Below are 54,854 nucleotides of genomic sequence, written 5' to 3' on the forward strand. Positions count from 1 at the left end.
CTGGCTCAAGGACATCGACGCGTCGCACGACGACGACGTCACCAAGGCCGCGCGCGTCTTCGAGCTCATCCACTCCTACCGGGTCCGCGGCCACGTCATGGCCGACACCGACCCGCTGGAGTACAAGCAGCGCAAGCACCCCGACCTGGACATCACCGAGCACGGCCTCACCCTGTGGGACCTGGAGCGGGAGTTCGCGGTCGGCGGCTTCGCCGGCAAGTCGATGATGAAGCTCCGCGACATCCTCGGCGTGCTGCGCGACTCGTACTGCCGCACCACCGGCGTCGAGTTCATGCACATCCAGGACCCGAAGCAGCGCAAGTGGATCCAGGACCGCGTCGAGCGCCCGCACTCCCGCGTGGAGCGCGAGGAGCAGCTGCGGATCCTGCGCCGGCTGAACGCCGCGGAGGCCTTCGAGACCTTCCTGCAGACGAAGTACGTCGGCCAGAAGCGCTTCTCCCTGGAGGGCGGCGAGTCCGTCATCCCGCTGCTCGACGCGGTCATCGACTCGGCCGCCGAGTCGCGCCTCGACGAGGTCGTCATCGGCATGGCCCACCGCGGCCGGCTGAACGTCCTGGCGAACATCGTCGGCAAGTCGTACGCGCAGATCTTCCGCGAGTTCGAGGGCAACCTCGACCCGAAGTCGATGCACGGCTCCGGCGACGTCAAGTACCACCTGGGCGCCGAGGGCACCTTCGTCGGTCTCGACGGCGAGGAGATCAAGGTCTCCCTGGCCGCCAACCCCTCGCACCTGGAGGCGGTCGACCCGGTCCTGGAAGGCATCGTCCGCGCCAAGCAGGACGTCATCAACAAGGGCGGCACGGACTTCACCGTCCTGCCCGTCGCTCTGCACGGTGACGCGGCCTTCGCCGGCCAGGGTGTCGTCGCCGAGACCCTGAACATGTCGCAGCTGCGCGGCTACCGCACCGGCGGCACGGTCCACATCGTCATCAACAACCAGGTCGGCTTCACCGCCGCCCCGGAGTCCTCGCGTTCCTCGATGTACGCGACCGACGTGGCCCGCATGATCGAGGCGCCGATCTTCCACGTGAACGGCGACGACCCGGAGGCCGTGGTCCGCGTCGCGCGGCTCGCCTTCGAGTTCCGCCAGACGTTCAACAAGGACGTCGTGATCGACCTCATCTGCTACCGCCGCCGCGGTCACAACGAGGGCGACAACCCGCAGTTCACCAACCCGCAGATGTACAACCTGATCGACAAGAAGCGTTCGGTGCGCAAGCTGTACACCGAGTCGCTCATCGGTCGCGGCGACATCACCCTCGAAGAGGCGGAGCAGGCGCTCCAGGACTTCCAGGGCCAGCTGGAGAAGGTGTTCGCGGAGGTCCGCGAGGCCGCCAACGCCCCGGCGTCGGCGACCGTCCCGGACGCCAAGGCGGCCTTCCCGGTCGCGGTCACCACCGCGGTCTCCTCCGAGGTCGTGAAGCGGATCGCCGAGTCGCAGGTCAGCGTCCCGGAGCGGATCACGGTCCACCCGCGCCTGATGCCGCAGATGCAGCGCCGCGCCGCCTCCGTCGAGGACGGCACGATCGACTGGGGCATGGGCGAGACCCTCGCCATCGGCTCGCTGCTCATGGAGGGCACCCCGGTCCGGCTGTCCGGACAGGACTCCCGCCGCGGCACCTTCGGCCAGCGCCACGCGGTCCTGGTGGACCAGGAGACCGGCGAGGACTACACCCCGCTGCTCTACCTAGCCGAGGACCAGGCCCACTACAACGTCTACGACTCGCTGCTCAGCGAGTACGCGGCGATGGGCTTCGAGTACGGCTACTCGCTGGAGCGCCCGGACGCCCTGGTCGTCTGGGAGGCCCAGTTCGGTGACTTCGTCAACGGCGCGCAGACCGTCGTCGACGAGTTCATCTCCTCGGCCGAGCAGAAGTGGGGCCAGACCTCCGGCGTCACGCTGCTCCTGCCGCACGGCTACGAGGGCCAGGGCCCGGACCACTCGTCCGCGCGCCCGGAGCGCTTCCTCCAGATGTGCGCCCAGGACAACATGACGGTCGCCATGCCGACCCTGCCGTCGAACTACTTCCACCTGCTGCGCTGGCAGGTCCACAACCCGCACCACAAGCCGCTCATCGTCTTCACGCCGAAGTCGATGCTGCGTCTGAAGGCCGCGGCGTCCAAGGCGGAGGAGTTCACCACCGGCGGCTTCCGCCCGGTGATCGGTGACACGACGGCGAACCCGGCCGACGTCCGCAAGGTCGTCTTCTGCGCCGGCAAGGTCTACTACGACCTGGAGGCCGAGCGTCAGAAGCGCGGCGACACGGAGACCGCGATCATCCGCCTCGAGCGTCTGTACCCGCTGCCGGGTGCCGAGCTCCAGGCCGAGATCGCCAAGTACCCGAACGCCGCGAAGTACATCTGGGCGCAGGAGGAGCCGGCGAACCAGGGTGCGTGGCCGTTCATCGCGCTCAACCTGATCGACCACCTGGACCTGGCGGTCGGCGCGGACATCCCGGCGGGCGAGCGCCTGCGCCGGATCTCGCGTCCGCACTCCTCGTCCCCGGCGGTCGGCTCGGCCAAGCGCCACCAGGCCGAGCAGCAGCAGCTGGTCAACGAGGTCTTCGACGCCTGATCGTCGCCCTCGGAGCACGTACGGAGGCCCGGCACCCCGCTTGGGGGTGCCGGGCCTCCGGCGTGTGCGGGTGAGGTCAGAGGTTGGCCTCGAAGTCCCAGTACGGGCGGTTGCGCTGGCGGGCCGACAGGGTGTGCGGGTGCTGGGCGCCGAGCGTCCTGGTGAGGGTGAGCAGGGCGTCCTCCTCCAGCTTCGACGCCTCCTCGGTCTCGCGCAGTCCGCGCAGGTCGGTGGCGAGCGAGACCTGGCAGGAGAGGGTCAGCGGGTGCTCGGAGCCCATGACGTGCCGGGCCCGGCGCAGGGTGTCCCGGCTGAGTTCCGCGGCGTCGGACACACGCCCGTTGAAGTTGCGGGCGGCGGTGGCGTTGAGGGCGCAGCCGAGGACCCAGGGGTGGTCGGGTCCGAGGGCGGCGGTGAGTCCGGCGAGCGCCGCCTCCAGCATGGTCATGGCCTCGGTTCGCTCGCCCGCGGACTGCATCACGAGGGCGGTGTTGGCGAGGACTCCGGTGGAGACGGGGTGGGCGGGGCCGAGCAGGGCGCGGTAGCCGGCCTCGGCCTCGTTGATGAGTTCGCGGGCCCGGTCGAGGTCGCCGTGTTCGCGCAGGTAGTTGGCGTAGTTGGTGACCGCGGACAGCGTGAGGTAGTGGCCGCGTCCCTGGGCCTGTTCGAGGTGGTCGAGGACGCCGGCCATGACGGCGCCGATGTCGTCCTTGAAGCCGCCTTCGCGACGCCGGCAGAGGGCGAGCTGGCTGCGTGCGTAGAGGGTCTGCAGGTGCTGGGGGCCGAGGATCCTCACATGGAGGCGGACGTTGGCCTCCTGTCGGCCGAGCGCCTCGCGGTAGCGGCCGAGCAGCCGGAGGTCCTGGGCCACCGCGTTGTTGGAGTTGAGGGTGGAGGGGTGGTGGGGCCGCAGGATGGTCTCGCAGCGGGAGAGGGTGTCGGCGTCCTGTTCGTACGCCTCCCGGTAGCGGCCGAGCATCCGCAGGACGACGCCGACGTTGTGACGGGCGGCGAGGGTGAGCTGCTGGGTCTCGCCGAGGAGGCTCTGCGCCTCGGCGAGGACCTCGCGCTGGAGGCGTTCGGATTCCTTGTACTGCCCGAGGAATCGCAGGTCGCGGGCGATGCAGATCTTGGACTTGAGGTCGCCGAGCTCGTCGGGGTGTTCGGCCGCGGCGAGCAGGGTGCGGCGGGCGCGGTCGAGTTCGTACGCCTCGCGGAAGCCGCCGCTGCGGCGCAGGATGTCGCCCTCCACGGTGGTGAGTTCCTGCATCTGCGGGGAGAGCGGGTCCATGAAGCCGGTCCAGTTGCCGCGGATGCGTCCGGCGAGGCGGGTGCCCGCCTTGTACTCGCCGCTGCGGTCGCAGTAGCGCAGGCAGTTGAGGACGGTGGTCTGGATGCGCGGATCGGTGCTGCGCAGTGCCCCGGAGGGCTCCAGGTGGGGCAGGAGCTCGGAGTAGCGGGGCCAGTTGCGGCTGTCCGTCGGGTTCCCCGGGTCGGCCTCGGCGAGCAGCGTACGGACGGCCTTGCGGTGGGCGTCGCGGTGCTCGCCGTCGGTGAGCCGGGAGACGATGTCGTGCACCAGCCGGTGCATGTGGATCGACTCCTGCTGGGGTGCGGCCTCCTCGCTGGTGACGGGGCCGCGGGTCTCCCGGGTGAGCACCGAGTAGTTGACGAGGGTGTCGAGGGCGCGGGTCCAGGCGGGCAGGTCGGTGGCCATCCACCGCAGGCCCTCGGGGAGGGAGGCCTGCGGGTGGGCGCGGACGATGCCGAGGGGGATGCGGCCGGGGGCGAAGGAGGCGCACAGGCTGAGGATGTCGATGGCCTGCGGCTGGGCGCGCCGGAGCCGGTTGATCAGTATCGACCAGGAGGTGAGCGAGGTGTTGGGCATGCCCTCGCCGGTGCTCGGCTCGTCGACGGTGGAGAGCCGTCCCTCACGGACCATGCGCAGGTACTCGGAGGCCTCCATGCCGGACTCGCCGAGCCAGGCGGCCGCCTGGACGAGGGGCAGGGGTACGTCTCCGAACTCGGCGGCGACCTCGTCGGCCTCGACGGCGGTGATGTGCGGGGCCCGGCGCATGAGGTAGCCGGTGGACTCCGCGCGGTCGAAGTTGCGGACCGGGAGCACGTCGGTGTGTTCGCGCCAGCCGTGGTTGCGGGAGGTGATGAGGACGTGTCCGGGCCCTTGCGGGACCATGACGTCGACGTCCCTGATGTCGTCCCAGCCGTCGAAGACGACGAGCCACCGGCTGTGCGGGTCGCCGCGGCGGAGGGCTTCGCGGACGGCGCGGATGCGTTCGCCGGGCTCGCTGCCGGTGGGGAGTTCGAGGGCGACGGCGAGTTCGCCGAGGCGGTCGCGCTGGACGTTCCGGTCGTCGGAGCTGACCCACCAGATGACGTCGTAGTCGGAGCTGAAGCGGTGGGCGTACTCGGCGGCGATCTGGGTCTTGCCGATGCCCGACATGCCCAGGAGGGTGTACGCGGCGTTGCCGCGCTCGGCGTCCATGAGCCGTTCCTGGAGCTCGGTGAGGAGGTCGTCGCGGCCGGTGAAGCGGGGGTTGCGGCGGGGTACCTCGCCCCAGATGTCCGGCGGGGTCTCCGGGTAGCGGACGAGGGCGCCGGGCGAGATCCGGCGGGCGGGGGAGCGGCGCGGTTCGATGTCGAGCCTGCTGAGGAGCCGGGCCTCCGCCTCCTCCTCGCCGACGCCCCAGAGGCTGACCGGTTCGAGGACGGCCGTGGAGGGGAGGAGGGTGCGGTTGGTGAGGTTGACGGCGGCGAAGCGGTCGGCCTGGCTCGCGACGAAGCCGCGCAGGACGTCGTTCCACTCGCCGGCCGGCCGGGGGCCGAGCTCGAAGAACCAGTCGTCGAGGACGAGGAGGACCCTGCCGCGGGCGAGGAGCAGGTCGCCGAGGGAGTCCTCCAGGGGGACCTCGCGGGGCGGGTCCCAGCGTTGCAGGGTGGCGCGGACACCGTGGGTGTCGAGGCGCTGGTTGATCCAGGCCGCCCACGGCCGGTGGTAGCCGGGAAAGACGACGAGGACGTGCTCGGGAGCAGCTCTGCCACCGTGGTCCGCCGAAGCGCCGCCCGACCGCTGTTCCGCCATGTGTGCATCTCCCGTCCCGCTCACGCGCAACGCAGTGTCATGTGCCGTGGGCACAGTGTGGCCCAAGGGCTCGCCGGCCGGAGCTGAGGCTCGCAAGATGCTTCCCCATTTGCCGGGCGAACTCCCGCCCCTCATTGGTCAGTTCATCGGATTCGAGCAGTATTCCAAGAGCTTCGACCACCTGATCGTGGACATGGTCGAACTGTCGTGCCGACTGGGCACGCCACCGTCCGGGCACCCCTGCGCCGCGCGGGGCCCGGGCGGCCCGGTGCCACAGGTCGGCGAGCGCCAGGTGGGCATAGGCGCCCTGGAGGACACTGGCCACCGGGCGGAGGTCCCTGCGCCAGCCGACCCGGTAGGTGGGGGCGGCCCGGTCCGACGGGTGGGGCCGGTGGAGCGGGACCAGCTCGTGGAGTGTGGCGAGTTTGCTGTGGTGCATCTCGTGGACGAGGGTCTCGACCATGTCGAGGGCCCCGACGGCGGGCGTCATGAGGATGGCCCCGGGGGCGGCGGCCAGCGTGGCCCCGATGGAGCGCGTTCCGAGCGGGACGAGCGGTACGACGACGTTCACCGTGCGGCCCACCTCGAAGGCCCGGGCCCGGTCGGTCGCGCGCAGCAGACCGCGGGCGGCGGTCCAGCTGCCGGCCCAGCCCGCGTGGTCGGTGTCGAGACGGCCGGCCGCGGCGCGGGCCGGCATGCCCATGCCGGGCGGGAGCCGGTACGGGTCGAGGTCCTCCAGACGGGTCGCGCCCCCGGGCAGGGCACACACCCCGTGCCAGCCAGGACCGCTGCCCGTCACCGTTCTCACGGCGCCGCGCGCGTGGCGCCGGAGCACGGCTCGGGAGCCCGTGCCGTCCACGCTCCCGATCCGTACCGAGCGGGCGCGGGCGTCGATCCGGACCCGCCCCGGGCCCCCGGCCTCGACCCGGCCCAGGCCGGGGAGCGGGATCACCCCGTCGGGGGCCTCCACCGTCAGTTCCATGCGTAACCCGGCGCGCAGGGCCGCGGTGACGGCGAGGAGCTCGAAGTAGGCGAGGTGGCGGTCGAGGCCGGCCCCGGGTGGCTCGGTCAGCGCGGCGGCGAGCCAGGTGCCGGTGGTCGGGTAGTCCAGGGCGGCGCGGACGACGTCCGGGCCGGCGCGTTCGGCCCGTTCGAGCAGGAGCCAGGCCGCCTCGAAGCTGCGCAGCGCCACGGGCGCCACCGCCTCACGGTGGCGCCGGACCCGCACCAGGAGGGTCTTGAGGAGGAGCAGCCGCCTGGCGTGCCCCCCGGTCCGCAGAAATGCCGCCCCGGCCGGCCCCGGGCGCGTGCTGGCGAGCCCGGCGAGCACCGCCGGGTCCGGCGAGACGGCGGTCACTCCCGGCTCCGGACGCACGGCGGGCCGCCGGGCGGCCCGGGCCGGTGACCGAGGGGGGATCGGCGGCCGGGCGCAGAGACGGCCGAAAGTGAGCGCCCCGCGCGGACCCCCGTGCGAGCCCGGCCGTCAGCCGACGAACTCGTCCTCCGTCCAGGACGCGACGAGATCCGAGGGGCGGAGCAGCACTCTCTCCACCGCCGCCCCGAGGGCGGCGTCGTCCATGACCCGCAGGGTCCGCAGGTCGACGGTCGCGAGATCGTACAGATGCGAAGACGTGACGGCATCCCGCCCGACACCGGTCGCCCACCCCGTGCGCTCGCACACTCTCGGCTCCTCCTCACCGACGCTGTCCCCCACGGTCGTAGCGGTGCGGCGGTTCTTCCCGACGCCAGGAGACCGGAAACCCATTCGATTCAACTGCCCCCATGTGCGCCCCCGTTATCCAGCCGTCCAGGACCACCACGGGGGCATGACGCGCCGGCGCTCCTCGGACGTGAGCGGCACCCCGTCCCTCGCCCTGGCGCTCTCCACCCCCGCGAGCAGCGCCCGGGTCCGCTCCACGTCGTCCCAGTCGACCTCCACCAGCTCGCCCGTGAGGCGCCGCCACTGCGTCGTCGCCGCGAGCAGCACCGTCCGGGCCCGCGCCGGGCGGCCCATCAGGGCGAGCACCGCCCCCTGGGCGTGCAGCGCGCGGGCGCCGGTGACCGTGCCCGGCTCGTCGCCGTGGGCGGCACGGGAGTCCTCGCCGGCGTTGCGGTAGGCGGCGAGGGCGTCGCCGATCACCCCGTCCCGCGCGGTTACGGCCAGCTCCAGGCGGACCCGCCCCAGTTGCAGCCAGACCTCGGCGCGCTCGCCCGGGTCGTGGGTGCCGCGGACCGCCTGTTCGAGCACATGGCGGCTCTCGAAGAGGTCGGGCAGGAACCCGGCCCGGTGGAAGCGGAGCGCGAGGACGCTGCCGATCAGGGCGCGCGCCCGGGCGCGCTCGGGCGCTCCGGCGGGCAGTCGTGTGAGGGCCTCGCGCAGGACGCCCTCGGCCCGGTCGACCGGTGCCGTGCCGGTCCCCGCGGCGGCCCGCCGCAGCAGTGATCCGCCCCAGGTGAGCAGGAGCGGTCCGCGCTGCTCGCTGTCGGCGGGCGCGAGCAGGGTGGCCTCCTCGTACGCCGCGTCGGCGGCGGCCCCGTCGCCCTCCGTGTCGTACAGCCGGGCGCGTGCGGTGGTGAGGCGCAGCCGCAGGGCGCGCGCCTCGCCGAGGAGGGGGTCGGCGCGGTCGAGCACGACGCCGATGCGGCCCGGGTCGGCCCCGGCGAGGTGGAGGGCGTCGGCGAGGTCGAGGAGGGCGGCGGCGCTCTCGTGCAGGGTGAGGGCGGCGGTGAGTTCGGTGGCCGCCTCCTCGCCGTCACCGCGCGCGAGGAGCAGCCGGCCGCGCCGGAGATGAAGGGTGTGGCGGGCCGTTTCCGGCCAGTGGCCGGCGTCCTCGGCGAGGGCGGTGAGGGCCGCGTCGAGATGACCGGTGTCGTCGGTGTCCCGCCATAACGCGTGGTGGACGACGGCCAGTTCGAGCCGGGACTCGGCCCATGCCTCCCCGCCGGACCCGGCGAGCTCCCCGGCCCGGACGAGCGTGTCGGCGGCCTCGCCGAGGAGCTCGGGCCGGCGGCCGGTGCGGCGGGCGGCAGCGGTGCCCGCCTCGGCGTACAGGGCGCGGGCGAGGACGATCCGGGCCTCGACGGGTTCGGCCGGGAGCGCCGCCTCGGCGCGCTCGCGCGCCCCGGCGAGCAGGGCCGGGTCGGACTGGGCGCGGCCCTGCGCGAGGAGGCGGCGGGCCTCGGTGAGGGGGTCGGGGGTGACGAGGTCGGGGTGGTAGAAGCGGAGTACGCGCGCGGGGATGCGGGCGAAGAGCTCGGTCTCGGGGCCTTCGGGTCCCAGGGGCTCGTCGGTCGCCTCGGTCTCCTCGGGGAGGTCGGTGGCCCGGCCGTGGCTCCGGTGGGCCCCCGGGCCGTCCCCGGTCCCGGTGTCGGTCCTGGTGTCGTTCCCGGTGTCGGTGCCCGCGAGGCGCGCGGCGGCGAGCGCCGGGAAGTTGCGCATGCCTTGGCCGAAATTGCGCTCCACGTACGCGGAGCAGTGTTTGAGGACGAGGGCGGCGGCGCTGGGGTCGAGCGAGCCGAGGAAGTGCTGCTGGATGCCGGGCGGATAGCTGAAGCAGGGGTACGGGGTGGGCCCGGGCAGGCGTCGCAGGAGCCCGCTGAGCAGCACCTCGGCCAGCTCCATGGGGCCGGTGTCGGGGAGCATGGCGCGCTGCACGAGCTGCATCACGGGGAGGGCCAGCGGGGCCGCCGCGAGGTGGACGGCGAGCCGGAGCGCGCCGGGCGAGGCCGCGGCCCGGAAGGCGCGCAGGAGGTCCTCGTCGCTCCGTGCGGCCCGGGGGCTCCTGGGCGGGCGCGGCTCCACCGCTTCGGGGGCGAGCCAGGCGGCCCAGCCGCGTACGGCGTTGCCGCCGTGGCCGGTGTGGAGCCGGGTCCAGGAGGCGAAGGCCTCGGGGGTCGGCGTGAGCACGGGGACGGCCCTGCGGCCGGGGACGAGCGGCCCCCACGGCTCGTCGTCGGAGCGGAACGCGGTGTGGCCGCCGGGGGTGGCGGAGCGCTGGAAGGTGCCGGGCTCGGCGGGGAGCGCGGTGCGGGGCCAGAGGCGCGGCGGCAGCGGCTGGACGAGGGCGAGCGGGGAGTTGCGGGGCCACTGGCGCAGGAAGCGCTGGGCGGCGCCGCGCTGCCAGAGGGGTCCGACGCAGTCGCTGACGACCAGCGTGAACCGGCGGCCGGTGGGGTCGTGGAGCTGGTCGACGGGGCGCAGCCGGGGGCGGCCGTCGGCGCCGGAGGTGGTGGTGACGAGCGGCGGGCCTTCGCCGGTGTCGTACAGCCGGTGCACCTGGACGTCACGGAAGGCGCCGGACTGCTGGCAGGCCTGGCGGAGTTCCTCGACCATCCGGCTCCAGACGACCATGGCGGGGCCGGTGTCCATGAGGAGCTGGATGTCGGGGCGCCGGCCCGCCGCCGGGCGCATCACGGGGGTGAGGATGCCGGCGGCGGCGCTGCGCTCGGCGGTGGCCTCCTCGTCGAGGACGCCCTCGCCGGGGCGGTGGGGGGCGAGGGCGTAGGCGCGCAGGGGGCGGAGGGCCTTCTGGAGTCCCAGGAGCCCGGGCAGGGCGTTGGCGCCGGGGGCGCGGACCGGCAGGGTCGCGCCGCGGTCCGTACGCCGGTCTCCGGCGGTGGCGCCTGTGGCTCCTGAGGTGTCGGGGGTGTCGGGGGTTCCTGTGCCGCCGGCTCCGGTGCTGTCGGCTCCGGTCCTGTCCGTGACTCCGGCTTCCCCGGCTCGTCCCGTGCCCCCCGTGGCCATGTGGAGGGAGACGGACTCGCGGGGGCCGCCGGGGCCGGCCGCTCCCTCGCCCTCGGCACCGGCTGCGCCGCCACCAGGATCCCGGCCGTCGGCGGAACCGTCCCCGGCCGTCTCCCGCCGGGGATCGCCCGGCGGTCCCCCCGCCCCCTCCGCCCCTTCCGGCCCCTCCTGGTCCCGGGGCGGGCCGGGGAGCCATCGGGAGAGCCAGAGGGCGTCCGCGACATCCTCGGCGGTGGGGTCCTGGCCACCGGCCCGCAGTCTGCGGGTGAGTTCCTCCAGATGCATCCGGTGCATCCGATCGTCACCTCGGCTGATCGAGCGGTTGCATGAGCATGTCGGCGATGCGTTCCCTGGTGACCCGTTCGGCGCGTGAGGCGTGCTGGGTCAGATAGAGGGCGTTGAGGAGCTGGTCGGTGGCGATGACCTCGCCGGGCTCGCGGTTGAGGAAGCGCTGGACGAGGCCCTGCTCCCCGTCGCCCGCGGCGGCCTCGCCGCCGAGGTGCGCCTCGATCATGGCGCGGAGCTGGTCCTCGCCGGGTGCTTCGAGCTCCAGACGGATGCAGCGGCGCAACAGGGCGGCGGGGAAGTCCCGTTCGCCGTTGGAGGTGAGCACGATGAACGGGAAGGTGGTGCAGCGGACCCGGCCGCCGAGCACCGGCACCTTGCGGCCGTCGTCGCTGAGCACCTCGACGACCGGCTCCCGGTCGGCGAGCCGCTCCAGCTCGGGAATGGCGAACTCGCCCTCCTCCAGGGCGTTCAGGAGGTCGTTCGGCAGGTCCAGGTCGCTCTTGTCGAGCTCGTCGATGAGCAGCACCCGGGGCTGCTCGGAGGGGAGCAGCGCGGTGCCGAGCGGGCCGAGCCGGATGTACGAGCCGATGCCGGCCGGCGCCGCGGCGGCGGAGCCGGGCGAGCCGGCCTGGGCGCGCTCCAGCTGGACGTCCTGGAGCCGGCCGATGGCGTCGTACCGGTAGAGCCCGTCCTGGAGCGTGGTCCGGCTGACGATCGGCCACCGGAGCACCCGGCCGAGGCGCAGTTCGTGGGCGACGGCGTGGGCGAGGGTGGACTTGCCGGTGCCGGGGTTGCCGGTGACGAGGAGCGGACGCCGCAGGTACAGCGCGGCGTTGACGGCATCCGTCTCGGCGGGCCTGGGGTGGTGGTTCTGGACGAGTCTGCGCTTGACGCCGAGCCGCCGGTCGGAGCCCGCCAGGGTGTCGTCGGCGCTGCCCGTGGAGAAGTCGCGCCAGGGCGGCGGGGCGGGCAGCCGCTGTATCTCGTCGTGCGGAAGACCGGCACCACGGTAGATCCGCCAATCGCTCACGATGGACTCCTCCTGGCTGTGGTGTCGATGCCGGGTCCGTCGACCGTACCGCCCGGGAGCGGGGCCTGCCGACGGCTTAATCGGACGGATCGCGGGGCCTTCGTCCCGGTGGGCACACGGGTCACTGCTCCCCCTCGCCGAGCAGGGGCGGGGGCTCCAGGCTGCCGCCGTACGGGGGCCGGTCGGGCGGGTCCAGGAGCAGGGCGATGCTCTCGGCCCACGCGTACGCCGGCAACACCTCGGGCCCGGCGGCCCGGTCCGCGCGGGTACGCAGCGACCGTACGGGCCCGCGCACGTCCCAGGCGTCGCGGACGGCGGAGAGCAGCCGGCCGGCCCGTTCGTGGAACTCCGCGCAGTCGGTGTGGTCATGGGCGCCGGTCCGCCAGACGGCGAGCGGATGGCCCGCTTCGAGCGCCGCGTTCATCGCCATGAACCCGTCGCCGCTGCCGACGTGACCGCAGTAGACCGGGACGGCGCCGCCCGCGGCCTCACGGAGCCGGTCGTACGCCTCCGGCCAGGTCTCCCGGCGCACGCGCGGGGTGTGGGCGTCCCGGCCCGCACCGGGCACCTCCGCGCGCAGCGGGGTCGCGTGGAGCGGCCCGTGCTCCGCCGCCGCCCAGCGCTCGCGCCATTCGGGCGTCGGTTCCCGGTCGTTGCGGCGGGCGTCGCGGATGACGACGAACCTGCGCTGGCCGAGGGCGGGCAGCCAGGCGTCGTCGGGGCCCTGGGGCGGTTCGAGCCGCCAGGTGTCGAGGGGTTCGTCGAACAGTTCGCGCGGGAGCACCGCCTCCACGGCGGCCAGGTGCCGTCCGCTGTCGCCGCGCCGCAGGGCGTCCGCGAGCGGTTCGCGCAGGGACTCCCCGAGCTGGGCCCGCGTGGCGCCCCGCTCGTCGAAGTGGAGCGGGCTGACCGTGTGCCCGTCGAGGAGGAGCTTGACCCGCCACGGGTAGCGGCCCGGGTCGTAGACCGGGGGGTCGATCTCCAGGAGGACGTCGGCACGCGCGCGGGGTTCGCGTACGGAGAGAGGCGCCGGCCGGCCGGGGCTGACGAGCCGGTCGATCTCGCGCCGGAGGTGCCGGTCGGCGTCGCCCGACTCGTCGACGATCCAGTGGGTGAGGTCCGCCGTGTCGATCCGCTCGCCGTACCGCCCGCGCACGTGCCGGGCGACATGGGCGGCGTACAGGAGCACCGCGTCCAGTTCGAGGTCGCGGACGCCGTCTCTGCGGGGCGCCCGCAGACCGCGCAGGAGTCCGGCGCCCTCGCTCCACGTGCGGGGGTCGTCCTCCAGGGCGTCCGGCAGTTCGTCGTCCCTGGTCCAGGCCTTGACCTGGTCGACGAGGTCCATGATCTCGCCGGGTGCGGTGGGCGCGGGCAACTCGGCGAAGTGTCCGTACAGCTGGGTGCGCGGTCCCGGGCTGACACCCGCGGCGCCGGTGAGGCGTCCCTGGGTGCGGGTCCAGTCGGGCCGGTCGTCCAGGGAGCGGTAGCGGGCCAGGTGGTACCGGTCGTGGGCGCGCAGCGCCTCGCCCATCGCCTCGCCGCCGGGGAGGTCGTGCAGCCGGCGGAGCGCGGTGACGGGCACGACGGCGCCGCCGTCGCGGCCGCGTCCCTTGTTGAGGCCGACGACGGCGCCCTGCCGGTGGTCGACGACGGGTCCGCCGGAGCAGCCTTCGACGGGCATGACCCAGTCGGTGATGAGCGCCTTGCCGTCCGTGCCGATCAGGGTGCCGTGGACGTGCCGGATGCCGAGCTCGCCGGTCTCCCGGGACCAGCCGTGCAGTCCGACGGGGGCCGGGGGGACGGGCGGGCGCTCGCCGAGGCGTACACAGGACGCCTTCTGCGCGCCGGGCACGCGGACGAGCGCGATGTCGGGGAAGGCCCACCTGTCCGGCGGGTCGTCGGGCCGGTCGGGGCGCGGCAGGGCGAGCACGACGGTGCCGGTGGTCTCCCGGGAGGTCTTTCCGTCCTCCCAGGTGATGCCGACGACGGGCTCGCTCCTCCACACCGCGCTTCCCCCCTCGGCCACGACATGGGCGCAGGTCAGCACCCAGCCGGGGGCGATGAAGAAGCCGGTGCCCCAGTACCGGTCGCCGTGCGGGTCATACCCGCAGTCGGGAGCGGCGATGCGTACGAGTGCGGGGCGCACGAGAGCGTCGAAGGCGCTCATGCGCGCTCGTCGGCCGCCGGGTCCGGTGTCGAGGGGTCGGGTGCGGGCGGCCGGGGCGCGGGAACGGCCGCGGGAGCCGCTGCGGAGTCCGGCGCGGGACCGGCGTCGGGACCGGCGTCGTGCCCTGCGGTCCGGCCCGGTTCGGTCCGGCCCGGTTCGGTCCAGGTCAGGGAGACGTTCACGGAGGCCTTGCCCGAGCCGTCGGCGAGGACTCCGATCACCTTGCCGGACTGCGCCGACAGTTCGATGCCGAAGCTGACGGCGACCTCCACGGGCCCCTGCGGGTCGAGCCCGGCCCGCAGCGAGCCCACCACCCCGCGCACCACGTCCGTGAGTCCGCCGGCCATCGAGACCACCCGGTCCTTGACGCCGGTGTCCTGGAACCCGCCGCCTCTGCCGAGTTCCTGCACGTCACTGACCCGGGCCCACACGGGCGTGCCGTCGTCCAGCCGAATACGCGCGATCCCGTGCGTCACAGCGCCCCCGCTCCCCGAAACGATGATGAGGAAGGCTAGTCGTCGGGGCTGACGGGCGACAGGGGACGGGAGGGGTTCCGCCTATCCTGAACGCATGTACTTCACCGACCGTGGCATCGAGGAACTGGAGAAGCGGCGCGGCGAGGAGGAGGTCACCTTCGAGTGGCTCGCCGAGCAGCTGCGGACGTTCGTCGATCTCAATCCCGACTTCGAGGTGCCGGTCGAGCGCCTCGCGACCTGGCTGGCCCGTCTCGACGACGAGGACGACGAGGACGAGTAGGACGAGCGGGACGAGCAGCGGTCACCCGTAGAACGGGCGGCTCCGAGGGGTGACTCCGCGCGCGGGGTCACCCCTCCCGCAGTCGGTCGTAGACGAGGCCGAACGCGCCGTGGGCGACGAGCAGCGCCCCCGCCGTCACCCAGCCGCCACTGCGCCTGCCGAGGCCCCAGACCAGCAGCGGCACTCCCGTGGCGAGCTGCGCCGCGCCCAGGGCGCGTGCCTTGGGGCCGCGCAGGTACGGGCCGAGGGGACCGCCCTCCACCACGTCGAGTTCGGCGCGCACCGCTTCCCGCCAGCCCGACCATTCGAGCTGTTCGGCCCCCTGCGCCAGGGCCGCCGAGCGGAGCCGGTCGGCGCTCTCACCGGGGTGGAGCCCGGGCGGCAGGGCGAGCCCGACGCGGCCGAGGACGGCGACGACGCCGAGGAGCCGGGTGTGGGCGTCGGCGTCCGGATCGGGCTCGGTGAGCGGTTCCAGGGCCTGGACGTCCAGGACGGGGTCGAGGGCGAGCCGGGCGGCGAAGGTGCGCATGGCCTCGTCCTCGCCGACGGGGGTGCCGTCCGCGAGCCAGGTGTAGCCGACCGTGCGGCGGAAGCCTGCGGCGAGGGTCAGGCCGGCACGGTCGCGGTCCCACCAGAACGCGACGACGGGCCAGCCGGCGGCCGAGACGGCGAGGGCGGTGGCCCAGCCGGTGACGACCTGTTCGACCGGCTCCCCGCCGTGGAGCCAGGGCTTCCCCTCCGGTACGAGCACGCTCCAGTCGTCGCCCGCGGGGGCGAGCAGCAGATGCTCGCGGAGCAGCTGGGCGGGTGGCCGCACCGTCGCGGGGTCGGCACGGCAGAGCAGCAGCGCTCCGACGGGATGCGGTCCGGATGTCGCGTTCATGGACCCCACGCTAGGCCAATTTGTCCGCATACGGAGGCAATTGCCGCGGCACGTGCCGCCACCCTGTCAGGGGAGAGTCAGGGTTGACTTCCCTTGGCCGCGATATATCGTGTCTATCGAGAAACACGATATGTTGCGTTGCCGAAACGGGAGGTCAGCACCATGACAGAGTGGTCCGTCACCGAGCCGACGAAGCTGGCCCCTGCCGACCCCGTGACCCGCCTGCAGGTCCGCATCGTCAACGGCGCGGTGAACGTGGTGGGGACGGACGAGAGTTCCGCCCGCGTGGAGGTCTCCGAGATCGAGGGACCGCCGCTCCGCGTGTCCCAGGACGGCTCCACCCTGACCGTGGGCTACGAGGACCTCCAGTGGAAGAGCGCCCTCAAGTGGCTCGACCGCAAGGAGTTCCGCCGCCGGGCCGTCGTCTCCGTCGCCGTTCCCGCGGGCGTCGACGTGGAGCTGACCGTGGTCGGCGCCGAGGCCGTCGTCACCGGCATCACGGGGCGCACGGAGGTGCGCGGCGTCTCCGGCGACACCACCCTCCTCAGGCTCTCCGGCCCCGTCCGCGCCGAGAGCGTCTCGGGCAACCTGGAGGCCCAGTCGGTCACGGGCGCGCTCCGGATCAACTCGGTGACCGGCGACGTGACGGTGATCGAGGGCGCGGGCGCCTCCGTGCGGGCCGAGACCGTCAGCGGCGACATGGTCATCGACCTCGACCCGGCCGAGCTCGACGGTCCGCCCGCCGACATCCGGCTCTCCAGCCTCTCCGGCGAGGTCGCCATCCGCCTCCCCCACCCGGCCGACGCCCGCGTCGAGGCCAACACGACGACGGGCTCCGTGTCGAACGCCTTCGAGGACCTGCGCGTGGCCGGACAGTGGGGCACCAAATCCGTCACCGGCACCCTCGGTTCGGGGCGCGGCACCCTCAAGGCGACCACCGTCTCCGGCTCCATCGCGCTGCTCCGCCGACCCGAGTCCGAAGAGGACGGCGGCTCCACCCCCTCTCCCACCCCCTCCGCGACCGGAAAGGTGCTCTGACATGCCGCCCGTCTTCGCGCACGGCCGCCTGCGTCTCTACCTCCTGAAGCTGCTCGACGAGGCGCCACGCCACGGATACGAGGTGATCCGCCTCCTGGAGGAGCGCTTCCAGGGCCTGTACGCACCCTCGGCGGGCACGGTCTACCCGCGCCTGGCCAAGCTGGAGGCCGAGGGCCTCGTCACCCACGCCAGCGAGGGCGGCCGCAAGGTCTACTCGATCACCGACGCCGGCCGTGCCGAGCTGGCCGGGCGCGGCGCCGAACTCGACGACCTGGAGCGGGAGATCCGCGAGTCGGTGTCGGAGCTCGCGGCGGAGATCCGTGACGACGTGCGCGGTGCGGCGGGCCGGGTGCGCAGCGAGATGCGCGCGGCGGCGGGCCGGACCCGCACGGCGGAGTCCTCCTCGTTCGCCGAGGCCAAGGAGGAGCTGCGCAGGGTCGGGCAGGAGTGGAAGGAGCAGGCCCGCCAGGCCCGCGCCGAGGCCAAGTCCGCGCGCCATCAGGCGAAGGAGTTCCAGCGGATCGCCCAGCAGGTGCAGGAGGAGGTCCAGGACCGCTTCTCCCGCGGCGACTGGCCCAAGGGGGTCTGGGAGGGCCTCTCGGACATCACGGCCCAGCTCGGCGGTCTCGTGGCCGGTACGACCCATCCCAAGGCCGCCGGCCAGGAGCCGCCGTTCGCGGCGGCGCCGGCCGACGAGGTGCCGGAGTGGGCGCGGGACACGGAAGGCTCGGGCGACCCGGCCCGCGACCTGGACCGACTCCTCGACCGCTTCCGCGACGAGATCAGGGACGCGGCCCGCGACCACGGGGTGAGCCAGGAGCAGCTGGCCGAGACCCGTGCCCAGCTGTCGACGGCGGCGATCCGGATCACCGGCCTGCTGCGGTCCCGGCCGAAGGCGTGACCGAGAGGCTCGCGGGGCCCCGTCGAGAACGTGACGGCCGGATTCCCGGGAGGGAGACCGCCGGGGGCACGGGGCCACCGCCGAGGGCGTGAGCGGCCGGGCTCCCGGGAGCCCGGGCCGAGCGCCTCACCGGCGGGGGCACGGCGTCCCTGCCGGAGGCCTGACCCCAGCCTCCCCGCAGGGCCTCAGCGCCGGGTCACGGTCACCGTCACCCGTGTGCCCGGCATCGCGAGGGCCAGGGCCCTGCCGGGGGTCGGGCGGAGCACCAGCGCGCCGCCCCGGGCCGTCACCCGCCAGTCGCCGGGCGGCAGGGCGAGTTCGGTGACCCGGGAGCCGCGGCGCCCCGCGGAGTCGTACGAGAGGCGGTAGACCCCGGCCCCCGGGTCGTAGGCGGCGGAGCGCACCGTGCCCGCGACCGCCTCCGCGTACGGCTCGGCGGTCAGCTCCTTGTTCGTACGGAACGCCCCGGTGCCGTCCACGGCGCAATAGCCGCCGCCGTAGCACCACTCCCAGCCCGCCCAGCCGGAGCTGTAGCGGCCGAGCGAGGCCATGGCCTCCCGGTAGAAGCGGTTCATGTTCGGCCGGGAGTTGTCGAGCGGCCCCCACTCCCCCACCACCACGGGGACCTTGTACTCCTTCGGGTACAGGGTGACGGCCTGCTCGTAGTTCTCGATCCAGCGGGCTCCCGGGTCGTAGTCCCCGCCGGCCTCCATGGCGCCGTTGTAGAAGTGCGGGGCGTAGACGATCTTCGGGTCGTCGATCCTGCCGAGTCCCGTGGGCACGCCCTCGCCCACGATGGGAGTCGGCTCGACGAAGATCCAGTTGTCCTTGTCGACCGAACGGATCGCGTCCGCGACACGGTTGTACATCGGGGTGATCTGGTCCCGCTCGATGCGCCGGGCGGCGGTCGCCAGGTCCTCGCCCTCGCGCAGCTCGCCCATCGGCTCGTTGATCGGGTCGTAGCCGAGCACGGCCGGGTGGCCCTCGAAGCGGTCGGCGAGCACCCGCCACATCCGGGCCTGGGCTCGCCGCAGGTCCTCGTCCTCGTACAGGTGGGTGAAGGCGCGCTGCACGGCGGGCTCGAAGTACTCGGAGAACCAGTCGTCGGGGTGCGGCGTGAACGGCAGTCCGTCGGTCCTGGTCGCCCAGGCGGGCACGCCCCGGTGGCCGAAGGCGGGCCCGAAGACGTCCTGGTGGGCGTCGATGAGGACCTTGACGTCGTGCTTCCCGGCCCAGTCCAGGACCCGTTCGATCTTCCGCAGATAGGACTGGCTGTACTGTCCGGGCCGGGGCTCCAGGTCGTCCCAGAAGACCAGGACCCGGGCGAAGTTGAAGCCCTTGGCCCGCATGTCGCGGAAGTGCTTCTCGGTGATCCCGGAGAGGGCGGCGTCACCGCTGTGCGCCTTGTCCCCGACGTTCCAGCCGCGCAGGGTGAGGGCGCGGCCGTGCTCGTCGGTGAGGGCGGGGATCGTGTCCCCGCCCTCACCGACGGCGGGGATCGTGTCCCCGCCGGTCTCCGTACGGTCGGCGGCGGCAGCGGGGACGGCGGGGGCGATCAGCGAGGCGGCGAGGGCGCCCGCGACCAGGGTGGTTCGCCACGCGTGGGTGGTTCGCGACAAGGTAGACCTCCGGCACGACGAAGTGAGCGTTGTTCACGTTTCACGTGCCGGAGATCCCATCAGTCCTACCGACGAGTCATCAAGAGGTCGTCACGAGGTCTTCAGGACGATCTTTCCGAACAGGTCGCCGGCGGCCAGCCGCTCGAAGCCCTCCCGCGCCCGGTCCAGCGGCAGGACCTCGTCGATGACCGGCCTGAGCCCGGTCGCCGCGCAGAAGGACAGCAGGTCCTCCAGCTCGTCCTTGGAACCCATGGTCGAGCCGACGACCTTCAGTTCGAGGAAGAAGATCCGGGTCAGCTCGGCGTGCGCGGGCCGGTCGCCGCTCGTGGCGCCCGAGATGACGAGCGTGCCGCCGGGCCGCAGCGACTTCACGGAGTGGGACCAGGTGGCGGCGCCGACGGTCTCGATGACCGCGTCGACCCGCTGCGGGAGCCGCGCGCCCGGCTCGAACGCCTCGACGGCGCCGAGCTCGACGGCCCGCTTCCGCTTCTCCTCGTCACGGCTGGTGGCGAAGACCCGCAGGCCGGCGGCCTTGCCGAGGGCGATGGCCGCGGTCGCGACACCGCCGCCTGCGCCCTGCACGAGCACCGAGTCCCCGGGCCGTACACCGGCGTTGGTGAAGAGCATGCGGTAGGCGGTCAGCCAGGCGGTGGGCAGACAGGCGGCCTCCTCGAAGGAGAGCTCCTTCGGCTTGGGCAGCACGTTCCAGCGGGGCACGGTCACCCGCTCGGCGAAGGTGCCCTGGTAGCGCTCGGTGAGGATGGACCGGGGCTCGTCGGGTCCGACGCCGTGACCGGTCTGGCCGATCACGGAGTGCAGGACGACCTCGTTGCCGTCCTCGTCGATCCCGGCGGCGTCGCAGCCGAGGATCATCGGCAGCTTCTCCTCGGGCAGCCCGACCCCGCGCAGCGACCACAGGTCGTGGTGGTTGAGCGAGGCGGCCTTGACGGTGACGGTGGTCCACCCCGGCCGTACCTCGGGCTCGGGACGTTCACCCGTTTCGAGGCCGTTCAGGGGCTGGTCGCGGTCGATTCGGGCAGCGTAGGCAGCGAACATGGCCCCGACCCTAGGCGGCCGCCACCGGCCCACGGAACCACGCACCCGTGTGACGCGCGTCCCTCGCCCGTCAGCGCGACCGGCCCCGTCCCGGCAGCTCCCCGTACGCGAAAGGGCCCCGGCCTGGAAGCAGGACGGGGCCCTTCACGGGGTGCGCGGCGCGTCAGCGGCGGGCGACGCCCTCCGCACGGGCGGCGGCGGCGACCGCGGCCGCGACGGCCGGGGCGACCCGCTCGTCGAACGGCGACGGGATCACGCAGTCGGCGGCGAGCTGGTCGCCGACGACGTCCGCGATCGCGTTGGCCGCGGCGATCTTCATGCCCTCGGTGATCCGGGAGGCCCGGACCTGGAGCGCGCCGGCGAAGATGCCGGGGAACGCGAGGACGTTGTTGATCTGGTTCGGGTAGTCCGAACGCCCGGTCGCCACGACGGCCGCGTACTTGTGCGCGACGTCGGGGTGGACCTCGGGGTTCGGGTTGGCCATGGCGAACACGAAGGCGTTCGGGGCCATGGAGGCGACGGCCGCCTCGGGGACCGTACCGCCGGAGACGCCGATGAAGACGTCGGCGCCGGCGAGGGCGGTCTCCAGGGAGCCGCTGAGGCCCGCCTTGTTGGTGAGGTCGGCGATCTCGCGCTTGACCGGGTTGAGGTCGTCCCGGTCGCGGCTGACGATGCCCTTGCGGTCGGCGACGGCGACGTCGCCGAGCCCGGCCTCCAGCAGGAACTTGGCGATGGCGACTCCGGCCGCGCCGGCGCCGGAGATGACCGCGCGCAGCTCGCCGAGGGTCCGGCCGGTCAGCTTCGCCGCGTTGCGGAGTGCGGCGAGGGTGACGATGGCGGTGCCGTGCTGGTCGTCGTGGAAGACGGGGATGTCGAGGCGCTCCTGGAGCTTGCGCTCGATCTCGAAGCACCGCGGGGCCGAGATGTCCTCCAGGTTGACGCCGCCGAAGGACGGGGCCAGCCGGACGACGGTCTCGATGATCTCGTCGGTGTCGGTGGTGGCGAGGGCGATCGGGACCGCGTCCACGCCGCCGAACTGCTTGAAGAGGATGGCCTTCCCCTCCATGACCGGGAGGGAGGCCTCCGGGCCGATGTCACCGAGGCCGAGCACCGCCGTACCGTCGGTCACGACCGCGACGACCTGGGACTTCCAGGTGTAGTCGTTGACCAGGTCGGGCTGCTCGGCGATCGCGGTGCACACCTTGGCGACGCCGGGCGTGTACGCGAGGGACAGGTCGTCCTTGTTCCGGACCGGAACGGTGGCCTGAATGGCCATCTTGCCGCCCCGGTGGAGGGCGAAGACAGGATCGAAGGGCTCCTCCGGAGCTCCTTCCGTACCGCTGTCATTGCGAGGATTGACGATCTCCGCTGCCATTGGGTTGACCCCTTAAGTCTGCTTCATTTGAGGGTTGGCCGCTCCTGGTGTGGAGCGGTGGGCGGGTCCCGCGGCCGCCGTGTCTGGTAGCCGCGCGGGCGCGCCGCACAACGCGCCCTGAGCCCCGGATGAGGGGTGTAAGGATCCTTCTTACCGGACGGACGGCACCGCGGACGAGTCCATATCCGCTCGGTGACGCGACTCATACCGAGCGCATCCGGACACGCACGGAGGATGACACGTCACCCCATGTCCATATAGGTGCTTCAAGCACCCGATTGGTGGCCTTCGTGTCGTCCGAATGGCGAGATCAACAGGAAATTCTTCGGTGGTGTGGAAGGCATCCAGCAGAAGATCCGGCCTGGATGTACCGGCCTGTTGGCATTCGCGGGTCACCCGTTATCCGATTTTGACATCCGTGGCCGTCGGTTTGAGGCGGTCCGAATGGCAAGATGCCGTAATCACACGAGGTCACGACACTCGAAGAGACATACGTGACCACTGGCAACTCCCTCACACGCCGGAGGAACCCGATCATGACCGCACGCTCCACGCGCTGTACGACCGCCAAGACCCGCACCTCCCGTCTTGCCGCGGTCGCCGCCATCGCGGTCGTCGGCTCCGTGCTGCTGACCGCCTGTGGCGACCAGACCGAGGGCGGCTCCTCGGCCACCCCGACGAAGGACGGCGGCTCCGCCAACGCCGCCCCGCTCTTCTCGAAGCTCCCCGCCGACATCCAGAAGGCCGGTGTCATCAAGGTCGGCACGGACGCCTCCTACGCCCCGATGGAGTTCACCGAGGGCGGCAAGATCGTCGGTGTCGACCCCGACATCGCCGCGGCCCTGGGCAAGCAGCTCGGTGTCGAGTTCACGTTCACCTCGGGCACCTTCGACGGTCTGATCACCTCGATCTACACCGGTCGCCAGGACGTGATCATGTCCTCGATGACGGACAACAAGAAGCGCCAGGAGGGCCTGGACGACAACGGGAAGAAGATCGGCAAGGGCATCGACTTCGTCGACTACTTCAGCTCCGGCGTCTCCCTCCTGGTCAAGAAGGGCAACCCGCAGAACATCAACTCGCTCGACGACCTCTGCGGCAAGACCGTGGCCGTCCAGCGCGGCACGATCTACGAGGACACCTTCAAGGCCCAGGCCACGAAGTGCGGCGCCGACAAGCTGACGATCCAGGCCTTCGACACCGACGCCGAGGCGCAGACCCGCGTCAAGGCCGGCGGCGCCGTGGCCGACCTCAACGACTACCCGGTCGCCGCGTACATCGCGAAGACCTCGGGCGGCGGCAACGACTTCGAGGTCGTCGGCAACCAGAGCGACGTCGGCCTCTTCGGCATCGGCGTCTCGAAGGACGACACGCAGCTGCGCGACGCCATCAAGGAAGCGCTCGACGCGATCATCAAGGACGGCACCTACGCCGATGCCCTGAAGAAGTGGGACGTCTCGGACAGCGCCGTCAAGGCGGCCACCGTCAACGCCGGCCAGTGACGTCTCCCGTCAACGCCGGCAAGTGACCTCCCCGCTCCACTGAAGGGCAGTCGTCATGACTGACAAGATCTCCAAGGACCCGGCCGCCGCTCCGGGCGGGTCCGGCGCCTCGGGTTCCCCGTACGAGGCGATCAAGGCCATCCCCGTGCGGCACTACGGACGCTGGGTCAGCGGCGTCGTGGTGGTCGCGCTGCTCGGGTGGCTCGTCTACGCCTTCTCCCAGGGCAACATCCTCTGGGACACGGTGTGGGACAAGCTGTTCGACCCGTCGATCCTCGACGGCCTCGCGAACACCGTGATCATCAGCGTCTCCTCGATGGCCCTGGGCCTCGTCCTCGGCGTCGTCTTCGCGGTGATGCGGCTGTCCAAGAACCCCGTGACCGGCGCCGTCGCCTGGCTCTACATCTGGTTCTTCCGCGGCACCCCGGTGTACGTGCAGCTGCTGGTGTGGTTCAACCTGTCGCTGATCTTCGAGTACATCAACCTCGGGCCGATCTACAAGAACGAGACCGTCGACGTCATGACGCCGTTCATGGTCGCGCTGCTCGGCCTCGGCCTCAACGAGGGCGCCTACATGGCGGAGATCGTCCGGGCGGGCATCCAGTCCGTCGACGAGGGACAGACGGAGGCCGCGCACGCGCTCGGCATGTCCCAGACGAAGACCATGGGCCGGGTCGTCCTTCCGCAGGCCATGCGGGTCATCGTCCCGCCCACGGGCAACGAGTTCATCAACATGCTGAAGACCTCGTCCCTCGTCTCGGCCGTGCAGTACACAGAACTCCTGCGGGCCTCGTCGAACATCGGCAGCACGGCGGGCGCCGTGATGGAGATGCTCTTCGTCGCCTCCATCTGGTACCTCGCGCTGACCAGCGTGTTCAGCGTCGGCCAGTACTACCTGGAGCGCCGTTTCGCCCGCGGTTCGACGCGTAACCTGCCGCCCACCCCGTGGCAGCGGGTCAAGACGAACCTCACCACGTTCAAGCGTTCCCCGGAGGCATCGGCATGACCGGTCAGCCCATGGTCAAGGCGGAGGGCGTCCACAAGTCCTACGGCGCCGCCCACATCCTCCGGGGCATCGACCTGGAGGTCCAGAACGGAGAGGTCTTCTGCCTGGTCGGCCCGTCCGGCTCCGGCAAGTCGACCTTCCTCCGCTGCATCAACCACCTGGAGCGGGTCGACGGCGGCCGGCTCTCGGTCGACGGCCAGCTGGTCGGCTACCGGGAGAAGAACGGCAAGCTGTACGAGCTGAAGGACAGCGAGGTCGCGGTCCAGCGCCGTGACATCGGCATGGTCTTCCAGCGGTTCAACCTGTTCCCGCACATGACGGCCCTCGGCAATGTCATGGAGGCCCCGATCCAGGTCAAGGGCGAGTCCAAGGCGGTGGCACGCGAGCGTGCCGAGCGCCTGCTCGACCGGGTCGGGCTGGGCGACAAGATGGGCAACTACCCGTCCCAGCTCTCCGGCGGTCAGCAGCAGCGTGTCGCCATCGCCCGCGCGCTGGCGATGGAGCCGAAGCTGATGCTCTTCGACGAGCCGACCTCCGCGCTCGACCCGGAGCTGGTCGGTGACGTCCTGGACGTCATGCGGGACCTCGCCGAGTCGGGCATGACGATGATCGTCGTCACGCACGAGATGGGCTTCGCCCGCGAGGTCGGCGACTCGCTGGTCTTCATGGACGGCGGTGTGGTCGTCGAGTCGGGCAACCCGCGCGACGTCCTGGGCAACCCGCAGCACGACCGGACGAAGGCGTTCCTGTCGAAGGTGCTGTAGGCCGAAGGCGCCACAGGTCGACGGTGCGACAGCCGGAGACACGGGAAGGGGCGGTACGGGTTCTCCCGTACCGCCCCTTCCCGTGTCCGCGCGGGCTACTTCACGGCGAGGAGCAGGGTGTCGGAGGGTGAGGCCCAGACGGTCCTGGCCTCACCGAATCCGGCGGCCAGGAGGGTGTCGGCGTGCCAGCGCGGGGAGGGCATGTCGCCGTCGGCGTGCTCGCCGTAGATCTCGAACCGGCGGGCGGTGGGCTCGGCGAGGACGGGGTCCTTGGCGGCGAGTGCCCACCATTCGGCCCAGTCCAGGGCTCCGCCGGTCCTGGCGCGGTCCATGACGGCGTGGCGCTGGGCGCGCTCGGCGGCGTTGATCCGGGGGGTGGTCGTGTCGATCATGTGGTCGGCGTTCATGAAGACGCCGTCGTCGCGGACGAGACCGGCGAGCCGGCCGTAGAGGGCCGCCAGGGGCTCGCTGTGGAGCCAGTGGAGCGCGGTGGCGGTGAGGACGGCGTCGTACGAGTCGTGGGGCAGCCCGGCGGCCCAGTCGGGGTCCTTGAGGTCGGCGGTGACGAAGGTGACGCGTTCGTCGCCGGCGAAGTAGCCCTCGGCGATGGCGAGCAGGGCCGGGTCGAGATCGACACCGGTACTCGTCGCCTCCGGGAACCTCTTGAGGAGCCGATCCGTGATACTTCCCGTACCGCACGCGAGGTCGAGGATGCGGGGCTTCGGCCCCACCAAGGCCTCGACCATGTCGAGCATCACCCGGAAGCGCTCCTCACGGTCCGGCATGTACCACTCCTGCTGACGGTCCCAGCTCCGCTGCCAGGCCGCCCAGTCGGTTCCGGTCATCGCCGTTCCTCCCCCTCGTTGTAATACCCTCTAAGGGTAGACAGTTGTTACCCCTTCCGACCGAGACACTAGCCCGCCGCAGTAAGGACTACAAGTGGAACTGGCCCATTACTCGGATTTCGCCGTACGTCTGGTCAACACCGAGGAGCCGGCGCGCGGCAAGGACTCCCTCGCCTCCGTCGAGGTGATCAGGGAGCTCTTCGGCGCGGCCTCCCAGATGGCCCGGCGGGTCACGGAGGCGGACCTGCCCCGCTTCCGCGCGGTACGGACCCGGCTGCGGGCGGTCTTCGCCCTGGCCGACGAGGGCGACCACACGGGGGCCGTCGACCTCCTGAACTCGCTGCTCCTGGAGTTCCCGGTCAGCCCCCAGATCTCCGGCCACGACATCCTCGACGAGAACGGCCGCCCCCGGTGGCACATGCACCTCGCCGACCACTCCTCGAACGCGACCACGGGATACGCCGCGATCTGCGCGATGGGCCTGGCCTTCCACCTCACGGAGTTCGGCGCCGACCGGCTCGGCCTCTGCCAGGCGCCGCCCTGCCGCAACGCCTACCTGGACACGTCCACCAACCGCTCCCGGCGCTACTGCTCCGACCGCTGCGCGACCCGCGCCAACGTGGCCGCCTACCGGGCCCGCAAGCGCCTGGAGGCCGACCGGCCGGACCGGACGGGCCTCACCGCCGAGAACAGCCAGGAGAGCGTCACCCCCAGCGACCGCTGACGCCCCGGCGTCACCGGCCGGTAGCGCGCCCGCACCCGCCCGAGGACCAGCTCGGGCGGTACGGCCCCGAAGACCCGGCTGTCGCCCTCGGCGTCCGGGTTGTCGCCGAGCACCCACCAGCCGCCGTCACGTCGCTCGATCAGCCGCTTCACGATGAGCAGATCCTGCTGGAGCGGATGCCGCACCACGGCCACGCACCCCGGCCGCAGACGTCCGCCGTAGTGCACGAGCAGCTGATCCCCGTGGAGCAGCGTGGGCACCATCGACACCCCCGTCACCTCGGCGACACCGAACGGGGCCCCGGCCTCCGCCGCCCGCTCCCGCCCCGATTCCCTCATCGGCATCGCCCGCTCCGCCCGCCTGTCCACACCCGCATCCACCCACACATCCGCTCGTTCACTCGTACACGAGTCCCATGCCGACCCTGGACTTTTGACCTAAGCCCCAGGGGGCGCCCGCGAAATCGCCCTTCTCACCGAGTAATGTCCCACCTGAGAAGACGATCACGAGGAAGGACGGCTCAATGCTCTCCCGCCTGTTTGCCCCCAAGGTGAAGGTCAGCGCCCACTGCGACCTCCCGTGCGGCGTGTACGACCCGGCCCAGGCCCGCATCGAGGCCGAGTCGGTCAAGGCTGTCCAGGAGAAGTACCAGGCGAACGAGGACGCGCACTTCCGCGCCCGCGCCACGGTCATCAAGGAGCAGCGCGCGGAGCTCGCCAAGCACCACGTCTCGGTGCTCTGGAGCGACTACTTCAAGGCCCCGCACTTCGAGAAGTACCCCGAGCTCAACCAGCTGGTCAACGACACCCTGAAGGCCCTCTCGGCCGCCAAGGCGTCGACGGACCCGAAGACGGGCGAGAAGGCGCTGGAGCTCATCGCCGAGATCGACCGCATCTTCTGGGAGACGAAGAAGGCCTGACCTTCTGTTTCCCTTCCGAAGGGGTACGACCGCCTGGCGGTCGTACCCCTTCGGACTTTCCGGCCGCAATACCGACGTTCCTACAGAAGGGTGATGCTCCATGCGCGTCAAGGCATTCGACCACCTGGTACTCAACGTGACCGACGTCGACAGGGCGCTCGCGTTCTACACCGGGCCCCTGGGGCTCGCGGGCGAGCGGGTCGAGGAATGGCGGGCCGGGAAGGTGTCGTTCCCGTCCGTGCGGATCGACGAGAGCACCGTCATCGACCTCTTCTCGCGCCCGCGCGGCGAGTCCAACGTCGATCACATATGTCTCGTCGTGGACCCGCTCGACTGGCAGGAGGTCCTCGACGCCGGGACGTTCGACGTCATCGAGGGCCCCGTCCCCCGCTGGGGTGCCCGTGGTTCGGCCCAGTCGGTCTACGTCAGGGACCCGGACGGCAACACGGTGGAGCTGCGCTGGTACCCGCAGGACGTCACGGAGTAGGGCCTGCCGGCCCTCCGGTGGGTGCCGGCAGCCCCAGGGCCCGGGCCAGCGCGTCGGCCACCGCGGGCGCGTGGTCGGGGACGTACCGGGTCGTCCACTCGGTGGCCGACCGGTGGAAGTCGGCCAGATCGCGTTCCGCGTCGGCCAGCAGGCGCCGCAGGTCGGTGGCGGGCAGCTCGATCACCGGGCTGCCGGCCCGATCGCCGTCGACGGTGAGCCGCACCGCGTCGCCTACGCGCTCCGCGAGCGGCGCGGGGTCGTGGCCGAAGCAGGCCCACCCGTCCCCGTCGAGGACCTCGAACCAGTCGAGCCGCTCGTCCAGCCCGTTGCAGCAGCCGGGCAGGAACGTGACGCCCGTCGCGGTGTCGGTGACCCGCAGTCCCCCGGCCGCGAAGAGGTCCTCCATGGTCAGCAGTCCGTGGAGGAAGCCGCCCAGCGGATCGGCGGGGCGCCGCGGGTGATCCTCGTCCGCCGGATCGACGTCGTTGCACTCGGCGATACGCATCACCGCCGTACCGACCTCCGTCGTACCGAGCCGGCCGCTGAGCGGCAGGAAGTCGTGCGTCGCCGAGTCCACGACCGGCCAGAGGTCGAAGCCGCGGGTGCCGAGGATCTCCAGGACGGGATGAAGGACGATCATCCGAACAGTGTCCGTCACTAGGCTTCCTGGCATGATCACGCCCCACCCGTCCTCTCCTCGCCACCCGTCGCCGCCGCCTCCTCCGCCGGCCTCTCCTGCCTCCCCGCCCGCGCGGTTGACCCCCGAGGACGCCCGGGTCCTTCTCCGGCTGCTCCCGGCCCAGATCGGCCCCGGGCTCACCGAGGCGGAACTCGACGCGGTGGAGGCGCGGTTCGGGTTCGGGTTCTCGGCGGACCATCGGGTGTTCCTCGCCGCCGGACTGCCCCTCGGGTCGCCGAACTGGCCCGACTGGCGCGACGGCGACCCCGACGACCTGGCCGGTCGGCTCGCCCGGCCGGTCGAGGGCCTGCTCTTCGACGTGGAGCACAACGGCTTCTGGCATCCGGACTGGAGCCCCAGGCCCACCGACGCCTCCGAGGCGCTGAAGGTCGCGCGGGCCGCGTCGGCGAACGTCCCTCCGCTCGTCCCCGTCTACGCCCACCGCTGTCTGCCCGGCGCTCCGGGGACATGGGGGCACCCCGTGCTCTCCGTCCACCAGACCGACGTCATCCTCTACGGGAACGACCTCGCCGACTACATCCGGTACGAGTTCACCGGCCGGGCGAGCAGCCTCACCGCCCGTGCCACCGTCGACTTCTGGTCGTACCTCGTCGAGGGCGGCGCCGGCATCGACGTCACCGCGCCCACTCCCTACGCCCCCTACGCCCTCACCCCGCAGGAGGCCGTCGAGTGCCTCCGGATGCTGGCCGTCGAGCGGCTCGTCGGCAGGCGGCCCTCACCGGAGCAGTTGGTCGAGGCCGGCCTGACCGCGCTCCTGCTCGACGTCGAGACGGAGTCCCTTCCGCTGCTCGCCGGTCTGACCCGGTCGGAGCACGAGCGCGCCGAAGGGCTCTTCGAGCGGGTCCTCGGTGAGCTGGGGCTTGTCGGCACCCTGCCCGCGGACGACTCCGGCCTTCCCTGGGAGGCCGCCCGTTGGGAGCTGGTGCGCTGGTGGCTGCGGCTGATCGTGAACGGGAGCCTCGACCCCGGGGCGGGCGGCGACCTCATCACCTACGAGGGCTGGGGCGCCCTGGCCCGGCCGCGGGCGCTCCGGCCGCTCTTCGACGCCACCGAGGCCCACAACGGGTGGGCGGCCGTCCGGGCCGGCTCGCGCGAGCGGCTCGCGGCGGCGATCGTCGCCGAGGCCGAGCGGCTGCTCGCCGGGCCCTGGCCGCCGCCCCGCGACTGAGCCCCCGCCGGGCCTTCTACGCCTCCGTACGGAGGCTGTAGCGGTGCTTCTCCTTCGACGTGGCGCCCAGCCGGTCGTAGAAGCGGATCGCGCTCTCGTTCCACGCGGGGGTCTGCCACTGGATCTCCGCGAGCCCGAGCCGGCTCGCCTCCGCGCGGACCGCCGCCATCAGGAGCGGGCCCAGACCGTGGCCCCGGGAGGTCTCCGTGAGGTAGAGGCAGTCCATGTGGAGGTACTCCGTGCCGTCCCAGGTGGAGAGCTCCGGGGCGCAGCTCGCGTAGCCCGCGAGGGTGCCGTCGGGGAGGGCGGCGACCAGGCAGCGGAGGCGGGGCGGTTCGGTGCCGAAGAGGAGGCCGGTGAGCCGGTCCGCGAGGCCGGGAGCCGGGGGCGCCGCCTTCTCGTACGCCGCGTGCTCGGCGATGAGTTCCACGACCCGCGGCAGGTCCTCGGGGCGGGCGTGTCGGACCTGTGCCTGTGCCGGGTGTTCGCTCATGCCGTCATCATGCACGGTCCCACCGACAGCCTCGCCGCCGTCCCCTGCCCCCGCAGCCACTCGCGGTACGGGGCGGCTCTGAGGGCCACCTCCCGGTAGGCCGCCGCGAGTTCGGCGTACAGCGTGTCCAGGGGCGCCCCGGGGCGCGCGTACAGCAGGAGCCGGACAGCCAGCGGGTCGCCGCGCAGCGGGCGGACGGCCATGTCCTCGCGCGGGACGGAGGTCGGCTGGCAGGGGGCGACGGCCTCGCCGAGGACGATGAGGGAGGCGGCCGTGTGGTAGTCGCCGTGCAGCAGCGGGGGGTCGATGCCGGCGGCGTCCAGGACCCGGCGCAGGCCGTCCCATTCGCCGTCCACGGTCGGGTCGACCATCCAGTGGTCGGCGGCCAGGTCGGCGAGGTCCACCACGGGCCGGGCGGCGGCCGGATGGTCGCGGGCCAGGGAGACGAACTGCGGTTCGCGGGCGACCAGGACCCGCTCCCTGAGGCCCTCGGGGACCCGTAAGGGGCAGCCCTCCACCTCGTGCACGAAGGCCACGTCGAGCTGCCCGGCGGCGACGCTCCGCAGCAGCGCGTTGGCGGAGACGTCCATGCGCAGGCCGATGTCGGTGCCGGGCAGCCGCTGGCGGAGCCGGCGGAGCCAGCCCGGCAGCGCCCGGCTCGCGGTGGAGCCGACGCGGAGCCCGAGTCCGTCGGTGCGGGCGGCGGCGGCCCTGGTCTCGGTGACGAGCGCCGCCATGTCGGCGACGAGCGGGCGGGCCCGGCTGAGCAGGGAGCGGCCGAGCGGGGTGGGGCGGCAGCCGGTGCGGCCGCGGGAGAAGAGCTCGGCGCCCAGGGAGTTCTCGATGCGGCGCAGCTGGGTGGTCAACGACGGTTGGCTCATGCCCAGTTGGCGGGCCGCTTTGTGCAGGCTGCCCGTGTCCGCGATGGCGCAGAGCGCGCGCAGGTGTCTCACCTCCAGCTCCATGCCCCGAGGGTAGGGCGGCTCCCTGGCTCGCACCAGATACCCGGAACCCCTCAATCACCTTTGATTTCAAGGTAGTTGGGGGTGTTTCGACCAGGTGATGCGGTGATGTTATCGCCGGTTGACATCATCCCCACGCGCCCCGGCTCCCCCGAGACTCTCTCCCATCCCCTACCGGAGGAGCCCCCCATGCGTCACCCCAAGGTCCTCACCTCTGTCCTGGCCACCGCCCTCGGCCTCGGTCTCGCCGCCTCCCTCGGCGCGGCCCCGGCCGTGGCCGCGAGCGCCCCCACCGGCGTCCCGGCCGCCGGCAACGCCGCCGTGGCGTACGCCGGTTCGGCCGAGGAGGCGAAGGCCAACCAGGCCTTCTTCGACGCCGTCGTGAAGTCGGTGGCGAAGAAGCGGGCCGCCGTTCCCGGCGCGGCCGCCGTCACCGTGGTCTACAGCGCCGCCAACGCGCCGAGCTTCCGCAGCCAGATCTCCCGCTCGGCGCAGATATGGAACAGCTCGGTGGTGAACGTCCGGCTCGTCGAGGGCAGCAACCCGGACTTCCGCTACTACGAGGGCAACGACTCCCGTGGCTCGTACGCCAGCACCGACGGCCACGGCGGCGGCTACATCTTCCTCGACTACCGGCAGAACCAGCAGTACAACTCGACCCGTGTGACCGCCCACGAGACGGGGCACGTCCTCGGGCTGCCGGACCACTACAGCGGTCCGTGCAGTGAGCTGATGTCGGGCGGCGGCCCCGGCACGTCCTGCCAGAACGCCCAGCCGAACGCCCAGGAGCGGTCCCGCGTCGACCAGTTGTGGCGCTTCGGCCTGGCCTCCGCGTTCAAGAGCTGAGCACGCGGGAGACGAGAAGCGGCGGCGCCCCCTCCCCGGGGCGCCGCCGTCCTCGTTCTCCGTTCCGGTACCCGCGCTCTCAGAGAGATAGAAGGCAGGGCTCAGGCCGACTGCAGCAGTCGGCGGCCGAAATCCGCGCCGGGCGGCAGCTGGCGCCTGACTCGTTCGAGCGCCCCGTCGAAGTCACCCCCGGCGACGCACGCTTCGAAGGCGGCGCCGCCGTAGTGCAGCGTGAGGCTGAGGTCGGCGCGCTCACCGAGGGTCAGCAGGCAGGCCAGCGTGGCCTGCTGGGAGGCGCCGTCCACGACGACGGGGAGCGGCAGGTCCCACTCCAGGACGCAGGCGGTGAGGGCCTGCCCGCCCTCTGCCGCCGCGCTGAGCGCGGCGAAACCCTCGCCCGTGTACTCGATCCCCCTGATCCGGGTGGCGACATGCCGCCCGTCGGCCGTGATGACGATCGCTTCCGCGCCGCTGCGGTCCCGGTACCAGCCGGTCCAGACTTCCGTCGACTCCGATGACATGCGCGGACTGTAACCGTAGGACCGGCTCCGGCGCGCGTCCGGTCACCCCGTGGCCTGACTTCTCCCGATCTCGCCGTTCTTGCCGGTCACGTGCGCGCTCGCGGCTTCCGCACCCGCGACGGGGCGCGTGCCCGCGACCACGTCGGCAGCCGTGCGCACGTTCTCCCCCAGGTCCGCCTCCACGCCCTCGTGGAGCGCGCAGTCCGGATTGCGGCATGGCTGCACTTCCCACTCCGGCACCCAGGCCCCGAGGACCTTGTGCCGGGTGGCTGTCGTCGCCCGCGGCTGCCCGCAGGCCGGGCAGTCGTGCTCGGCCCGGGGGTCCCGCGTCGTGTGAGACGCCTCGTCACCCATGAATCCAGGGTAGGACGGCTCGCACGGGAGCGCCTGCCGCCGTCTACCGCTTCCTGGTGTACGTACGGACGAACGCGCCGTTGCCGAAGACGCGCAGGTCGTTCAGCTCGAAGTCGCGGGGCTCGAAGCCGGCGCCGAACATCGGCATGCCGGAGCCGTACACCTGCGGGTAGGTCTTGATGATCAGCTCGTCGATCTCCTCGATGAGCTCGCCGGCGACGGTGGAGCCACCGCAGAGCCAGATGTCCAGGGGGCTGTCCTCGGCCTTGAGCTCGCGGATGCGGCCGACGAGGTCGTCGGCGATCAGCTCCACGTTGGCGTCGGGCGACTCGGCCAGCGAGCGGGTGGCGACGACCTCCCGCAGGTGGCCGTACGGGCTGGTGACACCTATGTCCAGGGCGACCCGGTACGAGCCCAGCCCCTGGACCACGGTATCGAACCGCTGGTTCTCGGCGTCGATCCCGAGCATCTCCCGGCCCTGCGCCGAGACGGTCTCCGGGTACTCGCCGCTCAGGAACTCCAGGAACTCGGCGTCCACGAACTGGTACATGGAGGTGGCATCGCCCTTGGGGTCACCGATGAAGCCGTCGATGGTGCAGGCGATGAAGTACGTGAGCTTGCGCAAACCGGTCCTCTTCCACTACGGATCGTGGCCGCGATCGCAACCACGACGGTTATAGTGCTTCATCTGTAGTGGTTGCGCAAGCCCTATGTTCGAAGAAGGAGGAACACAGACATGGCGAGAAACCCCGAACGACGTACGGCGCTGCTCGACGCCGCCATCCAGGTCCTGGCGGACGAAGGTGCCCGCGGGCTGACCTTCCGCGCGGTCGACGCCTGCGCCGGGGTCCCCACGGGCACCTCGTCCAACTACTTCCGCGACCGGGACCAGGTGCTCTCCGAGGTCGCCGACCGGATCTTCGTACGGCTCACCCCCGAACCCGGAGTCATCGAGGCCGCCATGCTGCCGGCGCCGAGCCGCGGCCTGGTCTTCGAGCTCATGCGCCAGGTCGCCCAGCGGCTCGCCGCCGAGCGCACCTGCTACCTCGGCCTCTTCGAGCTCCGCCTCGAAGCGGTGCGCCGCCCCGAGCTGCGGACCCAGCTCACCAAGGTGCTCCGCAGCGATCTGGACGCGAACATCCAGGGGCACCTGGAGGCCGGGATGCCCGGGGACGCGGACACCGTCCGGCTGCTCTACTTCGCCCTCACCGGGCTGCTGCTCGACCACTTCACGGTCCCCGGGCTGCACGGCGACCGGGATCTGGACGACCTGATCGAGACCGTGGTCAACCGGATCGTCCCCGAGGCGTGACAGGGCTCCGGAGCCTCAGCGCGTGCGCCGCGTGACGAACTCCGCGAGCGCCAGCATGTCCCCCGCCGCCGCCAGGTCCGGGACCGCCTGGGCCAGATGCTCGACGGCGCGGCCCATCCGCTCGGCCGCCTGGTCCTGCGCCCAGTCGCGCCCACCGGCCCGCTCGACGGCGTCCGCGGCCGCCCGTACCGCCGCGGCGTCGAGGACCGGGCGGGCGTACAGCTCGGCCAGCTCGTCGCCCGCCGGCGTCCCCGAGGCGAGCGCCGCCACCACCGGCAGCGACTTCTTGTGGGCGACCAGATCGGCCCCGGCGGGCTTGCCCGTACGGTCAGGGTCGCCCCAGATCCCGATGAGGTCGTCGATCAGCTGGAAGGCGAGGCCGGCCTCCCGGCCGAACGCGTCCATCGCCGCGACCTCCTCCTCCCCGGCGCCCGCGTAGAGCGCGCCGATGGCACAGGAGGCGCCGAGCAGCGCACCGGTCTTGGCGGTGGCCATGGCCAGGCACTCGTCGAGCGAGACCTCGCGCGGCGCCCGCTGCTCGAAGGCGCAGTCGGCCTGCTGTCCCGCGCAGAGCTCGATGACACAGGCGGCGAGCCGGGCGGAGGCGGCGGCCGAGGCGGGATGCGGATCCTCGGCGAGCATCCGCAGGGCGAGCGCGCTCATCGCGTCACCGGCGATCAGCGCGTCCGGGATGCCGAAGACCGTCCAGGCGGTGGGCCGGTGCCGCCGGGTCACGTCCTCGTCGACGATGTCGTCGTGGAGCAGGGTGAAGTTGTGCGCGAGCTCCACCGCCGCCGCCGCCCTCACCGCCGGACCCTCGTCGGCGCCGAGCGCGCGGGCCGCCGCGAGGACCAGGGCGGGCCGGATGGCCTTGCCCGGCTGCTCCGTGGCCGGGGTGCCGTCGGCGTGCTCCCAGCCGAAGTGGTACATCGCGACCCGCCGCATCGAACCCGGCAGGGTCTCGACGGTCGAGCGCAGTTGGGGATGGACGACCGCCCGCGTCCGGTCCAGGAGGCGCACGGCCCCCTGACCGTCGGTCACGGCGTCCCCGCCGGCAATGGTCACGGTCACTTCCTTCGTCTCCTCCGTGGCGATGCTGCGCGGCGACGAGCCGGGAGCGCCCGGGGGCGGGAGGGTTCGGTCCCCGCCCCCGGACGCCGTCGGCTCAACGCCAGCGGCTGACCTCGACGTTCTCCAGGACGCCGAGCGCGTCCGGGACGAGGATCGCCGCCGAGTAGTAGGCCGTGACCAGGTAGGAGATGATCGCCTGCTCGTCGATGCCCATGAAGCGGACGGAGAGGCTCGGCTCGATCTCGTCGGGGATGCCGGTCTGGTGCAGACCGATCACCCCCTGGTCGGCCTCGCCCGTACGCATGCAGATGATCGAGGTGGTGCGGGCGTCCGAGACCGGGATCTTGTTGCACGGGTAGATCGGCACACCGCGCCAGGTCGGGATGCGGTTGCCGTTGATGTCGATCGTCTCGGGCACCAGACCGCGCTTGTTGAGCTCGCGGCCGAAGGCGGCGATGGCCCGCGGGTGGGCGAGGAACAGCTTGGATCCCCGGCGGCGGGAGAGCAGCTCGTCCATGTCGTCCGGGCTGGGGGCGCCGTCGTGGGGCTGGAGGCGCTGCCCGTAGTCGCAGTTGGCGAGGAGGCCGAACTCCTTGTTGTTGACCAGCTCGTACTCCTGGCGCTCGCGGAGCGCCTCGACCGTGAGCCGCAACTGCTGCTCGGTCTGGTTCATCGGCTGGTTGTAGAGGTCGGCGACGCGGCTGTGCACCTTCAGCACGGTCTGGGCGACGCTCAGCTCGTACTCGCGGGGCGAGGCGTCGTAGTCGACGTACGTGTGCGGGACGACGGCCTCGCCGACGTGGCCCGCCGAGAGGTCGATCTCGGCCTCGCCGTACTTGTTGGTCCGCTGCTGGGGCAGGGCGGCGACGCTCGCGAGGTGGGCGGCGAGCGAGCCGGCCCGCTCCGCGAGGTTCCGCACGTCGTCGCGGGTGAGCTCGAGGACCGTACAGGCGGTGGCGGCACGGGCGGACCACTCCCAGGTGGCCTCCGGGTCGACCAGGGCGTTGTCGCCGAAGTAGGCGCCGTCGGCGAGGACTCCCAGAACCGCCTCGTCGCCGTACGGTCCCTCGCCGATCTGCTCGATCCGGCCGTGCGCGAGGAGGTGGACCCGGTCGGTCGGCTCGCCGGCGACGGCGACGACCTCGCCGGCCGCGTACTCCCGCTGGCGGCAGCGGGCCGCGAGCTCGGTCAGGGCCTCCTCGTCCTCATAGCCGCGCAGGACGGGGAGTTCGCCGAGCTCGGCGGGGATGACCGCGACGCGCTCTCCGGTCTGGACGAAGGTGACCCGGCCGTCGCCCACGGAGTAGCTGAGCCTCCGGTTCACCCGGTACGTACCACCCTGCACCTGGACCCAGGGCAGCGCCCGCAGCAGCCACCGTGAGGTGATCTCCTGCATCTGCGGCGCCGACTTGGTGGTCGTGGCGAGGTTCCGCGCGGCAGCGGTGCCGAGACTCTGCTGCGGCGCCTGCTGCTCCGCGACGCGGACCTCGTCGCCAACCGAACCAACGGACATGGAACTCCCTCTCGTATGACTGAGTTGCGAGACGAAGCCTTTCAGCACGGAACGTGTCGGCGCCATTACACATTCGAGTGGGACTGTTCGACGATCTTCGGGGCATGTCACGTGATTTCCATCCGAACAGCGGAGCCCCACCCGCCCCGGCCGGCCCTGTCCGGATCGGCTCGCACACGGCCCGAACGGATGGCAGCGGAGTGGCGGACTCCGGTAATCCGGAACCTCCGGCGGGCCGGACTCCGGCGTTCCGGAAGCCCCCACCCGTCCTCCGAAGGGAGTCGGTCATGTCCACCCCCATGTCCGCGAGCAGGTTCCTCGACGCGCTGCGCGACGAGGGCCTCGCGGTCGTCCAGGTCGGCGAATGGTCCACCCACAACCGCAACCACAAGGGCCCCTGGGGGCCCGTGCACGGCGTGATGATCCACCACACCGTGACCCGGGGCACCGCCACCACGGTCCGGATCTGCCGGGACGGCTACGCGAGCCTGCCGGGACCGCTCTGCCACGGCGTGATCGCCAAGGACGGCACCGTCCACCTCGTCGGCTACGGCCGCGCGAACCACGCGGGCCTCGGCGACGACGAGGTCCTCAGGGCGGTCATCGCCGAGCAGGGCCTGCCCCGGGACGACGAGGCCACCACGGACGGCAACCGGTACTTCTACGGCTTCGAGTGCGAGAACCTCGGCGACGGCAAGGACCCGTGGCCGAAGGTCCAGCTGGAGGCCATCGCCAAGGCGGCGGCCGCGCTGTGCCGGGTGCACGGCTGGACGCAGCGCTCGGTCATCGGGCACCTGGAGTGGCAGCCCGGGAAGGTGGACCCGCGCGGCTTCACCATGGCCTCGATGCGCGAGCGGGTGGCCGACCTCCTGCGCTGACCGGGCGGGGCGCGCGGACCCGCGCCCCGGCACGGGGACGACGGCCCCCACCCGGACAATGGCCTGGTGAACGCGTTCGACCTCTCCCGCCTGCGACCCCGGCTCCCCTCGCCCCTGGAGCCGGTGGAGGACGAGCGCTTCACCCGGCGCGGGCTCACGCTGTCCCTCAAGCGCGAGGACCTCATCCACCCCGACCTGCCGGGCAACAAGTGGCGCAAGCTCGCCCTCAACCTGGCGGCGGCGGACGGCCGCCCCGTGCTGACCTTCGGCGGCGCGTACTCCAACCACCTGCGCGCGGTGGCGGCCGCCGGGCGGCTGCTCGGCTTCCCCACGGTCGGGATCGTGCGCGGCGACGAGCTGGCCGGGCGGCCGCTCAACCCCTCGCTCGCGCGGTGCGCGGCGGACGGGATGCGGCTCGTGTTCGTGGACCGGGCCACGTACCGCGCGAAGAACGACCCCGCCACGCGCGCGACGCTCCTCGAACAGGCCCCCGCGGGCGCGTACGTGGTCCCTGAGGGCGGCAGCAACGCGCTCGCCGTCCAGGGGTGCGTGGAGCTGGGCCGGGAGCTCGTCGGGGAGGCGGACACGGTCGCCGTCGCCTGCGGCACGGGCGGCACCCTGGCGGGTCTCGCGGCCGGCCTGGGTGCGGGGCGGCGGACCCTGGGCGTCCCGGTCCTCAAGGGCGGTTTCCTGGGCGGGGAGGTACGCGCCCTCCAGGAGGCGGCGTTCGGCGGGCCGCGCGGCGACTGGGCGCTGGACGAGCGTTTCCACGGCGGGGGCTACGCGCGCGTGTCCCTGGCCCTGGAGGCGTTCGCACGCGACTTCGAGGCGCGGCACGGACTCGCCATCGAGCGGCTGTATGTGGCCAAAATGCTGCTCGGCCTCACGACCCTGGCGGAGGAGGGCGCGTTCCCTGCGGGCACCCGGCTCGTGGCGGTCGTCACGGGTGCCCCGGACACGCCCCGGCGGGACGAGGGGGCTCAGTCCGCGGCCTCCTCGCGGTAGGCGGCGGCCTCCTCCAGGTCGAGCCGGCGGAGCAGCGTCCGCATCATCTCGTCGTCGATCCGCCGGGCGTCGCGCAGCTGCACGAACACCTTCCGCTCGGCGTCGATCATCTCGCGCGACAGGCGCCGGTAGGTGTCGTCCGCGGTCTCCCCGGTGACCGCGTTGGGGGCGCCGAGCCGCTCCCAGACCGCGTTGCGGCGCCGTTCCAGGACCGTGCGGAGCCGGTCGGCGAGGGGCTTCGGCAGGGCGTTGCGCTCGTCGGCGAGCAGGGCCTCCAGGCGCTCCTCGGCGGCCTGCGAGGCCTCGCTCTGGGCCTGCGCCTCGGCCAGGGTCTCGGCGTACCGGTCCTTTCCGGGGAGCTTCAGGAAGCGGATGAGGGGCGGCAGGGTGAGGCCCTGCACGACCAGGGTGCCGATGACGGTGGTGAAGGTGAGGAAGAGGACGAGGTTGCGGGCCGGGAACTCCACGCCGTCGGTGACCACGGGGATGGAGAAGGCGATGGCGAGCGAGACCACCCCGCGCATGCCGGCCCAGCCGACGACGAGCGGGGCCCTCCAGTCCACCTCCGGCTCCCGTTCCCTGATCCGGGCGGAGAGCCGGGGCAGGAAGGTCGCGGGATAGACCCAGACGAACCGGACCACGACCACCGCGACGAAGACCCCGGCCGCGTACCAGGCCGCCTCCCCGATCCCGTACGGCCCGAGTTCCTGGACGACGTACGGCAGCTGAAGGCCGATCAGGGCGAAGACGGCGGACTCCAGGACGAAGGCGACCATCTTCCAGACGGCCTCCTCCTGGAGGCGGGTCGCGAAGTCGACCTGCCAGGCGCGGTGGCCCAGGAAGAGGCCGACCACGACGACGGCGAGGACGCCGGAGGCGTGCACCTCCTCGGCCGCCGCGTAGGCGACGAAGGGGATGAGGAGGGAGAGCGTGTTCTGCAGGAGGGAGTCGCCGAGGCGCCGGCGCAGCCAGTGGATGGGGACCATGAGGAGGAGGCCGACGCCGATGCCGCCGAGGGCCGCGAGCGCGAACTCCCGGAGGCCGCCGGCCCAGCTCAGACCCTCGCCGACGGCCGCCGCGAGGGCGACCTTGTACGCGGTGATGGCGGTGGCGTCGTTCACCAGGGACTCGCCCTGGAGGATCGTGGTGATCCGGTTCGGCAGGCCGAGCTTGCGGGCGATGGCGGTGGCGGCGACCGCGTCCGGCGGGGCGACGACCGCTCCGAGCACCAGGGCGGCGGTGAGCGGCAGATCGGGCACGAGGACGTACGCGAGCCAGCCCACCGCCACCGTGGCGAAGAGGACGTACCCGACGGAGAGCAGGGCCACGGGCCGGATGTTGGCCCGCAGGTCGAGGTACGAGGAGTCGACGGCCGCCGTGTAGAGGAGCGGGGGAAGGATCAGCGGCAGCACGATGTGCGGGTCGAGGGTGTAGTCCGGCACTCCGGGGACGTAGGCGGCCGCGAGACCGGCCGCGACCAGGAGGAGCGGCGCGGGCACCGGGGTCCTGCGGGCGAGCCCCGCGATCGCCGCGCTCGCCGCCACGAGTCCCACCAGCTCTAGTGCGTCCATGCCCGTCCCCGTCTCGTCCCGCAACGTAACCTGGCCATCATGAGCGAGTGCCCACACGTTGCCGAAATGCCGCGCCCCGAACCGGCGCCGCTGGCCGACACCTGCCCGGAGTGCCTGGCGGACGGTACGCACCCGGTCCAGCTGCGGCTCTGTCTGGCCTGCGGGCACGTGGGCTGCTGCGACTCGTCGGCGGGACAGCACGCGACGGGGCACTTCACCACGACGGGGCACCCGGTGATGCGGACCTTCGAGCCGGGCGAGGCCTGGCGCTGGTGCTTCGTGGACGGGTCGATCGTCTGAGTCCCCGGCCGGGCCGATGGTCCGACCGTCCGGCGATTCGGCCGTTCGACGATTCACCCGCCCCCCGGTTGGGTACGTCACCCCTCCGCCGGTCGCTCGCTTTCGGCCCCTGCAGACCCCTGCAGACCCCTGCCCACCGTCCGCACCCATGGGCCTACCATGGGTGACGACCGGCGACCGGGGGGCCGGCGGGGGCGGGGGTGCACGGCGACACGGCGGGACGGATCGCGATAGCGTCACGGCGGACTGCGCAGCCCCCTGCGTACCGCCCGGTTCGGGGGCCTCTCCCCCCGAGCCCCGAATGAGCTTGTGCCACCTTGGAGGTGAGGGTGTCCCAGATCGCAGGCGAGCCCGGGACCCAGGACTTCGTGGAAGTCCGGCTGCCCGCTGCGGGTGCCTATCTGTCCGTGCTGCGTACGGCCACGGCCGGCCTCGCGGCGCGCTTGGACTTCACCCTCGACGAGATCGAGGACTTGCGGATCGCGGTCGACGAGGCCTGCGCCATCCTGCTCCAGCAGGCCGTGCCGGGATCCGTCCTCAGCTGTGTCTTCCGGCTGGTCGACGACTCCCTCGACGTGACCGTCTCCGCCCCGACCACGGACGGCCGGGCACCCGAGCGGGACACGTTCGCCTGGACGGTGCTGTCGGCACTGGCCGGGAAGGTGGAGTCGTCGGTGGCCGATGACCGTACGGTCTCGATCAGCCTGTACAAACAGCGCGGCGCGGGGCCAGGCCCGGCGTGAGGCGCGGGGACGCGACGGCCGGCATCCCTGAGCAGCAGGCACGGCCGTATGAGGTCGCTACGGAGCAGGCGGACCAGATGAGCGAGCACGAGCAGCACCCCGAGGTTCCTGAGACACCAGGCGTCTCCGAGGCCCCCCGGGGCCCCGCGCGTGCGGAGGGCTCCGCCGAGACGGGCGGGGCCGCGGCGGCGACCGCCGAGACGGCCACCGAGGCCGTCGACGGGACGGCCGCGGAGCCGGTCGCGAGGACGGTCGCGGAGGCGGAGAAGACGGAGGACGGGGACGAGCCCGACGACGTCCCCGTCGTCCCGGACCCGCACGACCGGAGCGGCGCCCGTGCGCTCTTCGTGACGCTGCGTGAGCTGCCGGAGGGCTCCCCGGAGAAGGCCGAGCTGCGCAACCAGCTGGTGCGGATGCACCTGCCGCTGGTCGAGCACCTGGCCCGGCGCTTCCGCAACCGCGGCGAGCCGCTGGACGACCTGACCCAGGTCGCGACCATCGGTCTGATCAAGTCGGTGGACCGGTTCGACCCGGAGCGCGGCGTCGAGTTCTCGACGTACGCGACCCCGACGGTCGTCGGCGAGATCAAGCGCCACTTCCGCGACAAGGGCTGGGCGGTCCGGGTGCCGCGCCGGCTCCAGGAGCTGCGGCTCTCACTGACCACGGCGACGGCGGAGCTCTCCCAGCAGCACGGCCGCTCGCCGACCGTGCACGAGCTGGCCGAGCGGCTCGGGATCTCGGAGGAGGAGGTCCTGGAGGGTCTGGAGTCGGCGAACGCCTACTCGACGCTCTCCCTGGACGTCCCCGACACGGACGACGAGTCGCCCGCGGTGGCGGACACGCTCGGCGCGGAGGACGAGGCCCTGGAGGGCGTCGAGTACCGCGAGTCGCTCAAGCCGCTGCTCGAGGACCTGCCGCCCCGGGAGAAGCGGATCCTGCTGCTTCGCTTCTTCGGGAACATGACCCAGTCGCAGATCGCGCAGGAGGTCGGCATCTCGCAGATGCACGTCTCCCGGCTGCTGGCTCGGACCCTGGCGTCGCTGAGGGAGAAACTGCTCGTCGAGGAGTAGGCGAGGGGACCTAGAGAGGGTCCTGACCGGGGCGCCGGATGCCGAGCGCCTCGGTCGTGGCCGGGTTCACCAGGAGGACGAGCCCGGTGACGGCCAGGACGCCGAGGACGATGCCGGCCGGGATCATCACGCTGTTCGCCTGGAGCATCTGCCAGGCGACCGGCAGGGCCAGGATCTGCGTGATCACGGCCGGACCGCGGCTCCAGGAGCGGCGCATCCACAGGCCACGGGCGGCGGCGAGCGGGATGAGTCCGAGTGCGACGAGCGTCACGGCGCCCGTCGCGGCGCCGGTGAGGTCGTCGGACGTCCCGGTCAGCGCGTGCACCAGCATGTAGACACCCCCGGCGAAGAGGCCGAGGGCCTCGACACCTGCCACGGCCGCCGCGGCGGCGAGTCGGGCGGGGCGGGGGGTCTGCTCCGTGCTGCTCTCAGCGGGACTGCTCATACAGGGCAGGGTAGCGGGGGCGGCCCGGCCCGGCCGAAGCCGGGCGGGAGCGCGCCCGGGAAGCCGGACGGGGTACGGGGGCGGATCCGGACCGGCCCGGGGTGCCCGGGGCCGGGCGGGGTACGGCGGCGGAGCCGGACCGGCCCGGGCTGCCCGACCCGGACGGGGTACGGCGGCCGAGCCGGACCGGCCCGGGCTGCCCGAGCCGGGCGGGAGCGCGCCGCGGAGGCCGGGAGGACACCGTGTCGGCGCCGGGCGGCCACGCTTGCCCGGAACCGGGTGGATACGTCCAGGGATCGGGCTGGACTGGGCCCGGTACCGCCGGGTAGGTACCCTGGCGCTCATGCGCGCACTTCTCGTGGTCAACCCGGCAGCCACCACCACCAGTGCCCGCACCCGTGACGTGCTCATCCACGCGCTCGCGAGCGAGATGAAGCTGGAGGCGGTCACCACGGAGTACCGCGGGCACGCGCGGGACCTCGCCCGACGGGCCGCGGACTCCGGAACCATCGACCTGGTCGTGGCCCTGGGCGGCGACGGGACGGTGAACGAGGTCGTCAACGGACTGCTGCACGGCGGGCCCGACCCCGACCGGCTCCCGGGCCTCGCGGTCGTCCCCGGCGGATCGACGAACGTGTTCGCCCGCGCCCTCGGACTGCCGAACGACGCCGTGGAGGCGACCGGCGCCCTGCTCGACGCGCTGCGTGAGCGGCGGGCACGCACAGTGAGCCTCGGTCTCGCCTCGGGAACGCCGGGCACGGAGGACGAATCCGTCCCGTCCCGCTGGTTCACCTTCTGCGCCGGTCTCGGTTTCGACGCGAGTGTCATCGGCCGGGTCGAACAGCAGCGGGAGCGCGGAAAGAGATCCACGCACGCCCTCTATCTGCGCCAGGTGCTCCGCCAGTTCCTGGACGAGCCGAACCGCCGGCACGGCATGATCACCCTGGAGCGCCCCGGCGCCGAGCCGGTCGAGGACCTGGTCCTCTCCATAATCTGCAACACCTCCCCCTGGACCTACCTGGGCAATCGCCCGGTGTACGCGTCCCCGGAGGCCTCCTTCGAAACCGCGCTGGACGTCCTCGGACTGCGCCGTCTGTCCACCCCGGCGGTGGCCCGGTACGCCACCCAGCTGCTCACCTCGACCCCGGAACGAGGGCCGCGCGGCAAGCACGCGGTGACTCTGCACGACCTGACCGACTTCACCTTGCATTCCAAGGTTCCGCTCCCCCTGCAGATGGACGGAGACCACCTGGGACTGCGTACGAGCGTGACGTTCACAGGCGTACGCCGTGCACTGCGTGTGATTGTGTGAGTGGAAGGGCCTAAAGTCCTTTCACTCGAACGTTTAGGCGCGCATCCACCCCTTAGAAGTACGGCTGTGACCTAGCCGACACCGAGGAATCAAAAAAAACTTTCCGGAAGGGGTTGTATCCGTTGCTGGGGTTTGGGAGTCTCTTCTTGGCGATCGGGACGGCCCGCAACACCGGCCTCCACTGAGAGCCAGAACCCCTCCTCAGTCTTAGGACCACACCAGTTCATCTGGCAGTCGGCCCTTCCCTTGCGGGGGGATTCGTGAAAGCGTTCACATTCACAAGCAACCAGCTTGTAACACCCTAGAGAGGTAGCAGCCATGGACTGGCGTCACAACGCCGTTTGTCGTGAGGAAGACCCCGAGCTGTTCTTCCCCATCGGCAACACCGGTCCTGCGCTGCTGCAGATCGAGGAAGCCAAGGCCGTCTGCCGCCGCTGCCCCGTCATGGAGCAGTGCCTGCAGTGGGCGCTCGAGTCCGGCCAGGACTCCGGCGTCTGGGGTGGCCTCAGCGAGGACGAGCGCCGCGCGATGAAGCGCCGTGCCGCTCGCAACCGGGCGCGTAACGCCAGCGCCTGACGCCCACCGACAGCCTGAGGCGAGCGGCGCATACATCGCGTATGCAATCACCGCCCTTGAGCCGCAGCGCGCAGCAGTAACCCACAGCATTCGAGCCCCGGACCGATTTCCTCGGTCCGGGGCTCGCTGCTGTGTCCGCGCCCGTCGCCTCTACTGCCGTTGCTTCCAGGGCCGTTACTTCTGCGGCTGCACGGGGATGTCGAGGACCACCTTCGTACCGCGCCCGGCGCCCGGCAGCATGTCGAAGGATCCGCCCAACTCCCCTTCCACCAGGGTCCGTACGATCTGCAGGCCGAGGTTGCCGGCCCGCTGCGGGTCGAATCCCTCAGGCAGGCCGCGGCCGTCGTCCTGGACCGTGATCAGGAGTCGGGCGTCGGGCCTCGGCTCGCCCCGTACGGCGGTGACCTCGACGGCGCCCTCGTCGCCCGGGGCGAACGCGTGCTCCAGGGCGTTCTGGAGGATCTCGGTGAGGACCATCGAGAGCGGGGTCGCGACCTCGGCGTCCAGAATGCCGAAGCGGCCGTTGCGCCGGCAGGTCACCCGGCCCGGGGAGATCTCGGCGACCATCGCGATCACGCGGTCGGCGATCTCGTCGAACTCCACCCGCTCGTCCAGGTTCTGGGACAGCGTCTCGTGGACGATCGCGATGGAACCGACGCGCCGCACGGCCTCGTTGAGGGCCTCGCGGCCCCCCTCGGAGTCCATCCGGCGGGCCTGGAGGCGCAACAGGGCGGCCACCGTCTGCAGGTTGTTCTTCACCCGGTGGTGGATCTCCCGGATGGTGGCGTCCTTGGTGATCAACTCGCGCTCGCGGCGACGCAGTTCGGTGACGTCCCGGAGCAGCACGAGCGAACCGATGCGGGTGCCCTTCGGCTTGAGCGGGATGGCCCGGAGCTGGATCACACCGCCGTTCCCCTCGACCTCGAACTCGCGCGGCGCGTAGCCGGAGGCCAGCGTGACCAGGGCTTCGTCCACCGGCCCGCGGGAGGGGGCGAGTTCGGCGGTGATCTGGCCGAGGTGCTGGCCGACGAGGTCGGCGGCGAGACCGAGCCGGTGGTAGGCGGAGAGGGCGTTGGGCGAGGCGTACTGGACGATGCCCTCGGCGTCGAGGCGGACGAGTCCGTCGCCGGCGCGGGGCGAGGAGTCCATGTCGACCTGCTCGCCTGGGAAGGGGAACGTTCCGGCCGCGATCATCTGGGCGAGGTCGGAGGCCGACTGGAGGTAGGTGAGTTCGAGTCGGGAGGGGGTGCGGACGGTCAGCAGGTTGGTGTTGCGGGCGATGACGCCGAGGACCCGGCCCTCGCGGCGGACGGGGATGGACTCGACCCGTACCGGGACCTCCTCGCGCCACTCCGGGTCGCCCTCACGGACGATCCTGCCCTCGTCGAGCGCGGCGTCGAGCAGCGGGCGGCGGCCGCGCGGCACGAGATGGCCGACCATGTCGTCCTGGTAGGAGGTGGGGCCGGTGTTCGGCCGCATCTGCGCGACGGAGACGTATCGCGTTCCGTCGAGGGTCGGGACCCAGAGGACGAGGTCGGCGAAGGAGAGGTCGGAGAGCAGCTGCCACTCCGACACCAGCAGGTGGAGCCACTCGAGGTCCGAGTCGCTCAGGGCGGTGTGCTGGCGCACGAGGTCGTTCATGGAGGGCACGGTGCGAGCGTACCCGCGGAATAAAGGGGCGGTGAACCTGGATCTCCGGGGCTCCGTGCTGGAGGATGGGCCAGGAAGGACCGCGTTCCTGTGGATGGACAGACAAGAATGGTCTAGTCCACAATGAATGCGATAGACCTCCATCCTCCCCGCACAGGAGGATGGAACGAGGTACCCGACGCTCTCTGCCCTGACTGCGTCGAGACCTCCCACACGGCCGAGGGACCGCACACCCCCGGCCGGAGCAAAACTCCGGGCTGCGGTGCCGGGCGGGCTGAGGGTCCCGCCGGGCGCCGCGGCCCGCGGGTGTCTCCAGGGCCGCCCGACAGCGCAACCGCCCCTTACGCCTCCTCGCGCTCCGTGCGCCGCGGAGGCCAGGCCAGCATCGCCGTCGCCGCGACGGCCGCGAGCTCCTCCTTCGTCGCCCCGTCGCGGGCCTGCTGGGACAGCCCCTGGAGAACGGCGCCACTGAAGCGGGCGAGGGCCCGGGCGTCGGTGCCGGCCGGCAGCTCCCCCGCGGCGATGTCCTCACGTATCCGGGTCTCGAAGGAGTCCAGATTGCGGTTCCTGCGCTCGCGCAGGGCCTCCTCGACCTCGGGGGTCGAGCAGTTGATCGCGGCGGAGATCATCAGGCAGCCCCGGGGGTGGCCGGGCTCGGTGAAGAGCTCGGCGGCCTCGCTCAGGACCCGGCCGATGGCCCCCCGGGCGGTCGCCTCCTCCGCGAAGGCACGGCCGCCGTACGCGCCGTAGGAGCCGGCGTACGCCTCGACCACCTCCTCGAACAGCGTCTTCTTGTCGCCGAAGGCCGCGTAGAGGCTGGGGGCGCTGATGCCCATGGCGCGGGTGAGGTCGGCGACGGAGGTCGTCTCGTAGCCGTGCTCCCAGAAGGCCATCGTGGCCTTCTCCAGGGCCGTGAGCCGGTCGAAGGAGCGGGGGCGGCCACGCTGTGTCGTCACCATGGAGTGAATTCTATAGCGGGTGCTACGGAAGTGGGGTACGGTCTTTCCATAACGACCGCTACAGAAATGAGGGGGGCGTCGCCATGGGCGTGCTCGACAGCAGGACCACGGAGCGGCGGGCCGGGAGGCTGGCCGGGAGGACCGCATTGGTGACGGGTGGCAGCCGGGGCATCGGGCGGGGGATCGCCGAGCGGCTCGGCCGGGACGGCGCACGGGTCGCGGTGCACTACGGGAGCAACGAGGCGGCGGCGAAGGAGACGGTCGCGGCGATCGAGGCCGCCGGCGGCGAGGCCTTCGCGATCGGGCAGGAGCTGGGGGTCCCGGGGGACGCCGAGGCACTGTGGGCCGCGTTCGACGCCCACGCGGACGGCCTGGACATCCTGGTGAACAACGCGGGGATCGGGGCCTCCGCGCCGTTCGCGACGATCGGCGCGGAGGAGTACGAGCGGATCTTCGCCGTCAACACCAGGGCGCCGTTCTTCCTCGCCCAGCTCGGCGCGGAGCGGCTGCGTGACGGGGGCCGGATCGTGAACGTCTCGACGGGCCTCTCGCACGCGGCGGTGATGCCGGACCTGATGGCGTACGCGATGTCGAAGGGTGCGCTCGACGTGTTCACCCGCTACCTGTCGAAGGTGCTGGGCGCGCGCGGGATCACGGTCAACGCGGTGGCGCCGGGGATCGTGGACACCGACATCAACGCGGGCTGGTTGCGGGGGAACGACGAGGCCTGGGCGGGGGCGGCGGCGATGTCGGCCTTGGGCGAGGTCGGCACTCCGGAGGACATAGCCGACGTGGTGGCCTTCCTGGTGTCGCACGACGGGCGCTGGGTGACCGGGCAGTGGATCGACGCGACGGGGGGCTCGATCGCCTGACCTCAGGAAGCCAGGGGGTTCGAGTGGCTGGTGGGACGGGGGCGGCCGACCATGGAGGCGGCGGGGGCGTCCGGGGGGCGGAACGGCATGAGGGGAAGGCCCCTCCTCTGCTAGATTTGGCTTTGATTGGTCTATACCACATGGCTCCTCACCAGCCCCTCACCAGATCGGCAGGCACAGCGTGGAAGTTGTCATCGTCAAGGACGCCAAGGCGGCCGGCGAGCTCATCGCGGACGGCATCGCCGACCTCCTGCGCCGCAAGCCCGACGCGCTGCTCGGCGTGGCCACCGGCTCGACTCCGCTGCCCATCTACGACGCCCTGATCGCCCAGGTCGAGGCCGGCTCCGTGGACGCCTCGCGGGCCCGGATCGCCCAGCTGGACGAGTACGTCGGACTGCCCTCGGGCCACCCCGAGTCGTACCGCTCCACCGTGCTCCGCCAGGTCGTCGAGCCCCTCGGGCTCTCCCAGGAGGCCTTCATGGGCCCCGACGGCTCCGCCGAGGACGTCCTGGCGGCCTGCGAGGCGTACGACAGGGCGCTCTCCGAGGCCGGTGGCGTGGACCTGCAGATCCTCGGCATCGGCACCGACGGGCACATCGGCTTCAACGAGCCGTGCTCCTCGCTCGCCTCCCGCACCCGGATCAAGACGCTCACCGAGCAGACCCGCGTGGACAACGCCCGCTTCTTCGACAACGACATCGAGCAGGTGCCGCACCACGTCATCACCCAGGGCATCGGCACCATCCTGGAGGCCCGTCACCTGGTGCTGCTCGCCACCGGCGAGGGCAAGGCCGAGGCCGTGGCGCAGACCGTCGAGGGCCCGGTGGCGGCGCTCGTGCCGGCCTCCGCGCTGCAGCTGCACCCGCACGCCACGGTCGTGGTGGACGAGGCCGCCGCCTCCAAGCTGAAGCTCGCGGACTACTTCCGTCACACCTTCGCGAACAAGCCCGCCTGGCAGGGCATCTGAGCCGCCCGGACTCCCCGTGCACGACGAAGGGGCCCGGCACCTGTTCAGGTGCCGGGCCCCTTCGCGTACGTCCCGTCAGGCGCCGTCCCGTCAGGCGCCGTCCCGTCAGGCGCCCGTTCCGACGACGGCCTCGGCGGCAGCGCGGCCGCAGACCCGGGCCGCGCCGTGCGTGGCGATGTGCAGGGCCCCGCGGGGCTCCGCCTCGTTGAGGCCCATCTCGACCACGACGGTGTCGGGGCGGGCCGCGACCAGGGCGTCCAGGGCCTCGGTCATCCACGCGTGCCGGTGGACGTCGCGGACGACCGCCACGATCCGGCGCTCCCCCGCGGCGGCGAGGAGAGCGTCCACGGAGGAGTCGGCGTAGGAGCCGGTCTCCGTGCCGGGCAGCAGCCGCTCCAGCTCGGCGGCGATGCCCCAGGGGGTCTCGTCACCGACCGCGAAGTTCGCGACGGGGGTGAAGGAGGCCACGTAGGGAGCGCTGCTCACCGGGGTGTGCGGCTGCTTCCCCCGGGTCACCTTCAGGGCCCGGCGGGCGGCGACGAGTCCGATGTCGGTGCCGGGCGCGGTCCCCTCCTGCACTGCCGCGCCCGACACCGATTCAGCCCCCCTGGCCCGGTGCGCCTGGGTCCAGGCCGCCAGGGCGCGCACGCGCGCCGCGGCGTCGGCCAGACGCTCCTCGGGCAGTTCACCGGTCCGTACCGCAGTGACGAGCGCGTCGCGCAGCTGCAGCACGGTGTCCTCGTCGCACAGCCCGCCGCCGACGCAGATGGCGTCGGCGCCCGCGGCGATGGCGAGGACGGATCCGCGCTCGATGCCGTACGTCGCCGCGACGGCCTGCATCTCCATGCCGTCGGTGACGATCAGCCCCTCGAAGCCCAGCTCCTGGCGCAGCAGACCGGTGAGGATCTGCGGGCTCAGGGTGGCCGGGCGGTGGGGGTCGAGCGCGGAGAGCAGGATATGCGCGCTCATGACAGCTTTGGTACCCGCGGCGACGGCCGCGCGGAAAGGCACCAGCTCACGGGCGTGCAGTGTGGCGAGGTCCACATCGATCCGGGGCAGCGCGTCGTGCGAGTCGACGTTCGTGTCGCCGTGTCCGGGGAAGTGCTTGGTGCAGGCCGCGACCCCGACGCCCTGGAGGCCGTCGACGTACGCCACGGTGTGCCGGGCGACGAGGTCCGGGTCCGGCCCGAAGGACCGGACGCCGATGACCGGGTTCTCGGCGTTGGAGTTGACGTCGGCGGACGGCGCCCAGTTGAGGTCGACGCCGCAGGCCGCGAGCCGGCGGCCGAGTTCGCGGGCGACGGCCCGGGTGAGCTCGACGTCGTCGACGCTGCCCAGGGCGTAGTTGCCGGGGAACGAGGAGCCCTGCTTGACCTCCAGGCGGGTGACGTCGCCGCCCTCCTCGTCGATGGCGACGAGGACGTCGTCCCGCTCGGCCCGCAGCTGCGCGGTGAGCGCGGTGAGCTGCTCGGGGCTGACGATGTTCCGGCCGAACAGGCCGACGGACGACAGTCCCTCGCCGATGCGGCGGAGCAGCCAGTCGGGCGCGGTGGTGCCGACGAAGCCGGGCTGGAGCACCGTGAGCGCGTCACGGGTCAGGGTGTCCGTGCCGTGTACGAGTGTGGTCATGGGGAGCCCTTATCCCTTCACCGCGCCGGCGGTCATGCCGCCGACGGCCTTGCGCTGGAGGAAGAGGAAGACGACGAGCACGGGAAGTGCGAAGAGCGTCGAGGCGGCCATGGTGGCGCCCCAGTCGCTGCCGAACGCGGTCTGGAACTGGGTCAGCCAGAGCGTCAGCGTCTGCGACTCCTTGTCCTTGTTCAGCATGAGGATCATGGCGAACTCGTTCCAGGCCGTGATGAAGCCGAAGAGCGAGGTCGACATCAGGCCGGGGGCGAGCAGCGGGAAGATCACCTTGCGGAACGCCTGGCCACGGGTGCAGCCGTCGATCTGCGCGGCCTCCTCCAGCTCGACCGGGACGGCGGCGATGAAGCCGCGGAGGGTCCAGATCGTGAAGGGGAGGACCATGACGAAGTAGACGAGCGTGAGCATCGGAATGCTGTTCAGCATGTCGTTCTCACGGGAGATCATGTACATCGCGATGACCATGACCTCCCAGGGGGCCATCTGCGCCATCATCACGATGAGGACGATGCCCTTGCGGCCCCGGAACCTCATGCGGGCGATCGCGAAGCTCGCGGCCAGCGCGACGAGCAGGGCGAGCAGCACGGCGCCGATGGTCACCATGAGGCTGTTGGTGACGTACGTCCAGAACAGGTCGACCCCGGTGGCGGTCGAGTAGTTCTCGAACGTCGGTGTGAAGACGAAGACGGGGTCCTTCGTCATGATCTCGTGCTGCGGCTTCAGCGAGGACGAGAACATCCAGTACACGGGGAAGACGAACACGACCGCGAGGACGAGGGCGGTGAGGTTCTTGGCGACCACGCCGACCGTGAGCGGCCTCCTGGTGCGCAGCTTCTGCGGAGTCTCGGTGGTGGCGCTCACAGCTCCTCCTCCTGCTTCAGGATCAGGCGGAAGTAGAAGGACATGACCGCGATGAGCATCACGATCGTCAGGATGGAGATGGCGGCGGCGACACCGTAGTGGAACTGGCCGACGCCCTCGATGTAGGCGAAGACGGGGAGCGTCTCGGAGCCTCGGTCGGGGCCGCCCTGGTTCATGGCGTAGACCTGGGCGAACGCCTTGAAGATCCAGATGATCTCCAGGAACGTGGTGATCATGAAGAAGGACTTCAGGTTCGGGAAGACCACGGCCCAGAAGGTGCGCCAGCCGCTGGCGCCGTCCATCTTCGCGGCCTCGTACAGCTCGGACCCGATGGTGGTCAGGGCGGCGTACATGTTGAGGGCGACGAACGGGATGGAGCCCCAGACCAGCAGGATCATGATGATGACGAGGGTGGAGAACCCGGTCTCGAACCAGTTGTGCTGCTCGTAGCCGTCGAAGCCCAGGGTGCGCATCAGCCAGTTCACGACACCGAACTGCTCGTCGAAGAGCCAGCGGAAGACCGTGACGGAGGCGACGATCGGCATGGCCCAGGCGAACATCAGGGCCAGCGAGAGGACCAGGCGCATCTTCTTGCCCAGGCGGTTGAGCAGCAGGCCTATGCCCGTGCCGATCGCCATGATGAGCGCGACGTTGACGGCCGTGAAGACGACGCTTCGGACGACGACGGTCCAGAAGTCCGGGTCGCCGAGGAGCTCGGTGTAGTTGTCGAAGCCGGTCCAGACGGTCTCGCGGGTGATGAACTCCTTCCGGTTGAGCTCCTGGAAGGAGAGGATCACATTGCGGATCAGCGGGTAGAGCAGCAGCACCGCCATGGACAGCAGGGCAGGCGCGACGAGCAGGTACGGCAGCCACCCGCTGGGCAGGGAACGTCTGCCGCGCGAAGGCTTAAGGACTTCCTTCGGGCCCGAAGGGGGTGGCGGAGTCTGAGACTTCCCTGCCGCCCTCCCGGGCGCGTCCTGAGGATCGGCGGTCGCCGTCCCCTGGGAGTCCACGGTCATGGTCTTATTCCTCGCGGTTCTGGGGCTCCCGCGCCCACCGGGGCGCGGCCCGGGGGAGCGGGCCGCTGATCACTCGTGAAGCGCCGATGGTGCGGCCGGTGCGTGACCGGCCGCACCACCGGGCTACGGATTACTGCTGGTGCTGCTGATTACTGCTGGTTGATGCGCTCGTTGATGACCTTGTCGGCCGCCTCGCCGGCGGTCTTGGGGTCCTCACCCTTCAGGACCTTCGTCATGAAGTCCTTGATCGGGTTCGGGGCGGTCTCGACGTTCGCCCAGCCCGGGGTCACCGGGGTGACCTTGCCGGAGGCGGAGGAGGCGGCCATGGCCTCGGCGAAGGAGCCGGCGGCCGGCTTGAACTGCGCGGCGTCGGTGTTCGGAAGCAGCGCGCCCTCGGTGGCGGCGGCGTACTTCGTCATGAAGTCCTTGCCGGCGGCGAGCGCCAGCCACTCCTTGGCGAGGTCCTTGTTCTGGGAGCGCTCGGCGATGGCGAGGTTCGAGCCGCCGAGGAAGACGGAGCCCGGCTTGTCGGCCGTCTTGCCCGGGATCGGGAAGTAACCGAAGTCGGCGGTCTTGCCGGCCTTCTTCATGGCGTCGATCGCGCCGCCGGCCTCCCAGCCGAGACCGATCCAGGACGCCACGCCGCCCTTGGGGACGATGTCGGTGGACTGCTGCGGGGTCGCCTCGTCCTTGTCCTTCGGAGCGGTGGAGTAGGACGCCAGCTCCTTGTAGAAGTTCACGGCGTTGGCGGCCTCGGGGGAGGACAGGTTGCCCTTCCACTTGTCGCCGTCCTTGACCGCGAGGTCGCTGCCCTCGTCCCAGATGAGGCCGGCGAGGACGTACCAGGACTGACCCGGCAGGTAGATCGCCTGCGACTTCGGGTCGGACGCCTTGAGCTTCTTCAGACCGTCGATCCACTCGGCGCGGGTCTTGGGCGGGGTGACGCCGGCCTTCTTGAAGGCGGCCTTGTCGTAGACGACGACGCGGTTGGCGGCGTACCACGGGGCCGAGTAGAGCTTGCCGTCCAGCTCGTTGGAGGCGACCATGCCCTTGTTCCAGGCGTCGTAGCCCAGCGTGGCCTTGTCGCCGGACAGGTCGGCGAGGCCGCCGGTCACGGCGTAGCCCGCGGTCTGCGTGTTGCCGAGCTCCAGAACGTCCGGCGGGGTGTCCTCGGAGAGCGCGGTGGTGACCTTCTCCTGGATGCCGTTCCAGATCTGCTTCTCGACCTTGACCTTGACGCCCGGGTGCTTGGCCTCGAAGGCCTTGTTCACCTCGGCCATCCACGCGTCCGGCGCGGAACCGTCCATGACCCAGACGGTCAGGGTCTTGTCGCCCCCGGCCGACGCCTTGGCGCCGTCCTTACCCTTGTCACTGTCGGAACCACACGCAGCGATAGAGACCATCATGCCTGCGACGCCGATCGCCGCGATGAGCTTGCGCTTCACGCCACCCTCCTCAGGGATGCCTGCAACCCCTGCCCACCGCGCGAAGACATACGTCAGGTAGTGCTCGTGGGGCTGGGACCTGGTCTTTAATGGTTTAGACCAGTACCCGGAGCTTGGCCTAGACCTTTAGGGGTGTCAAGGGTGTATAAGAAGGGCAGTCGCGTCCGTTATCGGACCGACACCTGAGGGAGGGCGACGACCCGTGACCGGTCCGTGCCACCATGTGAGCCGCGACAGACGGAGGAGCCGGTGACGGCAGCAGCACAGGAGTCGGGAAGGCAGGCAATGGCCACGGACGCGGGCAGCACGGAGTCGGAGGGCGGGACACCCACCCGTACCGCGCGCGTGCCCAAGTACTACCGACTGAAGCGGCATTTGCTCGACATGACGGAGACCCTGCCGCCCGGCACGCCGGTCCCCCCGGAGCGCACACTCGCCGCCGAGTTCGACACCTCGCGCACCACGGTGCGCCAGGCCCTCCAGGAGCTGGTCGTCGAGGGCCGCCTGGAGCGCATCCAGGGCAAGGGCACCTTCGTGGCCAAGCCCAAGGTCTCCCAGGCGCTGCAACTCACCTCGTACACCGAGGACATGCGCGCCCAGGGCCTGGAGCCCACCTCGCAGCTCCTCGACATCGGCTATGTCACCGCCGACGACACCCTCGCCGGGCTGCTCGACATCTCGGCCGGCGGACGGGTGCTCCGCATCGAGCGACTGCGCCTCGCGAGCGGCGAGCCGATGGCGATCGAAACCACCCATCTCTCCGCAAAGCGCTTCCCCGCGCTGCGTCGTTCGCTTGT

52 protein-coding genes (2 of these 52 cut by a window edge) are annotated in these 54,854 nt (G+C 71.9%); 23 read left to right on the top strand and 29 right to left on the bottom strand.

Annotated elements, in window-relative coordinates:
* A protein-coding gene (locus ACIP84_RS24835) for a multifunctional oxoglutarate decarboxylase/oxoglutarate dehydrogenase thiamine pyrophosphate-binding subunit/dihydrolipoyllysine-residue succinyltransferase subunit (RefSeq protein ID WP_401800363.1) crosses the window boundary here: on the top strand, positions 1-2,596 show its 3' portion. Its footprint begins 1,223 nt before the window's first position; only the last 2,596 of its 3,819 coding nucleotides appear in the window; its start codon lies beyond the left edge, outside the window; the stop codon is at positions 2,594-2,596.
* 76 nt (positions 2,597-2,672) lie between these two features.
* Here ACIP84_RS24835 and fxsT read toward each other — a convergent pair whose 3' ends face one another.
* The 7 genes from fxsT to ACIP84_RS24870 all read right to left on the bottom strand — a co-directional run bounded on the left by fxsT (position 2,673) and on the right by ACIP84_RS24870 (position 14,401).
* Positions 2,673-5,696 (bottom strand): FxSxx-COOH system tetratricopeptide repeat protein, encoded by a 3,024-nt coding sequence (fxsT, locus tag ACIP84_RS24840; RefSeq protein WP_401800366.1) that lies wholly within the window; start codon positions 5,694-5,696, stop codon positions 2,673-2,675.
* Between the two features lie 37 nt (positions 5,697-5,733).
* Complete coding sequence (locus ACIP84_RS24845) at positions 5,734-7,053, bottom strand: aKG-HExxH-type peptide beta-hydroxylase (RefSeq protein WP_355957452.1); 1,320 nt, start codon at positions 7,051-7,053, stop codon at positions 5,734-5,736.
* A 126-nt stretch (positions 7,054-7,179) separates the two neighbouring features.
* Positions 7,180-7,377: a hypothetical protein gene (locus tag ACIP84_RS24850; RefSeq protein ID WP_231071786.1), complete on the bottom strand. Its 198-nt coding sequence runs from the start codon at positions 7,375-7,377 to the stop codon at positions 7,180-7,182.
* A gap of 114 nt (positions 7,378-7,491) precedes the next feature.
* Positions 7,492-10,734, bottom strand: a complete 3,243-nt coding sequence (locus ACIP84_RS24855) for an SAV_2336 N-terminal domain-related protein (RefSeq protein WP_401800369.1) — start codon at positions 10,732-10,734, stop codon at positions 7,492-7,494.
* 7 nt (positions 10,735-10,741) lie between these two features.
* Complete coding sequence (locus ACIP84_RS24860) at positions 10,742-11,758, bottom strand: MoxR family ATPase (RefSeq protein ID WP_355957444.1); 1,017 nt, start codon at positions 11,756-11,758, stop codon at positions 10,742-10,744.
* 121 nt (positions 11,759-11,879) lie between these two features.
* Entirely contained in the window at positions 11,880-13,925 is a 2,046-nt protein-coding gene (locus tag ACIP84_RS24865; protein ID WP_401800372.1) for a trypsin-like peptidase domain-containing protein, read from the bottom strand.
* Complete coding sequence (locus ACIP84_RS24870) at positions 13,922-14,401, bottom strand: CU044_2847 family protein (protein ID WP_401800375.1); 480 nt, start codon at positions 14,399-14,401, stop codon at positions 13,922-13,924. Before ACIP84_RS24870 ends, ACIP84_RS24865 begins: the two co-directional genes overlap by 4 nt.
* A gap of 94 nt (positions 14,402-14,495) precedes the next feature.
* Between ACIP84_RS24870 and ACIP84_RS24875 the strand changes: the two genes are divergently transcribed.
* Positions 14,496-14,681 carry a DUF6104 family protein gene (locus tag ACIP84_RS24875; RefSeq protein WP_010061466.1) on the top strand — a complete coding sequence of 62 codons (186 nt, stop codon included), beginning with the start codon at positions 14,496-14,498 and terminating at the stop codon, positions 14,679-14,681.
* A 67-nt stretch (positions 14,682-14,748) separates the two neighbouring features.
* Here ACIP84_RS24875 and ACIP84_RS24880 read toward each other — a convergent pair whose 3' ends face one another.
* Positions 14,749-15,564 (bottom strand): hypothetical protein, encoded by an 816-nt coding sequence (locus tag ACIP84_RS24880; protein ID WP_401800377.1) that lies wholly within the window; start codon positions 15,562-15,564, stop codon positions 14,749-14,751.
* A gap of 162 nt (positions 15,565-15,726) precedes the next feature.
* On the opposite strand from ACIP84_RS24880, the gene ACIP84_RS24885 reads away from it, so the two are divergent.
* Complete coding sequence (locus ACIP84_RS24885; RefSeq protein WP_401800380.1) at positions 15,727-16,602, top strand: DUF4097 family beta strand repeat-containing protein; 876 nt, start codon at positions 15,727-15,729, stop codon at positions 16,600-16,602.
* Between the two features lies 1 nt (position 16,603).
* Positions 16,604-17,503, top strand: a complete 900-nt coding sequence (locus ACIP84_RS24890) for a helix-turn-helix transcriptional regulator (RefSeq protein WP_355957428.1) — start codon at positions 16,604-16,606, stop codon at positions 17,501-17,503.
* 185 nt (positions 17,504-17,688) lie between these two features.
* Here ACIP84_RS24890 and ACIP84_RS24895 read toward each other — a convergent pair whose 3' ends face one another.
* The 3 genes from ACIP84_RS24895 to ACIP84_RS24905 form a co-directional block, all read right to left on the bottom strand.
* Positions 17,689-19,122, bottom strand: coding sequence for a cellulase family glycosylhydrolase (locus tag ACIP84_RS24895; protein WP_401800382.1), 1,434 nt, complete (start codon positions 19,120-19,122; stop codon positions 17,689-17,691).
* A gap of 90 nt (positions 19,123-19,212) precedes the next feature.
* Positions 19,213-20,178, bottom strand: a complete 966-nt coding sequence (locus ACIP84_RS24900; RefSeq protein ID WP_355957424.1) for a zinc-binding dehydrogenase — start codon at positions 20,176-20,178, stop codon at positions 19,213-19,215.
* Positions 20,179-20,341: 163 nt separating this feature from the next.
* Positions 20,342-21,553 carry an NADP-dependent malic enzyme gene (locus ACIP84_RS24905; RefSeq protein ID WP_355957421.1) on the bottom strand — a complete coding sequence of 404 codons (1,212 nt, stop codon included), beginning with the start codon at positions 21,551-21,553 and terminating at the stop codon, positions 20,342-20,344.
* 536 nt (positions 21,554-22,089) lie between these two features.
* On the opposite strand from ACIP84_RS24905, the gene ACIP84_RS24910 reads away from it, so the two are divergent.
* The 3 genes from ACIP84_RS24910 to ACIP84_RS24920 are packed head-to-tail and all read left to right on the top strand — an operon-like array spanning position 22,090 to position 24,825.
* On the top strand, positions 22,090-23,055 hold the full coding sequence (locus tag ACIP84_RS24910; RefSeq protein WP_355957418.1) for an ABC transporter substrate-binding protein: 966 nt from the start codon (positions 22,090-22,092) through the stop codon (positions 23,053-23,055).
* A gap of 55 nt (positions 23,056-23,110) precedes the next feature.
* Positions 23,111-24,061, top strand: coding sequence for an amino acid ABC transporter permease (locus ACIP84_RS24915; protein ID WP_355957416.1), 951 nt, complete (start codon positions 23,111-23,113; stop codon positions 24,059-24,061).
* Positions 24,058-24,825, top strand: coding sequence for an amino acid ABC transporter ATP-binding protein (locus ACIP84_RS24920; RefSeq protein WP_319309904.1), 768 nt, complete (start codon positions 24,058-24,060; stop codon positions 24,823-24,825). The genes ACIP84_RS24915 and ACIP84_RS24920 overlap by 4 nt, the downstream gene beginning before the upstream one ends.
* 95 nt (positions 24,826-24,920) lie before the next feature.
* Here the strand turns inward: ACIP84_RS24920 and ACIP84_RS24925 are convergent, their stop codons facing one another.
* Positions 24,921-25,670 (bottom strand): class I SAM-dependent methyltransferase, encoded by a 750-nt coding sequence (locus ACIP84_RS24925; protein ID WP_401800387.1) that lies wholly within the window; start codon positions 25,668-25,670, stop codon positions 24,921-24,923.
* A gap of 94 nt (positions 25,671-25,764) precedes the next feature.
* On the opposite strand from ACIP84_RS24925, the gene ACIP84_RS24930 reads away from it, so the two are divergent.
* Positions 25,765-26,394: a CGNR zinc finger domain-containing protein gene (locus ACIP84_RS24930; protein ID WP_355957409.1), complete on the top strand. Its 630-nt coding sequence runs from the start codon at positions 25,765-25,767 to the stop codon at positions 26,392-26,394.
* On the opposite strand, the gene sodX is transcribed toward ACIP84_RS24930, so the two are convergent.
* Positions 26,298-26,774 (bottom strand): nickel-type superoxide dismutase maturation protease, encoded by a 477-nt coding sequence (gene sodX / locus ACIP84_RS24935; protein WP_401800390.1) that lies wholly within the window; start codon positions 26,772-26,774, stop codon positions 26,298-26,300. The genes ACIP84_RS24930 and sodX overlap by 97 nt on opposite strands.
* Before the next feature lie 143 nt (positions 26,775-26,917).
* Between sodX and sodN the strand changes: the two genes are divergently transcribed.
* Together sodN and ACIP84_RS24945 are read left to right on the top strand one after the other, a co-directional pair.
* Complete coding sequence (gene sodN / locus ACIP84_RS24940) at positions 26,918-27,313, top strand: superoxide dismutase, Ni (protein WP_030320908.1); 396 nt, start codon at positions 26,918-26,920, stop codon at positions 27,311-27,313.
* A 100-nt stretch (positions 27,314-27,413) separates the two neighbouring features.
* Positions 27,414-27,800 carry a VOC family protein gene (locus ACIP84_RS24945; RefSeq protein WP_355957403.1) on the top strand — a complete coding sequence of 129 codons (387 nt, stop codon included), beginning with the start codon at positions 27,414-27,416 and terminating at the stop codon, positions 27,798-27,800.
* On the opposite strand, the gene ACIP84_RS24950 is transcribed toward ACIP84_RS24945, so the two are convergent.
* Complete coding sequence (locus ACIP84_RS24950) at positions 27,790-28,440, bottom strand: hypothetical protein (RefSeq protein ID WP_401800393.1); 651 nt, start codon at positions 28,438-28,440, stop codon at positions 27,790-27,792. The genes ACIP84_RS24945 and ACIP84_RS24950 overlap by 11 nt on opposite strands.
* Positions 28,441-28,471: 31 nt before the next feature.
* Between ACIP84_RS24950 and ACIP84_RS24955 the strand changes: the two genes are divergently transcribed.
* Complete coding sequence (locus tag ACIP84_RS24955) at positions 28,472-29,668, top strand: hypothetical protein (protein WP_401800396.1); 1,197 nt, start codon at positions 28,472-28,474, stop codon at positions 29,666-29,668.
* Between the two features lie 16 nt (positions 29,669-29,684).
* Here the strand turns inward: ACIP84_RS24955 and ACIP84_RS24960 are convergent, their stop codons facing one another.
* Complete coding sequence (locus ACIP84_RS24960) at positions 29,685-30,161, bottom strand: GNAT family N-acetyltransferase (RefSeq protein WP_401800397.1); 477 nt, start codon at positions 30,159-30,161, stop codon at positions 29,685-29,687.
* A complete protein-coding gene (locus ACIP84_RS24965) occupies positions 30,158-31,126 on the bottom strand; it encodes a LysR substrate-binding domain-containing protein (RefSeq protein WP_401800398.1) in 969 nt (322 codons plus the stop codon). The genes ACIP84_RS24960 and ACIP84_RS24965 overlap by 4 nt, the downstream gene beginning before the upstream one ends.
* A 186-nt stretch (positions 31,127-31,312) precedes the next feature.
* On the opposite strand from ACIP84_RS24965, the gene snpA reads away from it, so the two are divergent.
* On the top strand, positions 31,313-31,969 hold the full coding sequence (snpA, locus tag ACIP84_RS24970; RefSeq protein ID WP_401800400.1) for a snapalysin: 657 nt from the start codon (positions 31,313-31,315) through the stop codon (positions 31,967-31,969).
* A 101-nt stretch (positions 31,970-32,070) separates the two neighbouring features.
* Here snpA and ACIP84_RS24975 read toward each other — a convergent pair whose 3' ends face one another.
* From ACIP84_RS24975 to ACIP84_RS24985, 3 genes are read right to left on the bottom strand one after another with little or no spacing between them, the layout of a single operon-like run.
* Positions 32,071-32,490, bottom strand: a complete 420-nt coding sequence (locus tag ACIP84_RS24975) for a DUF6304 family protein (RefSeq protein ID WP_355957388.1) — start codon at positions 32,488-32,490, stop codon at positions 32,071-32,073.
* Between the two features lie 42 nt (positions 32,491-32,532).
* On the bottom strand, positions 32,533-32,844 hold the full coding sequence (locus tag ACIP84_RS24980) for a hypothetical protein (protein WP_355957385.1): 312 nt from the start codon (positions 32,842-32,844) through the stop codon (positions 32,533-32,535).
* A gap of 43 nt (positions 32,845-32,887) precedes the next feature.
* On the bottom strand, positions 32,888-33,469 hold the full coding sequence (locus ACIP84_RS24985; RefSeq protein ID WP_401800402.1) for a dihydrofolate reductase family protein: 582 nt from the start codon (positions 33,467-33,469) through the stop codon (positions 32,888-32,890).
* A gap of 111 nt (positions 33,470-33,580) precedes the next feature.
* Between ACIP84_RS24985 and ACIP84_RS24990 the strand changes: the two genes are divergently transcribed.
* Positions 33,581-34,156: a TetR family transcriptional regulator gene (locus ACIP84_RS24990; protein WP_355957379.1), complete on the top strand. Its 576-nt coding sequence runs from the start codon at positions 33,581-33,583 to the stop codon at positions 34,154-34,156.
* A 15-nt stretch (positions 34,157-34,171) separates the two neighbouring features.
* On the opposite strand, the gene ACIP84_RS24995 is transcribed toward ACIP84_RS24990, so the two are convergent.
* Both ACIP84_RS24995 and ACIP84_RS25000 read right to left on the bottom strand, forming a co-directional pair.
* The gene (locus ACIP84_RS24995; protein ID WP_401800405.1) at positions 34,172-35,227 is read right to left on the bottom strand and encodes a family 2 encapsulin nanocompartment cargo protein polyprenyl transferase; all 1,056 of its coding nucleotides are present in this window, start codon (positions 35,225-35,227) and stop codon (positions 34,172-34,174) included.
* A gap of 94 nt (positions 35,228-35,321) precedes the next feature.
* Positions 35,322-36,740, bottom strand: coding sequence for a family 2B encapsulin nanocompartment shell protein (locus ACIP84_RS25000; RefSeq protein WP_355957376.1), 1,419 nt, complete (start codon positions 36,738-36,740; stop codon positions 35,322-35,324).
* A 287-nt stretch (positions 36,741-37,027) separates the two neighbouring features.
* Here ACIP84_RS25000 and ACIP84_RS25005 point away from each other — a divergent pair, with 287 nt between their 5' ends.
* Positions 37,028-37,618: an N-acetylmuramoyl-L-alanine amidase gene (locus ACIP84_RS25005; protein ID WP_401800408.1), complete on the top strand. Its 591-nt coding sequence runs from the start codon at positions 37,028-37,030 to the stop codon at positions 37,616-37,618.
* A 66-nt stretch (positions 37,619-37,684) separates the two neighbouring features.
* Positions 37,685-38,623, top strand: a complete 939-nt coding sequence (locus ACIP84_RS25010; RefSeq protein ID WP_401800410.1) for a 1-aminocyclopropane-1-carboxylate deaminase/D-cysteine desulfhydrase — start codon at positions 37,685-37,687, stop codon at positions 38,621-38,623.
* Here ACIP84_RS25010 and ACIP84_RS25015 read toward each other — a convergent pair.
* Complete coding sequence (locus tag ACIP84_RS25015; RefSeq protein ID WP_355957368.1) at positions 38,599-40,194, bottom strand: Na+/H+ antiporter; 1,596 nt, start codon at positions 40,192-40,194, stop codon at positions 38,599-38,601. The two genes, ACIP84_RS25010 and ACIP84_RS25015, sit on opposite strands and share 25 nt — an antisense overlap.
* Positions 40,195-40,233: 39 nt before the next feature.
* On the opposite strand from ACIP84_RS25015, the gene ACIP84_RS25020 reads away from it, so the two are divergent.
* The 3 genes from ACIP84_RS25020 (at position 40,234) to ACIP84_RS25030 (ending at position 42,307) form a co-directional block, all read left to right on the top strand.
* Complete coding sequence (locus tag ACIP84_RS25020) at positions 40,234-40,494, top strand: UBP-type zinc finger domain-containing protein (protein WP_355957365.1); 261 nt, start codon at positions 40,234-40,236, stop codon at positions 40,492-40,494.
* Positions 40,495-40,823: 329 nt separating this feature from the next.
* The gene (locus ACIP84_RS25025; RefSeq protein ID WP_019889334.1) at positions 40,824-41,237 is read left to right on the top strand and encodes an anti-sigma regulatory factor; all 414 of its coding nucleotides are present in this window, start codon (positions 40,824-40,826) and stop codon (positions 41,235-41,237) included.
* Positions 41,234-42,307 (top strand): RNA polymerase sigma factor SigF, encoded by a 1,074-nt coding sequence (locus ACIP84_RS25030; RefSeq protein WP_401800412.1) that lies wholly within the window; start codon positions 41,234-41,236, stop codon positions 42,305-42,307. Before ACIP84_RS25025 ends, ACIP84_RS25030 begins: the two co-directional genes overlap by 4 nt.
* A gap of 10 nt (positions 42,308-42,317) precedes the next feature.
* Here ACIP84_RS25030 and ACIP84_RS25035 read toward each other — a convergent pair whose 3' ends face one another.
* Positions 42,318-42,752, bottom strand: a complete 435-nt coding sequence (locus ACIP84_RS25035; RefSeq protein WP_401800415.1) for a hypothetical protein — start codon at positions 42,750-42,752, stop codon at positions 42,318-42,320.
* A 343-nt stretch (positions 42,753-43,095) separates the two neighbouring features.
* Between ACIP84_RS25035 and ACIP84_RS25040 the strand changes: the two genes are divergently transcribed.
* Positions 43,096-44,064 carry a diacylglycerol/lipid kinase family protein gene (locus ACIP84_RS25040; RefSeq protein ID WP_401800417.1) on the top strand — a complete coding sequence of 323 codons (969 nt, stop codon included), beginning with the start codon at positions 43,096-43,098 and terminating at the stop codon, positions 44,062-44,064.
* Between the two features lie 318 nt (positions 44,065-44,382).
* Positions 44,383-44,640, top strand: a complete 258-nt coding sequence (locus ACIP84_RS25045; protein ID WP_003953983.1) for a WhiB family transcriptional regulator — start codon at positions 44,383-44,385, stop codon at positions 44,638-44,640.
* A 174-nt stretch (positions 44,641-44,814) separates the two neighbouring features.
* On the opposite strand, the gene ACIP84_RS25050 is transcribed toward ACIP84_RS25045, so the two are convergent.
* Together ACIP84_RS25050 and ACIP84_RS25055 are read right to left on the bottom strand one after the other, a co-directional pair.
* Positions 44,815-46,281 carry a histidine kinase N-terminal domain-containing protein gene (locus tag ACIP84_RS25050; protein WP_355957352.1) on the bottom strand — a complete coding sequence of 489 codons (1,467 nt, stop codon included), beginning with the start codon at positions 46,279-46,281 and terminating at the stop codon, positions 44,815-44,817.
* A 350-nt stretch (positions 46,282-46,631) separates the two neighbouring features.
* Entirely contained in the window at positions 46,632-47,249 is a 618-nt protein-coding gene (locus ACIP84_RS25055; RefSeq protein ID WP_401800420.1) for a TetR/AcrR family transcriptional regulator, read from the bottom strand.
* Between the two features lie 83 nt (positions 47,250-47,332).
* Between ACIP84_RS25055 and ACIP84_RS25060 the strand changes: the two genes are divergently transcribed.
* Both ACIP84_RS25060 and nagB read left to right on the top strand, forming a co-directional pair.
* The gene (locus tag ACIP84_RS25060) at positions 47,333-48,121 is read left to right on the top strand and encodes an SDR family oxidoreductase (RefSeq protein WP_355957348.1); all 789 of its coding nucleotides are present in this window, start codon (positions 47,333-47,335) and stop codon (positions 48,119-48,121) included.
* Between the two features lie 181 nt (positions 48,122-48,302).
* Entirely contained in the window at positions 48,303-49,088 is a 786-nt protein-coding gene (nagB, locus tag ACIP84_RS25065; RefSeq protein WP_355957345.1) for a glucosamine-6-phosphate deaminase, read from the top strand.
* A 105-nt stretch (positions 49,089-49,193) separates the two neighbouring features.
* On the opposite strand, the gene ACIP84_RS25070 is transcribed toward nagB, so the two are convergent.
* From ACIP84_RS25070 to ACIP84_RS25085, 4 genes are all read right to left on the bottom strand, one after another.
* A complete protein-coding gene (locus ACIP84_RS25070) occupies positions 49,194-50,717 on the bottom strand; it encodes a glycoside hydrolase family 3 protein (protein ID WP_401800423.1) in 1,524 nt (507 codons plus the stop codon).
* 9 nt (positions 50,718-50,726) lie between these two features.
* Positions 50,727-51,593 (bottom strand): carbohydrate ABC transporter permease, encoded by an 867-nt coding sequence (locus ACIP84_RS25075; protein ID WP_401800426.1) that lies wholly within the window; start codon positions 51,591-51,593, stop codon positions 50,727-50,729.
* Entirely contained in the window at positions 51,590-52,612 is a 1,023-nt protein-coding gene (locus tag ACIP84_RS25080) for a carbohydrate ABC transporter permease (protein WP_073912238.1), read from the bottom strand. Before ACIP84_RS25080 ends, ACIP84_RS25075 begins: the two co-directional genes overlap by 4 nt.
* Positions 52,613-52,761: 149 nt before the next feature.
* Positions 52,762-54,057: an extracellular solute-binding protein gene (locus ACIP84_RS25085; protein ID WP_361406154.1), complete on the bottom strand. Its 1,296-nt coding sequence runs from the start codon at positions 54,055-54,057 to the stop codon at positions 52,762-52,764.
* Positions 54,058-54,342: 285 nt separating this feature from the next.
* Here ACIP84_RS25085 and ACIP84_RS25090 point away from each other — a divergent pair, with 285 nt between their 5' ends.
* On the top strand, positions 54,343-54,854 hold the 5' portion of the coding sequence (locus ACIP84_RS25090) for a GntR family transcriptional regulator (RefSeq protein WP_030320859.1). It continues 253 nt past the right edge of the window; 512 of the gene's 765 nt are visible here — the first part of the coding sequence; its start codon is at positions 54,343-54,345; the stop codon falls past the right edge of the window.

Origin of the sequence: Streptomyces sp. NPDC088707, assembly GCF_044752725.1 — a bacterium.
Lineage (GTDB): Bacteria > Actinomycetota > Actinomycetes > Streptomycetales > Streptomycetaceae > Streptomyces.

Excerpts from the sequence above, each read along its gene's own strand:
- fxsT (WP_401800366.1), bottom strand. The coding sequence starts at position 5,696 with ATGGCGGAACAGCGGTCGGGCGGCGCTTCGGCGGACCACGGTGGCAGA.
- ACIP84_RS24855 (WP_401800369.1), bottom strand. The coding sequence starts at position 10,734 with ATGCACCGGATGCATCTGGAGGAACTCACCCGCAGACTGCGGGCCGGT.
- ACIP84_RS24865 (WP_401800372.1), bottom strand. The coding sequence starts at position 13,925 with ATGAGCGCCTTCGACGCTCTCGTGCGCCCCGCACTCGTACGCATCGCC.
- ACIP84_RS24875 (WP_010061466.1), top strand. The coding sequence starts at position 14,496 with ATGTACTTCACCGACCGTGGCATCGAGGAACTGGAGAAGCGGCGCGGC.
- ACIP84_RS24880 (WP_401800377.1), bottom strand. The coding sequence starts at position 15,564 with ATGAACGCGACATCCGGACCGCATCCCGTCGGAGCGCTGCTGCTCTGC.
- ACIP84_RS24885 (WP_401800380.1), top strand. The coding sequence starts at position 15,727 with ATGACAGAGTGGTCCGTCACCGAGCCGACGAAGCTGGCCCCTGCCGAC.
- ACIP84_RS24890 (WP_355957428.1), top strand. The coding sequence starts at position 16,604 with ATGCCGCCCGTCTTCGCGCACGGCCGCCTGCGTCTCTACCTCCTGAAG.
- ACIP84_RS24900 (WP_355957424.1), bottom strand. The coding sequence starts at position 20,178 with ATGTTCGCTGCCTACGCTGCCCGAATCGACCGCGACCAGCCCCTGAAC.
- ACIP84_RS24905 (WP_355957421.1), bottom strand. The coding sequence starts at position 21,553 with ATGGCAGCGGAGATCGTCAATCCTCGCAATGACAGCGGTACGGAAGGA.
- ACIP84_RS24910 (WP_355957418.1), top strand. The coding sequence starts at position 22,090 with ATGACCGCACGCTCCACGCGCTGTACGACCGCCAAGACCCGCACCTCC.
- ACIP84_RS24915 (WP_355957416.1), top strand. The coding sequence starts at position 23,111 with ATGACTGACAAGATCTCCAAGGACCCGGCCGCCGCTCCGGGCGGGTCC.
- ACIP84_RS24920 (WP_319309904.1), top strand. The coding sequence starts at position 24,058 with ATGACCGGTCAGCCCATGGTCAAGGCGGAGGGCGTCCACAAGTCCTAC.
- ACIP84_RS24925 (WP_401800387.1), bottom strand. The coding sequence starts at position 25,670 with ATGACCGGAACCGACTGGGCGGCCTGGCAGCGGAGCTGGGACCGTCAG.
- sodN (WP_030320908.1), top strand. The coding sequence starts at position 26,918 with ATGCTCTCCCGCCTGTTTGCCCCCAAGGTGAAGGTCAGCGCCCACTGC.
- ACIP84_RS24945 (WP_355957403.1), top strand. The coding sequence starts at position 27,414 with ATGCGCGTCAAGGCATTCGACCACCTGGTACTCAACGTGACCGACGTC.
- ACIP84_RS24950 (WP_401800393.1), bottom strand. The coding sequence starts at position 28,440 with ATGATCGTCCTTCATCCCGTCCTGGAGATCCTCGGCACCCGCGGCTTC.
- ACIP84_RS24955 (WP_401800396.1), top strand. The coding sequence starts at position 28,472 with ATGATCACGCCCCACCCGTCCTCTCCTCGCCACCCGTCGCCGCCGCCT.
- ACIP84_RS24960 (WP_401800397.1), bottom strand. The coding sequence starts at position 30,161 with ATGAGCGAACACCCGGCACAGGCACAGGTCCGACACGCCCGCCCCGAG.
- ACIP84_RS24965 (WP_401800398.1), bottom strand. The coding sequence starts at position 31,126 with ATGGAGCTGGAGGTGAGACACCTGCGCGCGCTCTGCGCCATCGCGGAC.
- snpA (WP_401800400.1), top strand. The coding sequence starts at position 31,313 with ATGCGTCACCCCAAGGTCCTCACCTCTGTCCTGGCCACCGCCCTCGGC.
- ACIP84_RS24975 (WP_355957388.1), bottom strand. The coding sequence starts at position 32,490 with ATGTCATCGGAGTCGACGGAAGTCTGGACCGGCTGGTACCGGGACCGC.
- ACIP84_RS24980 (WP_355957385.1), bottom strand. The coding sequence starts at position 32,844 with ATGGGTGACGAGGCGTCTCACACGACGCGGGACCCCCGGGCCGAGCAC.
- ACIP84_RS24990 (WP_355957379.1), top strand. The coding sequence starts at position 33,581 with ATGGCGAGAAACCCCGAACGACGTACGGCGCTGCTCGACGCCGCCATC.
- ACIP84_RS25000 (WP_355957376.1), bottom strand. The coding sequence starts at position 36,740 with ATGTCCGTTGGTTCGGTTGGCGACGAGGTCCGCGTCGCGGAGCAGCAG.
- ACIP84_RS25005 (WP_401800408.1), top strand. The coding sequence starts at position 37,028 with ATGTCCACCCCCATGTCCGCGAGCAGGTTCCTCGACGCGCTGCGCGAC.
- ACIP84_RS25015 (WP_355957368.1), bottom strand. The coding sequence starts at position 40,194 with ATGGACGCACTAGAGCTGGTGGGACTCGTGGCGGCGAGCGCGGCGATC.
- ACIP84_RS25020 (WP_355957365.1), top strand. The coding sequence starts at position 40,234 with ATGAGCGAGTGCCCACACGTTGCCGAAATGCCGCGCCCCGAACCGGCG.
- ACIP84_RS25035 (WP_401800415.1), bottom strand. The coding sequence starts at position 42,752 with ATGAGCAGTCCCGCTGAGAGCAGCACGGAGCAGACCCCCCGCCCCGCC.
- ACIP84_RS25040 (WP_401800417.1), top strand. The coding sequence starts at position 43,096 with ATGCGCGCACTTCTCGTGGTCAACCCGGCAGCCACCACCACCAGTGCC.
- ACIP84_RS25045 (WP_003953983.1), top strand. The coding sequence starts at position 44,383 with ATGGACTGGCGTCACAACGCCGTTTGTCGTGAGGAAGACCCCGAGCTG.
- ACIP84_RS25050 (WP_355957352.1), bottom strand. The coding sequence starts at position 46,281 with ATGAACGACCTCGTGCGCCAGCACACCGCCCTGAGCGACTCGGACCTC.
- ACIP84_RS25055 (WP_401800420.1), bottom strand. The coding sequence starts at position 47,249 with ATGGTGACGACACAGCGTGGCCGCCCCCGCTCCTTCGACCGGCTCACG.
- ACIP84_RS25060 (WP_355957348.1), top strand. The coding sequence starts at position 47,333 with ATGGGCGTGCTCGACAGCAGGACCACGGAGCGGCGGGCCGGGAGGCTG.
- ACIP84_RS25070 (WP_401800423.1), bottom strand. The coding sequence starts at position 50,717 with ATGACCACACTCGTACACGGCACGGACACCCTGACCCGTGACGCGCTC.
- ACIP84_RS25080 (WP_073912238.1), bottom strand. The coding sequence starts at position 52,612 with ATGACCGTGGACTCCCAGGGGACGGCGACCGCCGATCCTCAGGACGCG.